Genomic DNA, 55215 nt, shown 5'->3' with positions numbered 1-55215 from the left:
TCAAGAACCTCTATATGGCAATTCAGGTTTTTGGTGCGATAAAAGGCAGGTATCGGCGGGATCAAAAGATTCCTCGCGAGGAATATGCGAAGGTGTACCTGTATGTACGGATCCACGGGGAAGAATCAGCGCTTGATGCTGAGAGCATCGAGGCGAATATGCGCGTCGTAAACACAGCGTTTAAGCTGTTTTTCTCATGGATCGAGAGTCAAGAAGGGAATATTGCCGGAAGAAGAACTTCCGTCAACAGAAAAACTGGCGAAAAGCGTGTGACGTTTAGCCAAGAGAGATATTTCAAGGGTCCGACTTTCGAGAAGGATTTTACTGAGTGGCTGACCGCAAACCGCGCGCTTCTGGATAGTAGCGCCCGAGAAGTGGCTTAGCTCACTTCTTAATGTCTCTGACCCCTTTTACTCAAAGGCGTCCGTCAAACCCGGGCAATCCCACAGCCAATTCCGATGTGCTTTAAGTGGCTCTGACCCACTTAACTGCCTTTTGTTGATCGAATCTATTAACCCAAGCGTTCTAACTTATGAGATGCCGACATGCTAGCTCGATCGCAAATACGGGCCGCCAACTGAGCAACTAACAACTCGTTAAGCATTCGATGCTCGCCCCACCGTGCTTCTGCTGCGATTAATCCATTGTTACCGAAACTCTCCAGGCATCCACGCAAATAAGCAGCAACCGAAAGCGACAGCGCAAGATCCAATTTCAGCGCCAACCTAGCAATTCTCGCTCCTACGACGGGCTCTAGCTCTGCAGGCTTAGTCACAAAATCCAAGACGCGATCATCAAGACTCTTACTAAATGCAGGAGTGACGGTCACACCACCTGTTTTAAGTGACACTGCGACCCCGTCCGTGGAAAAGCAAACAGAGTGCAACAGATTCCTGACACCTATAAAATTCGATGCGTTTGCGCGAAATGCAAAGCTTTTATCGAGCTCCCAAGCATCAACCTCAAATGATCCTACGAACAATCGAAGCCCTCCGAAATTCGTTCGACGAGTGATACTTGAAAAGCGACTAATTTCATCCAAATCAATTGGACCCGAAACAAAAATGTCAAGATCGTGGACTTTGTTTCCAAATCCAAACGCAACATCTCTGGGAGCCCCTCCAAAAAGAAATGCCTCGCCACTATAATTCAACGCGTTAAAGAATCCCCAAAGCTCGTCGCGCTTCTTTAGCGCTCGAACATATCTTCTCAAACGTTCAGTCGTTTGCGTGGTCATTAGGACCCTAAGCAGCCCAGTGACAAAAGGTCTTCATAGCATCGAAGCGCATAGGAATCTGTCATCCCACAGACCTGATCACAAACAAGTTGCACCTGGCGGTACCAGAGCGGGAGCCCGAGATCTTCCGATTGCCGATAAACACGCACATAGTTTGGCGACATGATCGATAGAACATACTCATCGATCTTTGTCTGGGTTCCATGCTGATGCTTGACCACAGAGTCCCACATCGCCGTCATTAAGCGTGGAATCACTCTATGCCCTTGAAGCTCTGCTTTCAGAACGGATGGATGCGAATAGACTCGCAATACCGCAAAGCTCTTTAGGGCCTCCACTAAACCCGTCGACTTGAAGTCTTCCGCAATCCCTTTCTTCAATACCCGAAAGCCATTGTCATTTTCAAGCTCAACAAAACGCTCTATCGCATCTGACACCATCAACCCAATTGCGTAACTTCTAAGGATATCTATCTGGGAGTCGCGAATTTCCTTGCTTGCAAGAGGAAGCTCCCTATTCTTTCCTTTACCATCAGGCATACGAAGCCCGTTGAGCCAATCTCTATCATCTTTATATTGATTCAAAAGATCTTTTGCGCGACGATCTTTATTAAAGGAATCACTATTTTGAAGAAAAGCAGCTAATTCCGCAGCGCTGACTATTTCTTTCTTTACTGCGTCCTCGATATCTAGCACTGAATAAGCAATATCGTCGCACACCTCCATCAAATAGCTCAGAGGGTGACGTTCACCTGCCGAAAGGCCGGTGATTGAGTTGCACCAATCAAAAATATCCACTTCTGACTTGAAAACGCCAAATTTCTTTACTTTACCATCGCCCTTTACAGCATCAGACTGCCATGGGTACTTCATAAACGCTCGCAAGGTTGAAGCTGTAAGGCGCATGCCGGCCTTATGATCCTGATGCTGCAATCTTGTTAGGATTCTAAAACCTTGGGCATTACCTTCAAATAGAAGAAAATCTTTGAGTAGATCTCTATTGAATTCGCGCTTCGCCTCTGCTTTTATCCTTCCTTCATTTTCCTCGACCCACGTCCTGATCGCAACTTCGCCTTGATGCCCAAATGGCGGATTTCCAAGATCATGGACCAAAGCAGTAGTTGCTAGCAATGCGGGGACATTGCGTTGCGCGTCTTTAACGTTTGAAATTCCGCTCACTAGCGCAGCTACCGCCGTGCCCATTGACCGAGCAAGGTTTGATACTTCCAGTGAATGCGTCAGACGCGTACGAACGCCATCGTGCATATCGAGAGGGAATACTTGGGTTTTATCTTTTAGTCGACGCACCGGAGTACAAAAAACTGCGCGGTCAAAGTCCCGCTCGTGGGACGTTCGATGGTCGGTAATGCTGCCGTAAATTGACTTTTTCCTCTGCAGCCCCTTAATCCGCTCAGACGACAAGAGCTTTTCCCAATCCAAGGAAACACTTACCTTTCTCTTGGCAGGTGCAGTGGGTCTTACGGCTTCCTTTTCGCGCGCCGTGGTATTGCTAAGGTTCGAAGCCTTGCGCTCTTCCTTGCTATTCATCGATGCCCCTCGAGTTACATGTTGCGCCGATACTCCCCCCCCACCTCATAAAGCGCATGCGAAATCTGCCCCAACGAGTTGTACTTCACCGCCTCGATCAACTGCTCGAACACATTCCGCCGCTCCCGCGCCGTCCTTTGTAGCACTTTAAGGCTATCCGCAGCCAACGCATTCCGCGCCTCCCCAAACCGCTTAACATTAGCAATCTGCGCCCCCTTCTCCTCAGGGGTAGACCGAATCAACTCAATCTCGGTAGCAATCTCCCCCGCATGATCCTTCGGCAAAAAGGTATTCACCCCAATCAACGGCAACGAGCCATCGTGCTTCTTGTGCTCGTAATACATCGACTCGTCCTGGATCTTGCCGCGCTGGTACATGGTGTCCATCGCGCCAAGCACCCCACCCCTTTCGCTGATCGCCTCGAACTCCTTGTACACCGCTTCCTCGACCAGGTCGGTCAGCGTGTCGACGACGTAGCTGCCCTGCCACGGGTTCTCGTTGAAGTTGAGGCCCAGCTCCTTGTTGATGATCATCTGGATCGCCACCGCGCGGCGCACGCTTTCCTCGGTCGGCGTGGTGATCGCCTCGTCGTAGGCGTTGGTGTGCAGGCTGTTGCAGTTGTCGAACAGCGCGTACATCGCCTGCAGGGTGGTGCGGATGTCGTTGAACTGGATCTCCTGCGCGTGCAACGAGCGGCCGGAGGTCTGGATGTGGTACTTCATCATCTGGCTGCGGGCGCTGGCGCCGTAGCGTTCGCGCATGGCGCGGGCCCAGATGCGGCGGGCGACGCGGCCGATGACGGTGTACTCCGGGTCCATGCCGTTGGAGAAGAAGAAGCTTAAGTTTGGCGCGAAGTCGTCCACGCTCATGCCGCGGGCGAGGTAGTACTCGACGATGGTGAAGCCGTTGCTGAGGGTGAAGGCGAGCTGGCTGATCGGGTTGGCCCCGGCTTCGGCGATGTGATACCCGCTGATGGACACCGAGTAGAAGTTGCGCACCTTGTGGTCGACGAAGTACTGCTGGATGTCGCCCATCATGCGCAGCGCGAATTCGGTGGAGAAGATGCAGGTGTTCTGCGCCTGGTCCTCCTTGAAGATGTCGGCCTGCACGGTGCCGCGCACTTTCGTGAGCGTGTCGGTCTTGATCCGCGCGTAGGTCTCGGCATCGACCAGCTCGTCGCCGGACACGCCGAGCAGGCCCAGGCCCAGGCCGTCGTTGCCGGCCGGGAGTTCACCGAGGTATTGCGGACGCGGGATGTCCTTGTACAGCGCGGCGATCTTCTGCTCGGCGGCAGCCCAGCGGGCGGCGTCCTCGCGCAGGTACTTCTCGACATTCTGGTCGATGGCGGTGTTCATGAACATCGCCAGGATCATCGGCGCGGGGCCGTTGATGGTCATCGACACCGAGGTGCTGGGCGCGGAGAGGTCGAAGCCGGAGTACAGCTTCTTCATGTCGTCCAGGGTGGCGATGTTGACGCCGGAGTTGCCGATCTTGCCGTAGATGTCCGGCCGCGGGGCCGGGTCTTCGCCGTACAGGGTGACCGAGTCGAACGCGGTGGACAGGCGCGTGGCGGCGCCGCCCTGGCTGAGGTAATGGAAGCGGCGGTTGGTGCGCTCGGGCGTGCCTTCGCCGGCGAACATGCGGGTGGGGTCCTCGCCGCTGCGGCGGTACGGATACACGCCGCCGGTGTACGGGTAGTGGCCCGGCAGGTTCTCGCGGCCGAGGAAGCTGACCAGCTCGCCCCAGTCCTTCGACTTCGGCGGCGCCACCTTGGGGATTTTCTGGTGGCTCAGCGAGTCGCGGTAGTTCTCGACCCGGATCACCTTGTCGCGCACCTTGTACTCGTTGACCTCGGCGGTGACCGACTGGTACAGCGCAGGCCACTCGCGCAGCTGGTGGATCGCCTCGTGGCTGAGTTCCTTCAGTGCGGCGTTGTAGCGCTGGCGCAGGAGCAGGAGCGAACGGTCGACATGGTCTCCCTGCGGGTGCGGGGCTTGCGGGGAGCCTTCCGCTCCGACCGTACCCTCACCCTCGGTCCCTCTCACCCGCAAGGGGACTCCCTCACGGTCGCCAGAGGGAGAGGGAAGCAAGGCCTCGTGCAGGTCGGCGTGGCGGTACAGCTCCAGCGGCTTGGGCAGCTTGGTGTCGCCCAGTTCCTTCAGCGACTCGTAGTAATGCTGCGCCTTGCTGGCGAATTCGGCCTGGGTCTCGATGCTGCGGTTGATCGCGCGGCCCTGCTCGGCGATCTCGGCAAGGTAGCGCACGCGGCTGCCGGGGATCAGCACGGTGGCGCGCGGGGATTTCAGCGTGGTGTCGAGCTGCGGCGTCCACTGCTCGGCGGGCAGCGCCAGCTTGTCGCGCATCAGCCGGCACAGGTTGGCGAACATCCAGCTGACGCCGGGGTCGTTGAACTGGCTGGCGATGGTGGGGTACGCCGGCACGTCCTCGTCCTTGACGTTGAACGCCGTGCGGTTGCGCTTCCACTGCTTGCGCACGTCGCGCAGCGCGTCTTCGGCGCCGCGCTTGTCGAACTTGTTGAGGATCACCAGCTCGGCGAAGTCGATCATGTCGATCTTCTCCAGCTGGCTGGCGGCGCCGTAGTCGCTGGTCATCACGTAGACCGGGAAGTCGACCAGGTCGACGATCTCCGAGTCGCTCTGGCCGATGCCGGCGGTCTCGACGATCACCAGGTCATACGGCTGGCCCTTGAGGAAGTCGATGCAGTCGTGCAGCACGATGCTGGTGGCCGCGTGCTGGCGGCGGGTGGCCATCGAGCGCATGTAGACGCGGTGGCTGCGCAGCGAATTCATGCGGATGCGGTCGCCCAGCAGGGCGCCGCCGGAACGCCGCCGGGTCGGATCGACCGCCAGCACGGCGATGCGCATCTTGGGGAACGCGTGCAGGAAGCGCAGCAGCAGTTCGTCCACCACGGACGACTTGCCGGCGCCGCCGGTGCCGGTGAGGCCGAGCACCGGGGTGTGCTTGCCGGCGAGTTTCCATTCCTTGCGCAGGCGCGCCAGCTCGGCGTCGGCGAGGTGGCCTTCCTCGATCGCCGAGAGCATGTGGCCGATCGAGATCTCGTCGTCGATGTCGATCTTCGGCACGGCGGCGGCTTCCGCCTGGGCGCGCTGGGCCGCGCCGGCGCGGGCGCGCTGCATCACGTCCTCGATCATCTCGGTGAGGCCGAGCTTCATGCCGTCGTTGGGGTGGTAGATGCGCTCGACGCCGTAGGCCTCGAGTTCCCTGATCTCCTCCGGCGTGATGGTGCCGCCGCCGCCGCCGAACACGCGGATGTGGCCGGCGCCGCGCTCGCGCAGCATGTCGACCATGTACTTGAAGTACTCGACGTGGCCGCCCTGGTAGGACGACAGCGCGATGGCGTCGGCGTCCTCCTGCAGCGCGGCGCGCACCACGTCCTCGACCGAGCGGTTGTGGCCGAGGTGGATCACCTCCGCGCCCTGCGACTGGATGATCCGCCGCATGATGTTGATCGCCGCGTCGTGGCCGTCGAACAGGCTGGCCGCGGTGACGAAGCGCAGCGGGGTGGTTTCGGCGGGCGCGGTGGCGGCGGGGACGTGCTTGGCGGGGGAACTCATGGCAACTCCGGACATCGTGTGCTTGAACCCCCCGATTCTAGTGGGGTTCGCCCTCGAACGCTTGGAGCGGCCGCGTACCTCGGCGTACGGCGGCTACAGGCAGCGCGCCAGATTGGCGCTGCCGACCACGCGCGTGCCGACCGGCTCGCCGCGCAGGAAGGCCAGCGCGGCCTCGATCGTTTCGGGGGCATCGAGCACCTGGCGATGGCCCAGCCCCTGCGTGGTGTACAGCCGCGCGCCGGGCCAGTACTGCGCATAGCGCTCGCCCTCGCCCCACGGCACGTCGCGGTCGTCGAGGTCGTGCACGATCAGGCCGGGCGCGCCCAGCGCGGGCAGATGCCGCTGCACCTGCAGTTGCTCGATCGGCACGCCGGTGCGGCGCAGCAGCCAGGCGTAGAACGGCTGGCGCAGATGCTCGGCCAGGCGCACGAAGCGGAAGAAGCGGCCCGCCGCGGCGGCCATGTCGACCGCGGGCGCGATCAGGATCAACCGGCGCGCGCGCCAGCTTTCGCCCTGCGCCAGGGTCAGCGCCGCGCCGCCCAGCGAGTGGCCGATCGCCAGCGCGGCCTCGCCGTAGTGTTCGCCGACCGCGCGGATCGTGGCGGTGAATTCCGGCAGGGTGCACAGCTTGCCGCTGCTGTGGCCGTGGCCGGGCTGGTCGAACGTGACCACGGCGTAGCCCAGCGCGCGCAGCTTCGCCACCCACGGCAGGAAGCGCAGGCCGAAGCTGGACCAGCCATGCGCCAGCAGCGCATACGGCTGGCGCGACGGATCGCCCCACACGTAGATGGCGATGGCTTCGCCGTGGACCCGCAGCTCGCCGCGCCGCATGTCGGCATCGCCCTGCACCGCCTGCGCACGGCTGCGGCTGCTGGCGAACGGCGTGGCGAACAGCCGCGCGGCCCGGTTGACGGTGCGCCGGGGCGCCAGCCGGCTGCCCAGCGCGAAGCTGGCGCGCAGCACGCCGAGCCGGAGGCGGGTGGCCAGGTCGGTCTGGGCGGATGCGGTGGAGGACTTGGAGGACATGCGGATTACCTCAGGTTTGCCAGCTGCGCCACAGGCGCTCGAAGGCCGCCAGGGTGCGGCGGCCGGCCTCGTCGAATCCGAACAGCCCGGCGTCGTGGTGCAGGCCTAGCATCAGCGCGTAGATCTCGAACCCGAGCTGGGCGACATCGGTACCGGCGCCCAGATGGCCTTCCTCCACGGCCTGGCCGATCGCCTTCTGCAACTGGTCGCGCCAGCCGGCCTGCTGCGCCACCACGCCGTCGTGCAACGCGCCGTCGCGCCCGTCGTATTCGCTGGCGGCGGACAGCAGCACGCAGCCGCTCTGGTGCTCGCGGTTCCATTCGAACCAGTGCGCCACGATCGCGCGCAGGCGCGGCAGGCCGCGCGGCTGCTTCAGCGCCGGCAGCAGCACACGCTCGATGAAGCGCCGGCTGCCGGTGTCGAGCACGGCCAGTTGCAGGTCCTCGCGCGAGCCGAAATGCGCGAACACGCCGCTCTTGGACATGCCCACGGCGGTCGCCAGGTGGCCGATCGACAGGCCTTCCAGCCCCTCGCTGCGGGCCAGCTCGTAGGCATGGTCGAGGATGGTTTCGCGGGTGGACGCGCGTTTGCCGGGAGGGGTTGCGATGGTCATGCGACGAAAAATAGCACGATCGTTCGTACATTTCATCCACGCCCGCTTGATCGCCGGCGTGATTTCCTGCGGGTATGCTCGACTCATGACCAATCAGGGAATTCACGTATGAAACCGAGGTATCTGCTCATCACGCTGGCCGCCCTGCTGCTGGGCGCATGCGTCACCTCGCCCACCGGCCGTTCGCAATTGATGGTGGTGTCGGACAGCCAGATGAGCCAGATGGGGCTGAGCGCGTTCAACGACATGCGCAAGCAGGGCAAGTTCGTCGACGCGCCGCGCGAGCGCGCCTACGCCACCTGCGTGTCCCACGCGCTGATCGCGGTGCTGCCGCCACCGTGGAATGCGCAGCAGTGGGAGGTGCAGATCGTCGGCGACGACAGCGCCAACGCGTTCGCCCTGCCCGGCGGCCGGATCGGGGTGAACCGGGGCATGTTCAAGCTCGCCAGCAACCAGGACCAGCTGGCGGTGGTGCTCGGCCATGAGCTGTCGCACGTGGTGGCGCGGCACGGCGCCGAGCGCGTGTCCGACACCATGGCGACCCAGGCGGCGGTGGCGGCCGGCACCCTTTACGCCGGCTCGCGCGGCACCGACACCGGTTATGCGGCCGCCGCGCTGGGCCTCGGCGCCGAGGTCGGCATCCTGCTGCCGTTCTCGCGCACCCAGGAAAGCGAGGCCGACATCCTGGGCCAGCGCTACATGGCGCAGGCGGGCTTCGATCCCCGTGCGGCGGTGACGCTGTGGCAGAAGATGGGTGCGCAGGGCCGCAGCAAGCCACCGGCGTTCCTGTCCACCCACCCCTCGTCGGGCAACCGCGCACTGACGCTGGAGCGGCAGGCGCAACAGCTGCTGCCGGTGTACCAGCAGGCGCGCGCCAGCGGCCACGCGCCGAACTGCCGGATGTAGCGGGCACCGATACCGAGCGGCCGCTGAACCGGGGCGGCCCGCGCGGTCAACTGTCCGGCACGTGCGCCGTTCTCCCTCCTGCCTGCCGCATCCCGCGGCGCTGACGGAGAACGCCATGAACCGATCACCCCTCAAGCTGGCCCTGCTGGCCGGACTGGGCCTGACCTTCGCCGCGACGATCTATGCACCCCCCGCCACCGCCCGCACCCACGTGTCGGTCGGCATCGGCATCAACGTGGCGCCACCGCCGCCCCGCCTCGAACGGCGGCCGCCGCCGCGGCGCGGCTATGTGTGGGCGCCGGGCTACTGGCGCTGGGACGGCCGCGGGCATCGGCATGTCTGGGTTGGCGGTTACTGGGTGCGCGCCCGTCCGGGCCTGCGCTATCACCGGGCGTACTGGGTGCAGGACGGGCCGCGCTGGCGTTTCCGCGAAGGCTACTGGGGCCGTTGAACCCGGGACGTGATCACACCGACGGCGCTGGCCCGGGCCGGCGCCGTGCGGGATGATGGCGGCCAACCTTCGGATATCCCGCCCGCATGATTCTTCGTCGACTCGCCGCCGTTGCCCTGCTCTCCACCGCGCTGCTGGCCGCGGCCGGTGTGCACGGCCGCATGCTGCAGGACCGCGGGGCCGGGGACGGCGTCACCGTGATCGCGCCGCGGCCGCCCCCGCCACCGATGCTGGAACGGGTGCCGCCGCGCCCGGGCTATCTGTGGGCCCACGGCTACTGGCGCTGGAACGGCCACGACTATGTCGCGGTGCCCGGCCACTGGGAGCGCGTCCGCGCGGGCTACCGCTACCTGAACCCGCACTGGGAACATCGCCCCGACGGCTGGCACTGGCGCGTCGGGGTGTGGGTGTCCGGCTGAATCCAGCCGGATCGACCGCAAGCCCCGCGCCGCGGGGCTTGCCGGCTTCGCCGGGGCCACATACGCGGGCGACTTGACGCACCGCATCACCGCGCCGGGGGACGACGTACTAAACTGCGCGCCTTGATTCCTCGCCCCGGCCCCGTCCGGGGCGAAGAGTATCCGGCCTGTTCATCCACTCATTCATCCACTCAGGCGGGTTCAGCAAGCCCCGCCGATCCCCTGCAGATGCCCTCCCCGGCACCGCCAATCAACGGAGTCACCGTTCCAATGATTTTTGAAACCATCGCCAAGACCGGTCACGAAGAAGTCGTGTTCTGCCACAACAAGGACGCCGGCCTGAAGGCCATCATCGCGATTCACAACACGGTGCTGGGCCCCGCGCTCGGCGGTCTGCGCATGTGGCCGTACAAGACCGAGCAGGAAGCGGTGAACGACGTGCTGCGGCTGTCGCGCGGCATGACGTTCAAGAACGCGGTGGCCGGGCTGAACCTGGGCGGCGGCAAGGCGGTGATCATCGGCGACCCGAGCAAGGACAAGTCCGAGGCGCTGTTCCGCGCGTTCGGCCGTTTCGTCAACTCGCTCAACGGCCGCTACATCACGGCCGAGGACGTCGGCATCGACGTCAACGACATGGAATACGTGTTCCGTGAAACCGAGTACGTGACCGGCGTGCACCAGGTGCATGGCGGCTCGGGCGACCCGTCGCCGTTCACCGCCTACGGCACCCTGCAGGGCCTGATGGCCGCGCTGCAGTTCAAGCACGGCAACGAGGACGTGGGCAAGTACAGCTACGCGGTGCAGGGCTGCGGCCATGTCGGCGGCGAGTTCATCAAGCTGCTGCGCGAGCAGGGCGCCAAGGTGTTCGTCACCGACATCAACAAGGACGCGGTGCAGCGCTGCGTCGACGAGCTGGGTTGCGAGGCGGTGGGCCTGGACGAGATCTACGACGTCGACGCCGACGTGTATTCGCCGTGCGCGCTGGGCGGCACCGTCAACGAGCAGACGATCGACCGCATCAAGGCGAAGATCATCTGCGGCGCGGCGAACAACCAGCTGGCCACCGACGAGATCGGCGACGAGCTGCAGAAGCGCGGCGTGCTGTACGCGCCGGACTATGCGGTGAACGCCGGCGGCGTGATGAACGTGTCGCTGGAAATCGACGGCTACAACCGCGAGCGCGCGATGCGCATGATGCGCACGATCTATTACAACCTGGGCCGGATCTTCGAGATCAGCAAGACCGAAGGCATCCCGACCTACCTGGCCGCCGACCGTCTGGCCGAGGAGCGCATCAGCGCGATCGGCAAGATCAAGCTGCCGCACATGGGCAACGGCGGCACCCGCTTCCAGGGCCGCATGCGCGGTCAGTAAGCGACACGCGCCACGACGACACGGAACGCCGGCCACCAGGCCGGCGTTTTCGTATGGACGTCCATCGCCTCGCGGCGACCGCCCTCACGTATGCTGATGACCGTGAAACCCCTCTCCGCCCCCGCCTGTTTCTGGCGCCGCCTGCGCGGCTCCGACCGCTTTGCCGAATGCGTGCGGGTGCTGCTCGCACTGGGCGGCATCGTCGCCTGGAGCCTGTTCACCGGCCGCTTCGCCGAGGCGATCCCCGCTTTGCTCGGCGCGATCGCCTGCGCCCTGGCGGAAACCGAGGACCACTGGCGCAACCGCCTGGGCACCTTGCTGGTCACCCTGGCCTGTTTCGCGCTCGCCGCGTTCGCGGTCGAGTGGCTGATGCCGTGGCCGCCGCTGTTTGCGCTGGCCCTGCCGCTGGCCACGTTCGCACTGGTGATGCTGGGCGCGGCGAGCGGACGCTACGCCACGATCGCCGGCGCCACGCTGATCCTGTCGGTGTACACCATGATCGGCTCGGACCTGCCCGGCCGGGCGGCGCCGGAGCTGCTGCGGCAACCGCTGCACCTGCTGCTGGGCGCGGCCTGGTATGGCGTGCTGTCGCTGGCCTGGAGCGCGCTGGCGCCGCAGCTGGCGATCCGCCTGGCGCTCGCGCGGCTGTTCGATGCGCTGGCCGACTACCTGGAGGCGAAGGCTGCGCTGTTCGCGCCGCTGCCCGGGCTCGACCGCGATGCGCTGCAGCTCGCACTGGCCCGCCAGAACGAACGGGTGGTGCAGGCGCTGAACGATACCCGGCTGGTGCTGATCGACCGGATCGGCCCGCGCCGTCCCCGCGGCGCCACCGCGGAGAAGCTGCAGCTGTATTTCGTGGCGCAGGACATCCACGAGCGGGTGAGCTCGTCGCACTACCCGTACGACGCGCTGGCCGAGGCGTTTTTCCACAGCGACGTGCTGTTCCGCTGCGAGCACCTGCTGCGGCTGCAGGCACGCGACTGCCGCCGCCGCGCCGAGGCCCTGCGCCTGCACGTGGCGGCACCCGCCGGCGTCGCGGCGGACGCGGCGCTGGACGACGTGCGCAGCGCGATCGCGGCGCTGCACGGCCGGTGCGCGCCGCCCGCGCAGGCGCTGCTGCATTCGCTGGATGCGCTGTTGCGCAACATGGCGGCGATCCAGGCCCAGCTGGCCGGCGGCGCGGCGGCATCGACGCCCGCCGCGGGGGCCGACAGCGCACTGCAGGATCCCGGCCCGCGCTCGCTCGGCGAGGCATGGGCGCGCATCCGCATCCAGTTCACCCCGCAATCGCTGCGCTTCCGGCATGCGCTGCGGCTGGCTCTCGCGCTGCTGCTGGGCTATGCCGTATTGCGCGCGGTGCATCCGCAGAACGGCTACTGGATCCTGCTGACCACCCTGCTGATCTGCCAGCCCAGTTACGGCGCCACGCGTCGACGGCTGCTGCAACGCGTGGCCGGCACCGTGGCCGGCCTGGTCGCGGGCTGGGCGGCGCTGCACCTGCTGCCGTTCGGTCCGGCCCAGCTGCTGCTGGTGCTTTCCGGGGTGGTCTTCTTCGCCGCCCGCCAGCGCCGCTATATCACCGCCACCGCCGCGATCACGCTGTTCGTGGTGCTGTGCTTCAACCAGCTCGGCAGCGGCTACGAGGTGATGTGGCCGCGCCTGCTGGACACCCTGATCGGCGCCGCCATCGCGGCGCTGGCGACCTGGTTCATCCTGCCCGACTGGCACCGGCGCCAGCTGAGCCTGGTGCTGGCCGATACCGTGCGCAGCGACGCGCGCTACCTGGCCCGGATCATCGCCCAGTACGCCAGCGGCCGGCTCGACGACCTCGCCTACCGGATCGCCCGCCGCGATGCGCACAACGCCCATGCGGCGCTCGGCGGCGTGCTGGCGAACCTGCTGCGCGAACCCGATCGCCACCGCCAGGGCGGCGAGCAGTTGCTGCGTTTCCTGACTTCGGCGCATACCCTGCTCGGCCACCTCTCCACCTTGGGCGCGCACCGCCAGCGACTGGCCGAACCCGACGTGCTGGAAGCGGTGGAACAGGCCGGTGCGCGGGCGGTCGCCGCGCTCGATGAACTGGCCGACGCGCTGGCCACCGGCGCTGCCGTCGCGGCAGTCGGCGATGAGGTCGGGCCGGCCGCCGCGCCCGGGCTCGCGGCGGCCGGCCCGGAGATCGCCCGGCTGGTGCTGACCCAGCTCGGCCTGGTGGTGGCGCAGCGCGATCGGCTCGCCGCGCTGGGCACGGAGATCGCCGCCGGCACCTGACCGCCGTACGCCTGCGACAACCCGCCCGCGTGGCCGCCGACGGCGGGCTCATGGGTGACGCGCTATCATTCACCGGCTTGACCCACCCGGAGTTCCATCGCATGCGCCCGTTTCCGCTCGGAGAAGACATCGACCTGCTGCGCGAGAGCGTGCACGGCTTCGCGGAGAAGGAGATCGCCCCGCGCGCCGACCTGATCGACCGCGAGAACCTGTTCCCGGCCGACCTGTGGCGCAAGTTCGGCGAGATGGGCCTGCTCGGGGTGACCATCCCGACCGAGTACGGCGGCAGCGGCATGGGCTTCCTGGCGCACATGGTGGCGATGGAGGAGATCTCGCGCGCATCCGGTTCGGTCGGGCTGTCCTACGGCGCGCATTCGAACCTCGCCGTGCAGAACATCTTCCACAACGGCAACGAGGCGCAGCGGCGCAAGTACATCCCGAAGATGTGCAGTGGCGAATACGTCGGCGCGCTGGCGATGAGCGAGCCCGGTGCCGGCTCCGACGTGGTCGGCTCGATGACCTGCAAGGCCGAGAAGAAGGGCGACGTGTGGGTCGCCAACGGCTCGAAGATGTGGATCACCAACGGTCCGGATGCGGACGTGCTGCTGGTCTACATGCGCACCGCGCCGCGCCCGGCCGGCAGCCGCTGCATGACGGCGTTCATCGTCGAGAAGGGCATGAAGGGTTTCTCCACCGCGCAGAAGCTGGACAAGCTCGGCATGCGCGGCTCGAACACCTGCGAGCTGGTGTTCGAGGATTGCGAGATCCCGGCCGAGAACATCGTGGGCGAGGTCAACGAAGGCGTGCGGGTGCTGATGAGCGGCCTGGACACCGAACGGCTGGTGCTGACCGGCGGCCCGCTGGGCCTGATGCAGGCCGCGCTGGACCTGACCCTGCCGTACGTGCGCGAGCGCAAGCAGTTCAACGCGCCGATCGGCACCTTCGGCGTGATGCAGGCGAAGATCGCCGACATGTACACCGCGTTGCAGTCCTCACGCGGCTTCGCGTACATGGTGGCGCAGCAGTTCGACCACGGCGTGAAGTCGCGCATCGACCCGGCCGCCTGCCTGCTGAATGCCTCACAGAACGCGGTGCAGGTATCGCTGGAGGCGATCCAGGCGCTGGGCGGCAACGGCTACATCAACGAGTTCCCCGCCGGCCGGCTGCTGCGTGACGCCAAGCTGTACGAGATCGGCGCGGGCACCAACGAAATCAGGCGCATGCTGATCGGGCGCGAGCTTTTCCACGGCAAGGCATGACAAGGCACGCCGATCAAACGCGATCGGCACCGGCACTCCATATCGACTTCAGCCGCATGCGGATCGGCCGCGAGCTGTTCCACGGCAAGGCGTGACCCTCGTCGCCGCAACAAGAAGGCCCGCGTGACGCGGGCCTTCTTGTTGGCGTGGAGTGACTCCGCTCAGAAGCTCCAGCGGAAATTCAGCGTACCCATCTGCGCCTGCTGGCGATCGCCGAAGTAGCGGTCGTAACCCAGCTGCAGGCTGGCGCGCGGTGTCATCTGCCAGTCCAGCGTGGTGCCGGCCACGCCGCCATAACGCGACAGGCCGACGCCGCCAAGCGGCGCGTACTGGTTGATCCCGCTGAAGCTGGCGTCGAATACCTCGCCGCGCACGCCGAACGATTGCTGCCACACCATCCGCGTCTGCAGGCTCAGCGTGCCGGCACCGGCCAGCGTCCATTCGTGCGTGGCGCGCAGGCCCAGCCCCGCCTGCCAGCGCGCGGCCATCTGCGCACCCGACTTCAGGCCGAAGCCATAGGCGCCCAGTTCGTCGAAGCCGCTGCGCTGCACCTGGGCGTATTGCAGGTTCAGATAAGGGGTGATCTGCGTGCGACCCAGGCCGAGGCGGTAACCGCTTTCACCGTAAGCCACCTCGTAACGACCCGTGGCATCGCTGGACACGCCGGCAAACCGATTGCCGAGTTCCAGCTGGCGCCGCATGTTTTCCCGATAACTGCCGACACCGAGGCGACCCATGGTGTACCAGGAACCCCGGATCACGCCGCCGTACAGCATGCCTTCCAGCGCGTGGGCACGCCCCTGGTCCGCGCCGTTGGTCAGCCGGTCCAGTCCCTCGCTCTGGCTCAGCGCATAACCGGCGATGCCGTTGCCGGCGATCCGGTAGTCCTGCCCGACCAGCCAGCCGCTGAGGTCGACGCCGACGTTGCCGTAGCCGCTGCGCGACATGTCGCCGTGATAGCCGAGGCTCTGCGTCCAGCCCCCGGCCAGCGGTTTGTCGAGCAGGCTGTCGAAACGATCGGACAACGCCCGCGTGCCCGCGTCGATCGCCTCGAACGTCATCGCCGCACTGGCCGCATGCAACTGGCCGGACAGGCTTTCCAGCGACTGCTGCAGGGCCGTGGTCGATGGCGTCTGCTGCAGGCTCGCCGCGCCGCCGATGAAACCGTTGCCGACGGACGCGGCGGCAGCGGACCCGCTGCCCGCCAACTGGGTATTGATCTGCGCGAATGCACCATCGACCCGCTGCGCGGCACCATAGGAGGCGGCCGTGTAGGAAGCCCCCTGCACCGCGGTAGCCTGTACCTGGGTGACATTCAGCCACGCATCGTTGGCGTCATAGGCGAGCGAGGCGGTGAGCAGGGTGACGTTGGATGCCTTGTTCAAGGCGCTGAAGGTGCCGCTCAGACCACCGGCGGCACTGAGCACATCGGTGTGCGAGTTGGCGACATAACCAGTGTTGATGCCGGTGACGTAGAGATCGCCGCCATTGAGGCTGGCGGTGCCGGTCACGCGCAAGGCCGATCCCAGCGACAAGGCCAGGCGGCCGTTGCCTTGCTGAATGTAGTTGCCGGTCACGTGGACATCGTTGCCGCCGACGGCAAGTACCCCGGCGTTGCTGACGTTGCCACCGATCGTCGGCGTGCCGCTCAACGTACCCTGCGCGCCGATGCTGACACCGGATGCGAGCGACTTGGCTGTGAGCGTGCCTCCCTGCACCTGGGTGAGACCGGCATAGCTGGCATCCTGCGTCAGGGTGAGCGTGCCACTGCCCTGCTTGATCAGTCCCCCGGCGCCGGAGATCGGGTTGTTCCAGCTGGAATTGCCGGCAAAGCTGACGGTCACATCGCCCCAGTCGAATTTCGCCGGCCCGTTCACCGCCTTGCCGACATCCAGCTCGCCGTAGCCGAACACCGCATCGGGGCCGGGCGCGCCCAGATCGTCGGCGGTGCCCAGCAGGGTCTGCCGCACCAGGTCGTTGCTGAAATACGGAAAGGCCTGCCACACCAGCGCGGCCGCACCGGAGACCTCCGGCGCGGCGAACGAGGTGCCCTTGACGATGTAGTAGCTGGCGCTGCTGGCGGTGTCGTCCTTGCCGCTGACGATCACGTCGCCCGGTGCGGCCAGGCAGTAGTTCATCGCGATGCCGCAGGCATTGGAGTAACTCGCCAGCTGGGTCGGATGATTGCTGTCGACCGCCACCGCGACCAGCCAGCCCGGCTCCAGCTGAGGCGCCACGCTGGGCAACGCGGCGATGTCGCTGGGATTGCTTTTCGAGTCGTTGCCGGCGGCGAATACCACCAGCCCGCCATGCTGCACGACGAACGGCTGGTAGGCGTTGCCGAACGCCTGATTGATCGAGGCATTGGTGGTATCCCAGTAGATGCCACCCCAGGAATTGTTCATCACCTGCACGCCGGCCTTGATCAGTGCCGGGTTGAGGGTCTGACCGAAGAAATCGGCGTCCGCGGCAGTCACCGGGTTGCCGCTGCCGGAACCATCGTCCTTCGGCTCGACATCGCTGATGATCCGCGCCGAGACCAGGTCCGCGCCTGGCGCGATGCCTCCGGGAAACTGCTTGAACGCGGTACCCGCCGCGATTTCCGAGACCCAGGTGCCATGCCCGACCACATCGTCGATCGCAGTGTTGTTGGTACCCGAATCGACGAAGATCAACTCCTGCGTGACCCGTCCGCTGAGGGCCGGGTGGTTGCGCATGATGCCGCTGTCGACCACCCCGATGGTCACCCCGGCCCCGGTAAAGCCCTGGTCATGTGCCGCGTAGGCGTGGGTGAGCGCCAGCTGCGCATCCACCGGTGGCTGATCGGTTGGCGTGGTGGGTGGTGGCGGGGGCGGCGCTGCCGGCGCGACCGGCGTGGGTTTGACATTGCCTCCCCCGCCGCCGCAAGCGGTCAGCCCCAGCGCCATGGCCGTCAAAAGAACCGCCTTGCGGCGGCGCAACCCCGATTCGAACATCTGCATGCCACACCCCTGCAACTGCTGCCGTCACCCGGTGTCGCTGGCCATGAAGCCCACGTTCACCCGCCCCTGTTTTCCGATATTGGCACAACGGAAACTCAATGAAACGTGTCGCAACGCGCTTGCTGAACCCGATCGGCCCGGATTTGCCGCGGTTTGCGGCGGGCTGCGATAATCGGCGAATTGTCCCTCCGGCGTTCGCGCCTTTCAGTCTTCAGTGGAGTTCCCCATGTCGGATGTCAGCGTCGTCATCGTCGGTTCCAAGCGCACGGCCATCGGCTCGTTCCTCGGCCAGTTCACCGGCGTACCCACCCCCAAGCTCGGTGCCACCGCCATTCGCGCCGCCCTGGAGCAATCCGCGGTGGCGCCGGCCGACGTCAGTGAAGTGATCATGGGCTGCGTGCTGCCGGCCAACCTCGGCCAGGCGCCGGCGCGCCAGGCCGCGCTGGGTGCCGACCTGCCGACCAGCGTCGGCTGCACCACGATCAACAAGGTGTGCGGTTCGGGCATGAAGGCGATCATGCTGGGCCATGACCTGATCAAGGCCGGCTCGGCGACCGTGGTGGTGGCCGGCGGCATGGAGTCGATGACCAATGCGCCGCACATGGTCAACGCACGCACAGGCATCCGCTACGGCGATGGCCAGCTGGTCGACCACATGGCCTGGGACGGCCTGACCAACCCGTACGACGGCAAGTCGATGGGCGTGTTCGGCGAGATGTGCGCCGACAAGTACCACTTCAGCCGCGAAGAGCAGGACGCCTTCGCGATCGAGTCGGTCAACCGCTCCAAGGCGGCACAGCAGAACGGCGCCTTCGCCGACGAGATCGTTGCGGTCACCGTGAGCGGCCGCAAGGGCGACGTGCAGGTCGACACCGACGAACAGCCCGGTCGCTCCGATGTCGCCAAGGTTCCGACCCTGCGCCCGGCCTTCCGCAAGGAAAACGGCACGATCACCGCCGCCACCTCATCCAGCATTTCCGACGGTGCCGCCGCCGTGGTGCTGCTGTCGGCCGACGATGCGAACAAGCGCGGACTGAAACCGCTGGCCCGGATCGTGGCGCATGCCACCCATTCGCAGGAACCGGAGTGGTTCACCACGGCGCCGGTCGGCGCAATCCAGAAGGTGCTGGACAAGGCCGGCTGGAAGGTCGGCGAGGTCGACCTGTTCGAGATCAACGAGGCGTTCGCGGTCGTCGCGATGACCCCGATGAAGGAGCTGGGCATTCCGCACGAAAAGCTCAACGTCAATGGCGGCGCCTGCGCACTGGGGCATCCGATCGGCGCCAGCGGTGCCCGCCTGGTGGTGACCCTGCTCAACGCATTGAAAACACGGGGGCTCAAGCGCGGCGTGGCGGCGTTGTGCATCGGTGGCGGCGAGGCCACGGCGATCGCGGTGGAACGCCTCGACTGATTTCCGGCAGGCCTTTGATGTCCATCCCGTGACCTTCACATGACGGCTGCTTAAATCCGTTTTCAATACGCACTGAAGAACCGCTATAAAGAAGTGGCGCAATTTCCGCGAACGCGTTATTAATACACGGCCAAACGGCATTCCACGGCACAGGAGATCCACCATGAAGTTTACGCGTACCCTACTCGCCGCCGCGCTCGTCGCGCTGTTGGCGGCATGCAGCAATGGCGCGCAGGATTCCGCGCAGGACGCCCAGAAGTCGGCCGACCAGGCTCAGCAGTCCGCTGACCAGGCCCAGCAGGCTGCTGCGCAGGCTCCGACGACGGCAACGGAACAGGCTGCTGATCAGGCCAAGATGGCTGCCGATTCGGCTGGCCAGGCTTCCGACCAGGCGCAGCAGGCTGCGGCTTCGGCATCCGCGATGGCTCCGGCCAGCTCGGCCTCGGCCAAGGACGCGATGTCCATGGCCAAGGACGCTGCGTCCAATGCAGCTGGTGCAGCTGACAATGCTGCCGATGCCGCCAAGGAAGCTGCCAAGAACGCCAAGGAAGCTGCCGAGAAAGCAAAGGGTCACTGATCCTTTACTGGTTTTCAGAAAAACGGCCGCCTTGTGCGGCCGTTTTTTTTCGTGCCCGTCCGTCATTATGTCCGGGGGATTTTGGCCGCCGCCCGGCGCCGGCTATCATCCATGGTTTCGCCGTGACGGCAGCCCCGCATCCGTGAGTCCGCAACCATGAGCGTCATTGCTTCGCAGATCGATCCGCGTTCACCCGATTTCCAGTCCGGCAGTGCGCAATTGCGCGCGGTGGTCGACGACCTGCGACGCGAACTGGCGCGCAGCGCCGAAGGCGGCGGTACCAAGGCGCGCGAGAAGCACGTGGCCCGCGGCAAATTGCTGCCGCGCGAGCGCATCCGCGCCCTGCTCGATCCGGGCTCGCCGTTCCTGGAGCTGTCGCCGCTGGCCGCGCATGGCATGTACGACGACGCCGCGCCTGCTGCCGGCCTGATCACCGGTATCGGCCGGGTCAACGGCATCGAGGTGGTGGTGGTCGCCAACGACGCCACGGTCAAGGGCGGCACCTATTTCCCGATCACCGTGAAGAAGCACCTGCGCGCGCAGGAAGTGGCGCTGGAGAACAATCTCCCCTGCGTCTACCTGGTCGATTCCGGCGGCGCGTTCCTGCCGCTGCAGGACGAGGTGTTCCCCGACCGCGAGCACTTCGGCCGGATCTTCTACAACCAGGCCCGGATGTCCTCGCTCAACATCCCGCAGATCGCGGTAGTGATGGGTAGCTGCACCGCCGGCGGCGCCTACGTGCCGGCGATGAGCGACGAGACCATCATCGTGCGCGAGCAGGGCACGATCTTCCTCGGCGGCCCGCCGCTGGTGAAGGCCGCCACCGGCGAGGTGGTGGACGCCGAAACGTTGGGCGGCGCCGACGTGCACACCTCGATTTCCGGCGTGGCCGACCACTACGCGGAGAACGACACGCACGCGCTGTCGATCGCGCGCGACATCGTCGGCCACCTCAACCGCAAGAAGGACATGCCGCTGGCGCTGCGCGCGCCGGTCGAGCCGAAGTACCCGGCCGAGGAGCTTTACGGCGTGATCCCGCAGGACACCCGCCGCCCGTTCGACATCCGCGAGGTGATCGCGCGCATCGTCGACGGCTCGGAATTCCACGAGTTCAAGGCGCGCTACGGCAAGACGCTGGTGTGCGGCTTCGCGCACATCCACGGCTACCCGGTGGGCATCGTCGCCAACAACGGCATCCTGTTCGCCGAGAGCGCGCTCAAGGGCGCGCACTTCATCGAGCTGTGCAACCAGCGCAACGTGCCGCTGGTGTTCCTGCAGAACATCACCGGCTTCATGGTCGGCAAGAAGTACGAGCAGGCCGGCATTGCCAAGGACGGGGCGAAGATGGTTACCGCGGTGGCCTGCTCGCACGTGCCCAAGTTCACCGTGGTGATCGGCGGCAGCTTCGGCGCGGGCAACTACGCCATGTGCGGCCGCGCCTACGGCGCCCGCTTCCTGTGGATGTGGCCGAACGCACGCATCAGCGTGATGGGTGGCGAGCAGGCCGCCAGCGTGCTCGCGACGGTCAAGCGCGATGGCCTGGAGGCTGCCGGCAAGAGCTGGAGCGCGGACGAGGAGGAAGCCTTCAAGGCGCCGATCCGCGACCAGTACGAGCGCCAGGGTCACCCCTATTACGCCAGCGCGCGGCTGTGGGACGACGGCATCATCGACCCGGTCGACACCCGCCGGGTGCTCGGCCTGGCGATCTCCGCCTCGATGAATGCACCGATCGAACCGCAGCGCTACGGTGTGTTCCGCATGTAACTCGGTGGTGACTCAGAAGAACTCGTATTCCAGCTGGGCCAGCCAGGTGCGACGCGGGGCCGCCGCGTTGATGCCCAGCAGCACGCCGAAGCGATATTCCAGGTTGCCGCTGCTGTGCGGCACGTGCCATTCGCCGGCGACGATCGGGCCGGCCTGGTAGGAGTCGTCGTCGGGGCGACCGTAGGCCTCGATGCCCGGGCGGAACGCACCCGACATCGCGTAGGTGCCCTGGTAGCTGTAGCGGAACTCGGTCTTGGACGGCGCGCCCGCACCGATGTGCTTCTCCCAGATCAGGTTGACCCGATGGTCGAAGCGACCCACGGTCTTCTCGATCAACGGGCCGAACTCGAGTTCGCCGGGGCCGCCGCCCTTCGGGTGGCCGTAGGACGCGAGCAGACCGAAGTCCGCCCAGTACTGGCCCGGCTCGGTCAGCTGGAAGGTGTTCTCGAACTCGTAGCCGACCAGCTTGCCGCCCGCACCCGGCTCCCTTTCGTACTCGGCCAGATACAGCTCCGGCTTCCACCAGCTGGTGAAGGCATGCGCCACGGAAAACTCGGCGGCGCGGTCGCCGTTGTAGTCGCTGCGGCCATCGCTGACGCTGAAGCCACGCAGCTCGACCTCGGTCTGGGTGGCGATGACGTGCGGCGAATACACGATGAAGTCATCGGCCTGGACACGCCCGGCACCAGCCAGCGTGACAGCAGCGAACAGCATCAGGCTTGTACCGCGGGAGAATCGGGAATCGGAGGTCATGCAGCAGCTTCCTTGGAACCGGGTTCGGGTAAATCGGGCGCGCACCGCACCCGCTCGAGGCGGCATGCCGCGACGGCCGGGACGGCAGGTGGAATCAATCAGGACTGGGGTTGCGCTGCGATTGCGGCGGCCGCGGGGCCGGCACGCGGGTCGGCTGCGCGAGAGACCCAGCGCATGCCGCCCAGCAGGATCAGCAGGGTGACCGTGTAGAACACCAGCATGATCCCGGATGGACGGGCGTCGTAGCCGATCAGGATATGCAGCGTCTGCCCGGCCAGCGAGCCATTCGACAACAGCCAGGAGCTGTCCCACAGCGGGTCGGTCAGCGCCGGCAGCAGATTGGCCTGCACCAGATAGCGCGCCGCCGATGCCGCCAGGCCCGCGGCCAGCAACATCAGCATCGCGTTGGTCGCGCTGAAGAAATGCCGCAACGGAATCCGCAACAGGCCGTAGTACAGCGCGAAACCCACGGCGCTACCCGCGATCACGCCCAGCGCCAGCCCGCCGAGTACGCCTACCGCGCCGCCGGCCACCATGCCATACAGGAACAGCACCACTTCCGAGCCCTCGCGCAACACCGCCAGCGCCACGACCAGCAACAGCATCATCAAAGAGCTGGAGCCGCTCTGAACGGCACCGCCCAGCGCCTGCATCTCCGCCGCCATCGCCCGCCCATGGCTGGACATCCAGAGCACATGCCAGCTGATCATGAATACGGCGGCCAGCAGCACGCCGGCATTGAAGACTTCCTGGCCGACACCGCTGAAGGCATTCGCCAATGCACCGGCAAACAGCGCGACCAGCATCGCGCCCAGCACACCCAGGATCAGGCCACCGCCGACAAACAGCCCGCGCCGCGGTACCCCGCGGGTGGCCGCACAGACGATGGTGATGATCAGGGCGGCTTCCAGGACTTCCCGGAAAACCAGCAGTGCGATGCCAGGCATGGGACTACTCCACCACCAGCGCGCCTTGCGCCGTGTCCTGGTGGAAGTCGCCGAAGAATTTGTAGCGTCCGGCGGCAAGCGGCCCCACATAGACCAGGGCCGAGCTGTTCGGCATCACGATCTTCTCGCGATTGAACTCGGTGCTCTCGAATTCTTCCGGGGAAGCGTCGCGGTTCTCCACCACCAGCCTGAACTTGATGCCGGCGGGAACCTTCAGCTCGGCCGGCTGGTAGCGATGATTGCTGATTACCAGCCGGTATTCCGGCATCTCGCCTGCATGCACGGAGAAACCGGCAAGCATCAGGCTGGCAGCAACGAAAAACCCGCGCATCAACGTGCTCCACTCAAACCAAGATGGAGTGATGATAATCATTCTCGTTATCAACCGCAAGTGGAACACGCCCTGGCGTTCCTCGTCGGACACCCTGGGCGCTCACGGAACGGCATCGTTCCGAAGCCGCAGCGCTCTGCGCCGGACCGCTCGACGGCCCGCATCTGCTCGCCCACCGGGCGCGGGATGGCCGGGCCGATCAGCCTTGCGGCGGCTCCTCGCCGCGCAGGCGCACGTCGCCGCGCAGCATTTCGGTGCGCGCGGCGCTGATCTCGCGTTGCGACTCGAAGAATTGCTGCACCTGCTGGCACACGGCCATGGTGTTCTCGCGGGCGATCGCCGAGACCAGGAACCACGGCTGGGTCCAGCCCAGCTCGGCAATGATCTTCGCGGCCACTTCCGCACGCTCGTCCTCGGCCAGCATGTCGGCCTTGTTCAGCACCAGCCAGCGCGGACGTTCGAGCAACTCGGGGTTGAACTTCTCCAGTTCCAGCTCGATCGCACGCACCTGATCGGCCACGTTCGCGCCGTCGAGCGGCGCGATGTCGACCAGGTGCAGCAGCAGGCTGGTCCGGGCCACGTGGCGCAGGAACTGGATGCCCAGGCCGGCACCTTCGGAAGCCCCCTCGATCAGGCCCGGAATGTCGGCGATCACGAAGCTCTGGTCGACACCGAGGCTGACCACGCCCAGATTCGGCACCAGCGTGGTGAACGGATAGTCGGCCACCCGCGGGGTGGCGGCGGACACCGCACGGATGAAGGTGGACTTGCCCGCATTCGGAAAGCCGAGCAGGCCCACGTCGGCCAGCAGGCGCAACTCCAGCTTCAGTTCACGCGCCTCGCCCGGCGTGCCCGGCGTGGCCTTGCGCGGCGCCCGGTTCACCGACGTCTTGAAATGGATGTTGCCCAGGCCGCCCTTGCCGCCCTGCGCCACCAGCATGCGCTGACCGTCGGCGGTGAGGTCGCCGATCACCTCGTCGGTATCGACATTGGTGATCATCGTGCCCACCGGCACGCGGATGATGGTGTCTTCGCCACCCTTGCCGTACATCTGGCTGCCCATGCCGTTCTGCCCGCGCTGCGCCTTGAAGCTGCGCTGATGGCGAAAATCGACCAGGGTATTCAGGCCTTCGTCGGCGACCAGCCAGACCGAACCGCCAAAGCCGCCATCGCCGCCATCGGGACCACCGAACGGGATGAACTTCTCGCGGCGGAAGCTGATGCAGCCATTGCCGCCATCGCCAGCCTGGATTTTGATGTTGGCTTCGTCGACGAATTTCATGGGAGTACAACCGGGAATCGAAATGGGGGATGGAAATCGGAAGATCGGACAACGCCGGACATGGTACGGGACTTGCGCCGTCCCGGCTTGTCGCGGCCATTCCGCTCCCGGAAAACAAAAGCCCCGCCGAAGCGGGGCCTTCGCTATCGCATCGCGCGGGGCTTACGCCTGCACGACGTCGACGAAACGGCGATTCTTGTCGCCGCGAACTGCAAACTTGACGGTACCGTCGACCAACGCGAACAGCGTGTGGTCACGACCCAGACCGACACCGGTGCCCGGATGGAACTGGGTGCCGCGCTGACGCACGATGATGTTGCCGGCCTCGATGGCCTGGCCACCGTAGATCTTCACACCCAGATATTTCGGGTTCGAATCGCGACCGTTGCGGCTGGAACCTACGCCTTTTTTATGTGCCATGACTCAATGCTCCAGTTGCTCAGGCGTTGATGCCCGTGATCTCGATTTCGGTGAAGTGCTGACGGTGACCCTGCTGGCGCTTGTAATGCTTGCGTCGGCGAAACTTGATGATGCGGATCTTGTCGGCACGGCCGTGCTTGCGAATGGTGGCGCTGACGGTGGCGCCTTCCACGATCGGCGCACCGACGGTGACCGACTCGCCTGAACCGACCAGCAACACCTGGTCGAAGCTCACGGTGGCGCCTTCCTCGGCGGTCAACAGCTCCACCCGCAGGACGTCGCCCTGCATGACGCGGTACTGCTTGCCGCCAGTCTTGATGACTGCGTAACTCATGGTAATGCCCTTCTGTCGTTATTCTCTTGGGTATCGCTCATGACCCAAACTCGGGCCTGGCGAACCGCGGATTATAACGACCTGCCCGCTCACTGGTCAAATACTGACCACAGCAGACGGTTACCCCGCCCGAAACGGCCCCGCACCGGGGCCCGCGGTCCCTAGTGACCCGTCTTGGGCACCGGCGTGGGCGTGGTGGCCCCGGGACTGGCCGGACAGCGCCCGCTGGCATCCAGCGTACCCTTCTGCTGCAGCTCCTTGAGCATCGCCTCGGCGCGCTCGTGACCCCACTGCTGGCCGATCTTCATGCCTTCGGCCATGGTCAGCGGCATCTCGGCAATCACCTTCTGGCCCAGCGGCGATTTGTAGAACTTCAGCAGGCCCACCACATCCCTGGCCGTGAAATGGCGCTGGTAGATCGGCACCATCCGGCCCATCAGCTGCTCGGTGCCGCTGGCGTCGATGAAACCCTGCCAGTACGAAGCCGGGACGCAGGGCACGGCCTGCCCCATCACCCCGGCCATCTGCGAATTCATCTGGTTGAACATCTGGCCCATGTGCATCACCTCGAACAGCTGGCGCACCTGCTTCTCGCTGGGTTGTGCCGCCACGGCCTGGCCGGCGACGCCTGTGGCCAGTACCAACGCTGCCACGATCCCGATCCACTTGCGCATCGCTGCCTCCTGTTGCGGGTCTGAAAGCCGCCCCGAGGGCAGGCAAACCCCATTTAGCCATGACGGCCGCGAGGGAAGCCAGCCCACCGATCGGCCGATCAGTTCGCTGAACTGACAAAACTCCTTGGTATAGTAAAGGTTCCCCCCCATATCCCGGCGCAATGGACACCATACGCATCCGCGGCGCACGCACGCACAATCTCAAGAACATCGACCTCGACCTGCCCCGCGACAAATTGATCGTGATCACCGGCCTGTCCGGTTCCGGCAAATCCTCGCTGGCGTTCGACACGATCTACGCCGAAGGCCAGCGACGCTATGTCGAATCGCTGTCGGCGTACGCGCGGCAATTCCTGTCGATCATGGAAAAGCCGGACGTCGACCATATCGAAGGCCTGTCGCCGGCGATCTCGATCGAGCAGAAATCCACCTCGCACAATCCGCGCTCCACCGTGGGCACGATCACCGAGGTGTACGACTACCTGCGCCTGCTCTACGCCCGCGTCGGCACGCCACGTTGCCCGGATCACGGCATTCCGCTCGAGGCGCAGACCGTCAGCCAGATGGTCGATGCCACGCTGGCGCAGGACCCCGAGAAGCGCTACATGCTGCTGGCGCCGGTGATCCGCGAGCGCAAGGGCGAGCACGTGCAGGTGTTCGAGCAACTGCGCGCCCAGGGTTTCGTGCGCGCCCGTGTCGATGGCGCCGTGGTCGATCTCGACGCGGTACCGCCGCTGACCCTGCGCCAGAAGCACACGATCGAGGCGGTGATCGACCGCTTCCGCCCGCGCGAGGACATCAAGCAGCGCCTGGCCGAGTCGTTCGAGACCGCATTGCGGCTGGGCGACGGGCTGGTGATCGTGGTCGACATGGACGATGACAAGGCGGCCGAGCAACTGCTGTCGTCGCGCTACTCCTGCCCGGTCTGCGACTACTCGCTGCCGGAACTGGAACCGCGCCTGTTCTCGTTCAACTCGCCGGTCGGCGCCTGCCCGAGCTGCGACGGCCTGGGCGTCACCCAGGTGTTCGACGCGGCGCGCGTGGTCGGCCATCCCGAACTGCCGTTGTCCGGCGGCGCGGTGCGTGGCTGGGACCGCCGCAACGCGCACTATTTCCAGCTGATCCTGTCGCTGGCGGCGCATTACGGCTTCGACGTCGACACGCCGTGGCGGCAACTTCCGGCGGACGTCCAGAAGGCCATCCTGTACGGCAGCGGCAAGGAAAAGATCGCCTTCCGCTATATCACCGAGCGCGGCGGCAAGGTCACCCGCGAGCACCCGTTCGAAGGCATCCTGCCGAACCTGGAACGACGCTACAAGGAAACCGAATCCGCCGCGGTGCGTGAGGAACTGGCCAAGTACATCAGCGACCAGCCCTGCCCGGCCTGCGAGGGCCAGCGGCTGAACCGCTCGGCGCGCAACGTGTTCGTGGCCGACCACGCGCTGCCTTCGCTCACCCATCGCTCGATCGACGATGCGCTTGCGTTCTTCGCCGAACTCAAGCTCAGCGGCTGGCGCGGCGAGATCGCGGTGAAGATCGTCAAGGAGATCCACGAACGGCTGACCTTCCTCAACGACGTGGGCCTGAACTACCTGACCCTGGACCGCCAGGCCGACTCGCTGTCCGGCGGCGAGGCCCAGCGCATCCGGCTCGCCTCGCAGATCGGCGCCGGCCTGGTCGGCGTGATGTACGTGCTGGACGAGCCCTCGATCGGACTGCACCAGCGCGACAACGAACGCCTGCTGGGCACGCTCACGCGCCTGCGCGACCTCGGCAACACGGTGATCGTGGTCGAGCATGACGAGGACGCCATCCGCATGGCCGACCACGTGCTCGATATCGGTCCCGGCGCCGGCGTGCACGGCGGCGAGATCGTGGCGCAAGGCAGCGTGCAGGACATGCTCGACTCGCCGCGCTCGGTCACCGGCCAGTTCCTCTCCGGGGTGCGCGCGATCGAGGTGCCGAAGGAGCGCCGCCAGCCGGTCGACGACACCGCATGGCTGCACCTGAAGGGCGCCAGCGGCAACAACCTCAAGCATGTCGACCTGGCGATTCCCGCCGGCCTGTTCACCTGCGTCACCGGCGTGTCCGGCTCGGGCAAGTCCACCCTGGTCAACGACACCCTGTTCCGCCTCGCCGCGGCCGAATTGAATGGCGCGGGCACGCAGCCGTCGCCGTACAAGTCCATCGACGGCATGGAGCTGTTCGACAAGGTGGTCGATATCGACCAGTCGCCGATCGGCCGCACGCCGCGCTCCAACCCAGCCACCTACACCGGCCTGTTCACGCCGCTGCGCGAGATGTTCGCGCAGGTGCCGGAGGCCCGCTCGCGCGGCTACACGCCCGGACGCTTCAGCTTCAACGTGCGCGGCGGTCGCTGCGAGGCGTGCGAGGGCGACGGCCTGATCAAGGTGGAAATGCACTTCCTGCCCGACGTCTACGTGCCCTGCGACGTCTGCCACGGCAAGCGCTACAACCGCGAGACGCTGGAAATCCTGTACAAGGGCCACACCATCGCCGACGTGTTGAACATGACGGTGGAGGACGCGCTGAAGCTGTTCGAGCACGTGCCCAACATCGCGCGCCGGCTCGACACCCTGCGCGCGGTCGGCCTGGACTACATCAAGCTGGGCCAGAGCGCGACCACGCTCTCGGGCGGCGAGGCGCAGCGGGTCAAGCTGTCCAAGGAGCTGTCCAAGCGCGACACCGGCCGCACCCTGTACATCCTCGACGAACCCACCACCGGCCTGCACTTCCACGACATCGAGCAGTTGCTCGACGTGCTGCACCAGCTGGTCGACCAGGGCAACACGGTGGTGGTGATCGAGCACAATCTCGACGTGATCAAGACCGCCGACTGGGTGGTCGACCTCGGCCCGGAGGGCGGCGCCGGCGGCGGCCGTATCCTGGTGGCCGGCACGCCGGAAACGGTGGCGGCCACCACCGAGTCGCACACCGGTCATTTCCTGGCGCCGCACCTGAAACCGGCCAAACCGGCCAGGTCGGGCGCCGCGAAGCGGATCAAGGCCGCCACCCGGCACATCGCCTCGGCCGACAAATACAAGCCGATGCCACGGAAGAAACGTTCATGAGTACGCGTACCCGCACCTCCACGCCGTCGGCGGCCGCCGAGGGAACCACCGCTGCCGGCGGAGTCGCCACGGAGGGTTCCGCGCCATTGTTCGTGGCTTCCCTGGGCGTGCGCTGGCGCGATCTGGACGCGTTCAATCACGTCAACAACGCCAACTACCTCACCTACCTGGAAGAAGCGCGACTGCAGTGGCTGCAACAGGTGCGCGACTGGTTCAGCGAGGAGTCGATGCCGGTGCTGGCCGCCAGCGAATTGCAATACCGCCAGCCGATCGCCTGGCCCGCCTCGCTGCATGTCGAACTGCGCTGCGCCCGGCTGGGCACCAGCTCGATGACGCTGGCCCATCGCATCGTGGATGCCGACGACCCCAGCCGGCTTTATTGCGATGGTCACGTGGTGATGGTGTGGATGAATCCGGCCACCGGCAAACCGGTGCCCCTGCCTGCCGCCATCCGCGAAGCCGGCGCGGTTGTCGCCGCAACCACTTGATGCCAACCATCGACGCACCGACGAGCCAGCCGCGAGCGACCGGCTCGTCGCCGGCGCGCGTTCGGATCAACTGGCGTCTTTTCGCTGCAGGTCCGGCCGGCTGTTCATGCCGCAAAGGCTGGCCAGCTGTTCCGGCTGCAGGATGCGCACGGCCTTGCGGTTGACCTCGAGGACACCGATCTCTTCCATGCGGGTGAACACACGGCTGACCGTCTCGACCACCAGGCCCAGGTAGTTGGCGATATCGCTGCGCGACATGGTCAGCGTCAGCCGGGTGCCATCGCGCTGCAGCCGGTTGTAACGGTCGGCCAGGCTGGCCAGGAAGATCGCCAGACGCTCCTGTGCCGGCTGCTTGCCCATGACCACCATGTGTCGATGCTCCTCGACCACCTCGCGACTGATGATCCGCATCAGCTGGCGGTTGAGGGCGGGCACCTCGGCAACCACCTTCTGCAGCCGGGTGTAGGGAAGCTCGCAAATGCTGGATCGTTCGAGCGCCTCGGCCTGACTCATGTGCCGATCGGAGGCCAGCGCGTCCACGCCCACGATTTCACCCGGCAGGTGGAAGCCGAGTATCTGCATCTGGCCGTCCTCGTCCTGCACGAACGTCTTGAGCGAACCCGAACGCACGACGTACAGCGCACCGAAAGAATCACCCTCGCGGTACAGCGTGTCGCCCCGATCCAGCGTGCGCTTGTCCCTGACCGTCGCATCGAGCTGGATCAGCTCCTCCGCGGTGATGCCTCCGGGCAGGCACAGCTCGTGCAATGCGCACGAACCGCAGCTGCGACGAAGCTGATGGAGATCCAGAATGGTCGCAGTGGGGTCCATTGAGCCTCCCTCCGTGGGGGGAACTTGTCGTGATGAGACCCCGGAGATCCGGGTTGGCGCCGATCCTAACACGGTACATGTGATCGATAGCTGTTCGACCCCCGGCCTTGCCCTTGTCCGGCACCGGCGATACCCACCGCCGCCACGATCCGTGCCGGCCATCCACGCGCGTTCGGCGCATCGTCGTTATGATGGCGGTCCGGTTCCATGATGGAGTTCGCCCATGACGATACCCGCCCGCACGGATGTGTTTCTCGCCACGGCCCTTGTCGCGGCACTGGCCGGCCTCTCGCCCGCGCATGCCGCCGAGGCCACCGCACTGACCCTGTATCGCAGCGACAGCGCCGCGCTGTATGCCAGCAACGGCGACGGCAGCGTCGATGACGGCTATGCGGTGGTGCACGAGCAGCGCGCGCTGAATCTCGCCGCCGGCACGCAAGACGTGGTGATCGGCGATCTGCCGATCTTCCTGGACCCCGAAGCGCTCGCACTGGATTTCCCTGGCCATGAGGCCCGGGTCATCTCGCAGCGCCTGCTGCTGGCGCATGGAGCCAATGCGGCCTTGACCGGATTGACCGGCCATCGCGTGGACGTGCTCGGCAGCAACGGCGAGTCGCTGGTCGACGGCACCCTGCTGCGGACCGGTGACGGCCTGCTGGTGCGCGATCAACTCGGCCACACCACCCTGGTCACCCGGTACGCGGCAGTGCGCACCCAGGGCGCGGATTTCCCGACCGGTTCCAGCCTGGACCTGCGGCTGGATGCAGCGCATGCCGGCCAGGCCCGCGCCCTGCTCAGCTACCCCACCTCCGGACTCGGCTGGCGTGCCGCGTACGTGGCGACGCTGCAGTCCGGCACCCGCTGCCGCATGCAATTCGAATCCCGCGCCAGCATCGCCAACCGCAGCGGCCGCGACTGGCGCGGCACCCGGCTCACCCTGATCGCCGGTGAGCCGAACATGGCCAAGGCCTCGGCACCACGGCCGATGATGGCGATGGCGCGCGGCTTCAATGCCAAGGCCGGCGCTGCCGAGCTGCCGCAACAGGAGGGCCTTGGCGATTACCGCAGCTACACCCTGCCCGCCATCGTCGACCTGCCCGACAGCAGCGTGAGTCAGGTTTCGCTGTACGCCCCACGTGCGGTGGACTGCGTGCATACCGCGCTGTACGAGAACGGCAACCGTTTCCAGCCGCAGCAGCCGATGCTGAGCGAGGATTTCAACCCGGACGGTGGCAACACGATCGTCAGCACGTTGAAACTGCGCGCGTTCGACAGCCTGCCCGCCGGCTATCTGCGCGTACTCACGGCCGACCGCCATGGCACGACCCAGTTCATCGGCGAAGGCCGCATCGACGACACCCCGAAGGGCAGCGATGCGACGATCACGCTGGGTACCGCGTTCGACCTGCGCGCAAAACGCACGCGTACCCGCTTCAGCGTGGACAAGGCTGGCCGCACGCTGGACGAGGCGTTCCGGATCGAGCTCAGCAATGCCGGCGACAGCGCCCGCACGGTGACCGTGCGCGAACACCCCCAACGCTGGCGGCAGTGGACGCTGGTGTCCTCCAGCAGCAAACCCAGCCAGCAGACGACGGATACGCTGGAGTTCCGCATCGAGGTCCCGGCCGGCGGCAAGGCCGCGCTGGACTACGCTGTCCGTTACCGCTGGACCCCCGATGAAAACCCCCAACCGTAAGTTCCCGAGCCGGAGTTTCCCATGCTCAACCTGACCACTCATGACGATATCCGCGAGATCCAGCTGGCTCGCCCGCCGGTCAACGCGCTGAACCTGGAGTTGCTGCGCGCGCTGCACTCCGCCATCGACGACAGCGTTCGCGAAGGGGCACGCGGCATCGTGCTGTCCGGCGCACAGGGACTGTTTTCTGCCGGCGTCGACGTCCCCACCCTGCTGGCCTGCGACCGCGCCGGCGTGCGCGAGTACTGGCGCGAGTTTTTCGCGTTGTGCGCCACCCTGGCGCGCGCACCGATTCCGCTGGTGGCGGCGATCAGTGGCCACAGCCCCGCCGGTGGCGCTGTGCTGGCGCTGTTCTGCGATTACCGGGTGATGGCCGAGGGCCCGTTCCGGATCGGCCTGAACGAGGTCCAGGTCGGGCTGATCGTGCCCGAAGCCATCCAGTTGGCGCTTCGCCGCGTGGTGGGCACCTACCGGGCGGAGCGGCTGCTGGTCTCCGGCACGATGATCGACTCCGCCGAGGCACTGGCCTGCGGTTTCGTCGACGAGCTCACCGGTGTCGACCAGGTCAGCAAGCGCGCGCTGCACTGGCTGGGCGAGTTGCTGGCGCTGCCCTCACACGCGATGCTTGCGACCCGCTCGCTGGCCCGCGCCGACCTGGCCGCCGCCTATGCCGATCCGGACAAGCTGCCGCTGGACGATTTCGTCGACGCGTTCTTCCACCCGCAGACGCAGGCCGTGCTGCAGCAACTGGTGGCGAAGCTCAAGGAGAAGAAGTGAAAGAACAGGAGTGAGAGAGCAGGAGTGAGTGTCGAGGAGTGAGAAACGAGAGAAGGGTTTCACTCGTTTCTCACTCCTGTTCTCTCACTCCTCTGCCCGCTCCTCGCCCGTGGCGACGGGGCGCGAGGGGTCGCTGATCCAGCCGCTCCACGACGGCGCATATAGCCGCGAACCATGCAGGCCGGCATGCTCCATGGCCAGCAGGTTGTGGCAGGCGGTCACGCCGCTGCCGCACATGTGCACGACCTGGGCAGGTGCGGTCGCGCCCAGCACCGCCGCGAACTCCTCATGCAACCGTGCGGCGGGCTTGAAGCGGCCGTCGCCCTGCAGGTTCTCGGCAAACGGCCGGTTCAGTGCGCCGGGCACGTGACCGCCCACCCGATCCAGCGGCTCGATCTCGCCGCGGTAGCGCGGCGCCGCGCGGGCATCCAGCAGCTTCCCGGCGGTGCTGCCGCGCAATGCGGCGTGATCGACCAGCAACTGGCCCGGGTCGTAACGCAGCGACACCTTGCTGGCCGGACGAGCGGCCGGCTCTCCCGATTCGATCGGCAGGCCCGCGGCGAGCCACGCGGCATAGCCGCCATCCAGCACCGCCGCCGAGGTCACCCCGACCAGCCGCAACAGCCACCACAGTCGGGCCGCCGCCAGCGCACCACCCGCTGCGTCGTAGCTGACCACCTGCATCCCCGCCTGCCAGCCCCAACGCGACAACAACGTACTGAACGTCGACTCCAGCGGCAGCGGATGCCGGCCCAGCCCTTCGGCCTGGCGCGAGAGGTCGGACAGGTCGCGGTCGAGGCTCGCATACACGGCGCCGGGAATATGGCCTTGCAGATATTCGCCAGCGGCCTTGCCGGGCTCGCCCAGGTCGAAGCGGCAATCGACGATCAGCACCTCGTCCGGTGATAGCTGCGCCAGCTCGGCGGCGCTGATCAGCGTGGTATGCAGGCTCATGCGTGACCCATCCTCTGCAGCAGATTGAGCAACATCGCGGCGGTAGCGCCCCAGATGCGGTGGCCGCCGTGGACGAACTCCACCATCGGTCGCCGATGGCCGCGAAACTCCATCGTATAGCGGCGCAGGTTCGCCGGCTCCAGCAGGAACGCCAGCGGCACTTCGAACACTTCAGCCACTTCGTCCGGCGCGGGATACAGCTGCGCGTGGGCGGCGATCCGCGCCACCACCGGGGTGATGCGAAAGCCGCTGATCGTTTCGAAGTTGTCCAGGTACCCCAGCGGGGTGACCAGCGCCCGATCGAGGCCGATCTCCTCCTCGCTCTCGCGCAAGGCGGTGGCCAGCGCATCGTCATCGGCCGGCTCGCTGCGCCCGCCGGGAAACGCCACCTGGCCGGCATGGGCATGCAGATGATCGGTCCGCACCGTGAGCACCAGCCGTGGCTGCACGCCCTCGCGAAAACCGACCAGCACGGCCGCCGGCTGGCGCTGGCTGCTGCCCAGGAACTCGGTCATGTCGGCATGATTCCAGGCCGGCCCGGTGGGCGGGGCCGACAACGGCAGCACCGCCTTGACCAGCGCCTCCATCACGGCAGCTTGCGGCGCGGCAGGATCACCCGCATGACGTGCAGGCGTTCGGGATCGCTCATCGTGCGCCAACGCCCGATTTCCTCGCCGGTACGCAGACAGCCCACGCAATAGCCACGACGATCCAGCCGGCAGGTGCCGATGCATGGGGTCAACGCGGGAGTCGGGGCGGGGTTCGGGACGTTCGACATACCCCGTCATATTAGCACCGGCGAGGCTCAGGGCTGAGCAGCATCGGGCTTGATGGCGAGCAGCTGGATCTCGAACATCAACGCCTCGTTCGGGCCTATCCGCGGCAACGCGCCGGTCTCGCCGTAAGCCAGTTGCGGCGGAATCACCACCTTCCAGCGATCGCCCACATGCATGCGCGGGATCACGTCCTGCCAGCCGCGAATCACCTTGTCCACAGTGAAGCTGACTGGTGCCCCGTGTGCCCAGGTGCTGTCGAATTCGGTACCGTCGATCAGCATGCCGCGATAGTTGACCACCACGGTGCTGGTCACCCTGGGACTGACCGTACCGCTGCCCTTTTTCAGTACCGAGTACTGGATGCCGGAGGGCAACTGCACCACACCCGGCTGCGTTCGGTTGTGCGCCATGAAGGCCGCACTCTTGCGCGCGTTGAGCGCCGCGATGCGCTTGAACTCGGCCAGCGCATCGGCATGCATCTGCTCGGTGAGGCGCTGCAGTTGTTGATGCATGTCCTGCATCGACACGGTCGGCTGGCGCTTGGCGTAGGCATCCTGGATCGCCCGCAGCAGCACGGGAATTTCCACGTCCGGCTTGCCGTCGGCGAACTGGCTGCCGATCTGGTAGCCGATCGCATACGACAGCTTGACCTTGTCCGGCTTTGGGCTCGCCACCGCGGCCGCGGCATGATTTTGCGCTTGCGCCGCGCCACCCAGCAGCAGGCCGCCGAACAACAAGCCTTGCAGATATGTCATGCCATTTGCCATCGAGTCCTGCCTGTCACCATGGTGATTCCCTGCGGGTCATCCTAAGCGGTTGGCGCCCGTCGTGCAGCGCAGGCGCACGGCCTTGAGAAACCCGCCGACGACAAAGGTTCCCGCTGCTACCATCGCACCCCTGCATTCACCGGAGCCGCTCATGGCCTATCGCAATCTGGAAATCAGCAATCGCGGCGCCGTGCGCACGATCGTCGTCAATCGCCCCGACAAGCTCAACGCACTGAACCGCGACACCCTCAACGAGCTGACCCTGGCCTTTGCCCAAGCCGCGCAGGATGACGCCGTGCGCGCCGTGGTGCTGACCGGCGCGGGCGAAAAGGCGTTTGTCGCGGGCGCCGACATCGCCGAGATGAACGGCTATACGCCGGTGCAGGCACAGGGTTTCTCGCGTACCGGCCAGCGCCTGATGAGCTCGATCGAGCGGCTCGGCAAGCCGGTGGTCGCACGCATCCAGGGTTTTGCGCTCGGCGGCGGCATGGAGCTGGCGATGGCCTGCCATCTGCGCGTGGCCAGCGAGAAGGCGAAGTTCGGCCAGCCGGAAATCAACCTCGGCCTGATCCCCGGCTTCGGCGGGACCCAGCGCCTGCTGCGCCTGGCCGGACGCGCCGCCGCACTGGAGCTGTGCCTGACCGGTGCCACGATCCCTGCGCAGCGGGCGTACGAACTGGGCATCGTCAATCGGGTGGTCGCCTCCGACGCCCTCGACGATGCGGTGAACACGCTGGCCGACCAGCTCGCCGCGGCCGCGCCGCTGGCCGCGGCGGGGATTCTCGACGCCGTGCTGCAGGGTGGCGAAACCGCGCTCGATCAGGGCCTGGAGTTCGAGACGCAGGGCTTTGCGCTGGCGTTCTCCACCGAGGACATGCGCGAGGGCACGACTGCGTTTCTGGAAAAGCGCAAGGCGGAGTTCAACGGCCGCTGAGCAGCGTGGTGGGAGCGGCCCCAGCCGCTCCCACAAAAAGCCGTGAAGCTCAGTGATGCCCGCCCCGATAATTCTTTTCGCCCGCGGTCACCCGCATGTCCAGCCGATTTTCCGGCGGCGCCAGCGGACAGGTCGCGAACGGAGTGAACGCGCAGGGCGGGTTGTAGGCCTTGTTGAAATCCAGCACCACCTTGCCGTCCTTCGGCGGGTCGACGTAGAGGAACCGCGCGGCGCCGTAGGTCTCCTTGCCGCTGGTGCGATCGGCGAACACGACGAAATACTGCTTGTCGCCCGGCACCTCGATCACCGGCAGCAGCTCGAAATGCCTGCCGTCGTGGCTGAACTCGAGTTTGCCGGGCACCGGATACTTGTCGATCGTGCCGATCACCGAGCCCATCTCCAGCGTCTCGCCCGGCGCGGCCGGCACCCAGGTCGCCTCGAAGCGCCATGCCGGATCGATCGGGAAGGAATCGATGCCCAGGAAATGCTTGCGCGCGGGGGCCTCGCTGTCCTTCACCCGCAGCCCCTTGCGGCCGTCGCGGTCGATCGCGTAGAAGCTCGCCGTGCCGAAGCTCACCGTGGTCGGCGTGGCCTCGCCGGCATGCGCATCGTCGACCAGCACGGACGTCCGCAGCGGCTTGCCGTCGATCAGCGCACCACTGTCCGCGCTCAGGGTCAGCTGCATGCTGCCGTCGCTGGCGAGATGCACGACACCCAGATGTTTCGGCCCGGTCGTCAGCACGATGTCGTTGTCGCCGGCACTGCCGACACGGTTGTCACCGTGCCTGAGCCACTCCAGTCCGATCAGGCTCAACCAGCCGTCCGGCGCGGTCAGGCGTTCGACCCGGCCGGCATGCCACTGTTCGATGCTTTGCTGATAACTGTCGGTGGTGGCGGCGTGCACGGTGGCAACTCCCAGAATGGCGGCGGCAACAAGCAGGTGTGGGCGAATCATCGACATCTCCAGCGGAACGGTTTCCGAAAGCGCATCAACGGCCGCGCATGAACAGCTTGTCGAGCTCGGCCAGACTCAGCTGGATCCAGGTCGGACGCCCATGGTTGCATTGTCCGGAGCGTTCGGTGGCTTCCATCTCGCGCAGCAGCGCATTCATTTCGGGGAGGCCCAGCCGCCGTCCGGCACGCACCGATCCATGGCAGGCCATGGTCGAGAGCAGTTCGTTCTCCAGCTCCTGCAGTCGCCGCGAACTGCCGTGCTGGGCCAGCTCGGACAACACGTCGCGACTGAGCTGGGCCACGTCGGCGCCTTCCAGCAGGGCCGGGATACGCCGCACCACGATGGTGGTCGGGCCGCTGCGCGACAACTCCAGCCCCCAGTCGGCCAGCGCCTCGGCATGCTCCTCGGCCGCCGCGGCCTCCTTCGCGCTGACCGCGATGCCCTGCGGCACCAGCAGCATCTGCGAGCGCAGGTTGCTGCCTGCCCGGCCGGATTTCAGCTTTTCGTAGGTGATCCGCTCGTGTGCCGCGTGCATGTCGACCAGGATCAGGCCATGCGCGTTCTCGGCCAGCACGAAGATGCTCTTCAGCTGGGCGATCGCGAAACCCAGCGGCGGTATCTCGCCGTCTTCGGCCGGCGGCATCGGTACGGCAGAGCGATCCGCCAACGGCGCCGATTCACCCAGCAGGGTGGCATAGCCGGCCAGCGGCGCATCGCGCACGCCCAGGTTCAGCCGGTTCTGGCTGAACTGGCCCGACCATCCCGTCGCCATCGCCGGGGCGGCGGACGCGTAAGCCGCAGGCGCGAGCGGCATGGCCGACGGACCCGGCAGCGGGTTCAGCCCGGCCCGCGTCTGTGCCAGCGCCTCGTGCAGGGTCCGGAACAGGAAATCGTGCACCAGCCGCTGCTCGCGGAAACGCACTTCCTGCTTGGCCGGATGCACGTTCACGTCCACGCCGGCCGGATCGAGTTCCAGGTACAGCACGAACGCGGCGTGACGGCCATGGAACAGCACATCCGCGTACGCCTGGCGCACCGCGTGCGCAACGATGCGGTCGCGCACCAGCCGGCCATTGACGTAGAAGTACTGCGAGTCGGCCTGCGCCCGCGAGGCGGTCGGCAGGCCCACCCAGCCGGACAGATGCAGCCCGGCCATGGCGTGATCGATACGCAGGCTCTGCGCCGGAAATTCCTCGCCGAGCACTTCGGCCACCCGCTGCAGCGCCGCCTGCTCGTCGCGCGCGCTCTTCCAGATGCGCACCGGCCTGCCGTTGTGGCTGAGCCGGAACTCGACCGAACGGCGCGCCAGCGCCAGCGACTTCAGCAAGTCGTCGATATGGGCGAACTCGGTACGCTCGGCGCGCATGAATTTCCGCCGCGCCGGCACGTTGTAGAACAGGTCGCGCACCTCCACGCTGGTGCCCGGCGGGTGCTGTGCCGGACGCGCCGCCTGCAGCTTGCCGCCATCGACTTCGATGCGAAACGCGGCATCCTGATCGGGTACCCGCGAGGTCAGCGCGAAGCGCGATACCGACGACACCGACGCCAGCGCCTCGCCACGAAAGCCCATGCTGGCCACGTGTTCCAGATCATCGAAGCTGCCGATCTTGCTGGTCGCGTGGGAGGCCACTGCCAGCGGCAATTCGTCGACATGGATGCCGCCGCCGTCGTCGCGCACGCGGATCAGTCGCGCGCCGCCGGCCTCGATGTCTACTTCGATGCGGGTGGCACCGGCATCGAGGCTGTTCTCGACCAGTTCCTTGACCACCGAGGACGGCCGCTCGATTACCTCGCCGGCGGCGATCTGGTTGATGAGTTCGGGAGGGAGCAAACGGATGACGGTCATCCGCCAACTTTAGCAGCGAACGAGGCGGCGCCTTCGACCCGGCACCGCGATCCAGCGGCGGTCAGCCGGCGGGAATGGTCAGCACCGCGCCGGCGTGGACCGTGTTGCTGTTCATCTGGTTGGCATTCTTGAGCGCGCCGACGCTGACGCCATACTGCCGCGCGATGCTGCTCAGGCTTTCGCCGCGCCCGACCTTGTGGATGTCCGCATGCGAGGAGGCCTGGCCGGCGGCCGCGACGGTCGCCCTGCCCGCGCCGGCATCCCCGCGGGACGCCAGCTCGACGTCGTTGCGGCGCACGGCCTGGGCCGCGAACCAGGTTCCCGGTGGCGGCGTGGACTCGAAGTAATTCTTCACGCCCCCCATCACCGCTTCGGCGAGCTGCTTCTGGTGGGCCGGATCACGCAACTTGCGTTCTTCGGCCGGATTGCTGATGAATGCCGTCTCGACCAGGATCGACGGGACATCCGGCGAGCGCAGCACCACGAAATTGGCGCGCTCGACATAGCCTCGATGGGTCGGTCCCAACCTGGCCAGCGCCTTCAGCACGTTGCCGGCGACCTCGTCACTGGCCTGCATCGCCCAGCCTTGCTGCAGATCGAGCAGGACCTTGGCCAGACCGTCGTCCTTGTCATCCAGCGTGGTACCGCCGATCAGGTCGGCCCGGTTCTGGCCATCGGCGAGCCAGCGCGCGGCCATGCTGGTCTTGCCACGCGGCGACAGCACCCACACCGACGAGCCCTTGGCGTCGTCACTGGTGAATGAGTCGGCGTGAATCGACACGAACAGGTCGGCGTTGTTTTCGCGGGCGATCTGATAGCGCTGCTTGAGCGGAATATAGATATCGCTGTTGCGGGTCAGCACGGCCTTCATGCCCGGCTGACGATTGATCTCCGCCGCCAGATCACGGGCGACCGCCAGCGTGACATTCTTTTCCAGCGTACCGCCCGGGCCATGCGCGCCCTGATCCTTGCCGCCATGCCCGGCGTCGATCGCCACCACCACCTGGCGCTGGCCATTGAGCATCGCGGCAGCCTGTTCGGCGGCCACCCGACCGCTATGCGTGGGATTGCTGTACTGCGGGATCACGGTCGCCGCCGGCGCGAGCCTGGCGACATGGCCACCGGCCTTTTTTCCGCCGGGATACAGGTCCAGCACCAGACGATAGTCCCTGCCGCTGTTCGGCTTGAGCACAAAGCTTTTCAGGCGACTGGCGGGATCCACCCTGGCGGTCAGCAGCAAGCGGTCGCCGAAGCGGGCATGGCTCATGCCCCGATACAGGCCCTGCGCGGCCGGATCGGAAAAATCGCGGGTCGCCCGGCTATCGGGCAGGTCGATCACGATCTCGCCGCCCTTCTGGCTGATCGTGTAGTGCAACGGGCCGGTGGCATCGAGCACCAGGCGCGTATATTCCGAACCCGCCCAGACCCGGGCATCCTTCAGCTCGGCCGCCCGAGTCGCACCCATAGGGGCGATGGCCGCGATGAACGCGACAGCGGCGAGTCCGCAAAGATTGTTCAGGTAGCCGGTCATGAGCCGCATTGAAACGCAGCCATTGATCGAATGCAAGAGGTTTTCCCTTGAATATCCATAACCTGCAGGCCATTCATCAGGCCGCGTCAAGTTATCGACCGCAAGTCACGCTTTACGAACAGATCATTGCCCGGATCGCCCCATCGGCAATTTATCAAGCGGAATTCGGCACTTAGCCGCGCTCAACCCAGCCGCGCCAGCATCCGCTCGCCGCGTGGAGTGAAGGCGCGCAGCAGCGCCCGGCGCCCGTGTTCGGCATAGTCCAGGCGCAACTCGAGATCCATCGCGGGCAGTGCACCGGCGCCACGTTCGGGCCATTCCACCAGAATCAGCGCGGACGGATCGGCCAGTGCATCCAGGCCCAGCCACTCCAGTTCGGCGGGATCGGCGATCCGGTAGAGATCCAGGTGCCAGGCCGGTCGATCGCGGGTGGTATAGCCCTCGACCAAGCTGTAGGTCGGGCTCTTGATCCGCTCGCCCGCCCCCAGGGCGGTCAGCAGGGCCCGCGCAAAACTGGTCTTGCCGGCGCCCAGCGGACCCTGCAGGTAGATCACCAGTCCCTCATCCAGCGCGTTCGCCAGCCGGGTGCCCAGTGCCGCCGTGGCCGCCTCGTCCGCCAGCGAGCATTCCCGGCCGAACTCGATGTGACCCGGTGTCCCGCGACCCGTCCCGCTCCGCTCAACCATGCTCGCCCCCGCCACCGGGCATGCCGTTGCCCAGCGCACGCAACGGCGCCAGCAGATCACTGGCCAGCAGGCCGCGTTCGCCCTGCTGCGCGGCGAGGTCACCGGCGCGCGCATGCAGCCCCACGCCGAGGCCGGCCGCCTGCCACGGCGTGCAGCCTTGCGCCAGCAGCGCCGCGACGATGCCGGTGAGCAGGTCGCCCATGCCGGCCGAAGCCATGCCCGGATTGCCCCAGGGACAGACGTCCAGACGTCCGTCCGGATCGGCGATCAGGCTGCCGGCACCTTTCAATACCACCACCGCGGCATAGCGACGGGACAGCTCGCGCACGGCCGCGAAGCGATCGCGTTCGATTTCGGCGGTGGATATCCCGAGCAGCCGCGCCGCCTCGCCGGGATGCGGCGTCAGGACGGTCGGCGTGCCGAACTGGCGCGGTTCGCGCGCCAGCAGGTTCAGGCCGTCGGCATCGAGCACCAGCGGCTTGTTCGCGTCGAGCGCGGTCAGCCACAACGCATGCCCCCAGGCAGCCTGGCCCAGGCCCGGCCCGAGCGCCAGCACGCTGGCGCGTTCCAGCAGGGGCGCCAGCGTCTGCGGACCATCGACACCACGCACCATCAATTCCGGTCGCGTCGCATTCAGCGCGAACCCATGCTCGGCACGGGTCGCCACGCTGACCAGGCCGGCACCGGCGCGCAGCGCCGATTCGCCGGCCAGCCGCGCCGCACCGGCCATGCCGTAGTCACCGCCAATCACCAGCACGTGGCCATGGTTGCCCTTGTTGGCGTAACGCGCCCGCGCCGGCAAGGCCGCCGCCGCCAGCAATTGCGCATCCGGCCGGACGTGTTCGTAAACGCTGTCGGGCACACCGAGGCCGGCCAGCTCGAGCACGCCGACCTGATCGGCGGCACGACCGGTATGCAGCCCGCGTTTGCCGGCGATGAAGCTGACCGTGACATCGGCACGGATGGCCGTGCCGGGACAGTCGCCCGTGTCGCTGTTCAATCCGCTGGGCACGTCCAGTGCCAGCACCGGCAAACCGCTGCGATTGATCTGCTCGATCAACCGCGCCGCACCCGCTTCGGGTGCACGATTGAGTCCGATGCCATACAGCGCATCGACGTGCAATTCGGCCTCCGGCAGCAGGGCCTGCGCATCCCACAACTGCACTCGCCCCGCCCCAGCCTGCCATGCCTCGCGCGCCTTTGCCGCATCGCCGTGCGAGGTCGACCCAAGCGCCACCAGCTCGACCTGCAGGCCGGCCTCGTGGGCCAGCACGCCGAGCAGGAAGCCGTCGCCACCGTTGTTGCCGGGGCCGCAATGAATGCAGATCCGCCGCGCCTGCGGCCAGTGCCGTCGCAGGCTGTTCAGCGCGGCGCTCGCCGCGCGGTACATCAGCTCCTGTCCGGAGATGCCGAGAGCCGCCAGCGCCGCGCGATCGAGCAGGCGCAGTTGTTCGACGGTATACAGATCGCGATGGCAAGGATGAGCGGACATGCGCGAATTATAGGCATGGGCCACGCTTACAATAGGCGGATGCCCACGGCCAGCCCATCCAGCCCACCCGACTATGCCGTCCTGGCGCGCGACATCAAGCGCTGGGCGATCGAGTTGGGCTTTGCCGAGGCGGGCATCAGCGGCACCGATCTGGGCGAGGATGAAGGACACCTGGAACGCTGGCTCGAGCACGGTCACCACGGCGAGATGGACTACATGGCCCGCCACGGCACGCGGCGCAGCCGGCCGGCCGAACTGGAGCCGGGGACGCAACGGATCATCTCGGTGCGCATGGATTACATCCCGCCCGGCACCGCCAACGCGTGGGGCGTGCTCGAGGATGCCGAGGCCGGCTATGTGTCGCGCTACGCGCTGGGTCGCGATTACCACAAGCTGATGCGCAACCGGCTGCAGAAGCTGGCCGGGCGCATCCATGCGGTGGTCGGCGACTTCGGCTACCGGGCGTACGTGGACTCCGCGCCCGTGCTGGAGAAAGCACTCGCGCGCAATGCCGGGCTGGGCTGGATCGGCAAGCATACGGTGCTGATCAACCGCCGCGCCGGCTCGTATTTCTTTCTCGGCGAGCTGTATACCGACCTGCCGCTGCCGGTCGACGCACCGGCCAGCGCGCACTGCGGCAGCTGCAGCCGCTGCATCGAGATCTGTCCCACCCAGGCGATCCTCGGGCCGTATCGGCTGGATGCGAAGCGCTGCATTTCCTATCTCACGATCGAACTCAAGGGCAGCATTCCGGAGGACCTGCGCGTTCCGATCGGCAACCGCATCTTCGGCTGCGACGACTGCCAGCTGATTTGCCCGTGGAACAAGTTCGCGCAGCACACCACCGAACCCGACTTCGCGCCCCGGCACAGTCTGGACGGTGCCAGGCTGGTCGAGCTGTTCGGCTGGAGCGAGGACGAATTCCTCAAGCGCACCGAGGGCATGGCGATCCGCCGCACCGGCTACGAGGGCTGGCTGCGCAACATCGCGGTGGCGTTGGGCAATGCGCCGCCCTCAGTGCAGGCTCGCGCGGCGCTCGACGCGCGCGCCGATCACCCTTCGCCGATCGTGCGCGAGCATGTGGCGTGGGCGCTGGCCAGGCAGCAACGCTGAGCGCCGCGGATGGACCGGCTCAGACCGCCGCCATCTGCTTGGGAATCGAGCGATTGGTGTGCGAGATGCCGTTGTTCGCGTCGGCGTAGACCAGGGTCGGCTGGAACTTCTCCAGCTCGGCCTCGTTGAGCTGGGCGAAGGCCGCGATGATGATCAGGTCCCCGGTCTGCGCACTGCGCGCGGCGCTGCCGTTGACCGAGATGATCCCGGAACCTTCCTCGGCACGCAGCGCATAGGTGACGAAGCGCTGGCCGCTGTTGACGTTCCAGGCGTGGATCTGCTCGTACTCACGAATGCCCGACGCATCCAGCAGCAAGCCGTCGATCGCGATCGAGCCTTCGTAGTGCAGCTCGGCATGGGTCACCGTCGCGCGGTGGATCTTGGCCTTGAGCATGTTCAGGAGCATGACGTTCTTTCCCGCAGGATTCTGCAAAGTCGGCAATTATCGAGCCGATGACGCTGCACCGCAACATCAACGGCATCCATCAGGATATGTGGACAGCTCAATCGAACAGCAAGTTGTCGATCAGGCGGGTGTTGCCCAGGCGCGCCGCAATCAGGGCGACGAGGCCTTCACGCTGACCCTCGGCCGGTCCGGCGAGGTCATCGGCGCAACGAATCGCCACGTAGTCGGGCACGAAGCCGGCACGCAGCAGGCGCGCGGCGGCGGTCTGCTCGATGACCTGCCAGGGATGGCCCTTGTCCAGCAGTTCGCGCATCTTCAGCAGGGTATCGTGAATCAGCGGCGCCCGTTCGCGCTCGGCAGCGGACAGATACTGGTTGCGCGAGCTCAGCGCCAGCCCGTCGTCGGCGCGCAACGTGGCTGCCGCCATCACCTTCACCGGCAGCGACAGATCGCGCACCATCCGCTCGATCACCTTCAGTTGCTGATAGTCCTTCTGGCCGAACACCGCGACATCCGGCTGCACCAGATTGAACAGCTTGCACACCACCGTGGCGACGCCGTCGAAGTGTCCCGGCCGGTGCGCACCCTCCAGCATGCTGGTGATCTGCGGCACGCGCAGGCTGACGCTGTGTTCGGCACCGAACGGATAGATCGTCGCCACATCCGGTGCAAACAGCAGGTCGCAGTCCTGCTCGGCCAGCGCGGCCTGATCCTGCGCCAGCGTGCGCGGATAGCGTTCGAAGTCCTCGTTCGGACCGAACTGGGTGGGGTTCACGAACACGCTGGCCACGACCCGATCGGTGCGCGCGCGCGCCAACTTGATCAGCGACTGATGACCTGCGTGCAGATTGCCCATGGTCGGCACGAAACCGACCGTCTGGCCGTTGGCGCGCCAGCCGCGAATCGCGGCACGCAAGGCGGGGGCGTCCTGTACGGTCTGCATGGTGCGCTGACTCGCTGCTCAGTTGAAACAGTGCTCGGGGGCCGGGAAGGCGCCACTGCGCACATCCTCGGCGTACGCGGCGATGGCCGCCGCGACAGAGTCGTGCCCGGCCAGGAAATCCTTGCTGAACTTCGGACGCTTGCCCGGGGTGATGCCGAGCATGTCGTGGATCACCAGCACCTGGCCGTCGCAATGCGGGCCGGCACCGATGCCTATGACCGGTATCGTCAGTGCCCCGGTCACCCGCCGGCCCAGTTCGACCGGCACACCTTCCACCACCAGCAGATCCGCTCCGGCCGCCTGCACCGCCAGCGCCTCGGCCAGTACGCGGTCCGCCGCGGCCTGCTCGCGCCCCTGGATGCGGAAGCCGCCGAACTTGTGCACCGACTGCGGCGTCAGCCCCAGGTGCGCGCAGACCGGGATCGCGCGCGCCGTCAGGGCGGCGATCGCCTCGAGAATGTGCGGCGCGGCGCCTTCGATCTTCACCATCGCCGCACCCGCCTCACCGACCAGCCGCGCACCGGCTTCGAGCACATGGCCGATGTCGCGATCGGCCATGAACGGCAGATCCGCCACCAGCAGCGTCGCCGACAGTCCGCGGGCGACCGCCGCGGTGTGATAGACCATGTGCTCGAGCGTCACCGGCAGCGTGCTGCGATGCCCCTGCACCACCATGCCGAGCGAATCGCCGACCAGCGCGATATCGACCCCGGCAGCCTCCAACTGCCACGCAAAGCTGGCGTCATAGGCGGTCAGCATCACGATGCGACGCCCCTGCGCCTTCATCGCCAGCAGGCCCGGCACGGTAACCGGCTTGCGCTCGGGGACACTGGCGTTCTGCACGTACACGGCAATTCCTGAAGTGGTGGAAGCGGCAATTATCCGGCGCAGCGGGAGGATCGCTCAAGGCAATCTTTCGCAACCGGCCAGATCGAGCCGGGCCAGCAGCTGCGCCACCGTGCCGCCAGGCAACGGCAGCGTCGGCGCGAGATCATGCAGCGGCAGCAATACGAACGCGCGTTCGGCCATGCGCGGGTGTGGCAGGGTCAGTCGGGGGTCGTCCAGTTGTACGCCCTCCATGTGCAGCAGATCCAGATCCAGGATGCGCGGTCCGTTGCGCGCGGCACGGATCCGACCGGCATTCTTTTCGATCTCGAGCAGCGCTTCGAGCAGGGCATGCGGCGAAAGCGCCGTTTCCAGCTGTGCCGCGGCATTGATGAAAGGTGGCTGCTCCAGCACGCCCCACGGCGGCGTGAGGTAGAACGCCGAGCGCTGCAACAGATGGGTGTCGGGCAGCTTCGCCAGGGCCTCCATGGCATCGAGCAACTGCTGCTGCGGGTCGCCGAGGTTGCTGCCCAGCGCGACGTACGCCAGGGTCACACGGGGCCTGGCTTGTCGCCCGGACCGCGTCGCCGCCGGCGCGGTCGCGGTGGCTTGCGTGCCGCGGGCACCGGCAGATGGTCGCTGGCGGCGCTGCCGCCGCCCGCCGGCAGCGCCGCGGCGAGCACGTCCTGCGGCAACTGCTGGGCATGCGCCCACCACTGGCCCAGCTCTCGCAGCGCCGGTGATTCATCGGCACGCAGCAGCAGGAAGTCGAACGCGGCACGGAACCGCGGGTGGGTCATCAGGCGGAACACCCGCTTGCGCTGGATCTGCTCGAAGCGCGGTTGCAGCGACCAGATTTCCTCCATGGTGAAGGTAAACCGGCGCGGGATCGCCACCCGCTGGCACTGCTCGCCGACCACGTGGGCCGCGGCCCGCGCCCATGCCTCGTTGCTGTCCTGGCCGCGTGCGATCGAGTGATGCGCCCGGTCGCGCACCTCGCCCCACAGCAGCACCGCAAACAGGAACGCCGGCGTGACCGACTTGCCCTCGGCAATCCGCGCATCGGTGTTTTCCAGACCGCGCTCGACCAGCGAGCGCAACGCCTCGTCACCGCGCTCGAGCGCCCGTGCCGTGGCCGGAAACAGGAATTTCAGCAGGCCGCTGTGTTCCAGCATGCGGAAGCTCTTCAGGCCGTTGCCGCTGAGGAACATCTTCAGCGACTCGTCGAACAGCCGTGCAGGAGCGGCATCCGCCAGCAGTGGCCCGAGGGACTCGAACGGTGCCATCGCGGCCGTGTCGATGCGCATCTCCAGCTTGGCCGCCAGCCGCGCCGCGCGCAGCATCCGCACTGGATCCTCCTGGTAACGCACATCCGGATCGCCGATCAGGCGCAGCACACGATCCTGCAGATCCTGCATGCCGCCCACGTAGTCACGGACCGAGAAATCGCTGATGTCGTAGTACATCGCATTGACGCGGAAGTCGCGCCGTATCGCGTCCTCCTCGATCGTGCCCCAGATGTTGTCGCGCACGATCCGGCCATCGACGATATGCCGGTCGCCCTCGCCGCCCTCCTCGCCGAGTCCGCGGAAGGTGGCCACCTCGATGATCTCCGGACCGAACACCACATGGGCCAGGCGGAAGCGCCGACCGATCAGGCGACAGTTGCGGAACAGCTTCTTCACCTCGTCCGGCGTCGCGTCGGTGGCGACGTCGAAATCCTTCGGTTGCACGCCAAGCAGCAGGTCCCGAACGGCGCCGCCGACCAGGTAGGCGGTGTAACCAGCCTCGTTCAGTCGGTACAGCACGCGCAGCGCCGCCTTGCTGATGTTCTTGCGCGAGATGATGTGCTGGTCGCGCGGAATGATCCGCAGCGTCGGCGTGATGTCGGTCCTTGATTGGAGATTCAAGCGGTCGGAATCCTTGCGGGGCGAAGCCGCCCTGGTGGTTGCGATAGGTTGCGATGCCCAGCATCGCCGATCGCCCCGCAGCATGGCAATGACGCGTACCGGCGGGGCATGCTTCGAACGGTGCAGGCCGATGCAGGTCGAGCATTGCCGTACGAAACAATTCCGTTATACTAGCGCGCCTCGCAGCATAACGCTCCCTTCGTCTAGTGGCCTAGGACACTGCCCTCTCAAGGCGGGAACACGAGTTCGAGTCTCGTAGGGAGCACCACTGCTTGTGCAATCTTCCATGATTGCCGCTATCTGGAAGGGTCTCGGCGATTTTCGGCTCCTGGCCACTGGCCGGACCAGAAGCGGCCATCCATGGCCGCACTTCTCATGGCATGTGCGATCGTCCATGATCGCGGCAATCGACACAGCGGCCGGCGGCTTGCAGCTGTCCTCCGGCAGGTGGAGATCAGAAGCGGCCATCGATGGCCGCACTCTTCACAAAGGCAGGCAATCCCATGACTTTTGTCGTCATCGACAACTGCATCAAGTGCAAATACACCGATTGCGTCGAGGTCTGCCCGGTCGACGCCTTCCATGAAGGCCCCAACTTCCTGGTGATCGACCCGGACGAGTGCATCGACTGCACCCTGTGCGAACCCGAGTGCCCGATCAACGCGATCTATCCGGAGGACGATGTCCCGGCCGGTCAGGAAGCGTTCGTGGCGCTCAATGCCGACCTGGCCAAGGGCTGGCCCGTGATTACCGAACGCAAGGATGCCCCGGCCGACGCCAAGGACTGGGAAGGCAAGCCGGACAAGCTGAAGCTGCTGCAGCGCTGAGTTTCAACCACTGCACACAAACGACAACGCCGCCTCGAGGGCGGCGTTGTCGTTTGTGCCGAGCGGGTTGGGAAACTCAGCTGCCCAGACGCGACTTCAACGTATCGATGACCTTGGCCACCGCGGCGGCATTGCCCTGCGCGCGCACTTCGCTGCCATCCGTGCCGCTGGCGCTGATGCTGACCTGCACCTGATCGGAAGCACCACCCGGGGCGCTGGCCGAGTCGCTCTTGCCATGACCGAACAGCCGACCGAAGAACCCCTTCTTCTTTTGCTGTGCGAGGGCGGCGGGAACGTTCAGGGTATAGCTGTGCGCAGCGTCATCGTGGCTGGCCAACTGCCCGAGAGCGCCGCCCTCGAGCACTTGGCCCACGCGGCGATAGGTGTCGTCGACGCTGCCGGTCAGCACGAAGCCATCGGCAATCTGACCATCGGCCGCGCTGACCCGGGCAACCGCGCCATTGGCGGTCGGCAGGTTCGCGCCGGGCGGCGGAATCACCAGCGCCTCGCTGGTGGAAGGACGGTCCAGGCTCGGCGGAATTTCCAGCGGAGCTTCCTGCTGGGCGGTCTCCCACGCCTTGTGCGAACGGAACATGCCGCAGCCGGAAAGCAGCAAGCCACTGAGGGCCACAGCCGGCAAGGCCACGAGGAGAGAGGTTTTCTTCATGTAATCAGTTTCCGTGAGATAAGTCAGGCAACCGTCAACCGGCCACAGTCGCCAAGGATGCCAGACTGGACAGCGCTTGGTGCAATCGGGCGCGATCCGGACCGTCGTTCAGTTCCACCAGCGGCAGTCTCGGCAACCCCAGACCCAGCCCCAAAACGGGCATTCCCGCCTTGACCGCGATCGGATTCGGTGCGCAATCCAGTGCCTCAAGCAACGGTCCGAGTGCAGCATGACAGCGTGCCGTGGCTGCGTCATCGCCAGCGGTGGCCGCATCGCACAACGCCCGGAATGCCTGCGGCACCAGATTGGCCACCACCGAGATGGTTCCGGCCGCACCGGCCAGCATCGCTTCGCCGGCACTGCCGTCGTCACCGGACAGATAGACGAAATCCGGGCGCACAAGTTCCGCCAGCGCCAGTATCCGTTCGCGATCGCTGCGCGCCTCCTTGATCCCGATGATCGCCGGATGATCGCGCAGCGCCGCCACGGTCTCCGGCAGCAGATCACACCCGGTGCGGCTGGGCACGTTGTAGAGCACCACCGGCAAGCCACCGTGCTCGGCAACCTCGAGGTAATGCCGGCGCAGGCCTTCCTGGGTCGGACGCACGTAATACGGCACCACCACCAGCGCCGCATCGGCGCCCAGATCCCGGGCCCGCCGGGTCAGCGCCACCGTCTTGGCCGTGCCCGCCTCGCCGGTGCCGGCAAGCACCGGCACCCGGCCGGCCACATGTTCGAGCGCAAAGGCCAGCAGACGATCGAACTCGTCGTGTTCGAGCATGTGCGCCTCGCCGGTGGAACCGGCCACCACCAGCGCCTGGGTGCCGCCGGCAAGCTGGTAATCGAGCAGGCGGGCGAATGCCTCGAGGTCAAGTGCACCGTCGGCGGCAAACGGAGTAACCAGCGCGCAGATGCTTCCGCGAATGTTCAAGACTCGATTCCGCTACAGGGCAAGCCATGCATGTTACTTGCCGCCTCGCGAGGCGGGCAAGTAAGCTCGATCGGAGTAATCTCAGGCGTCCGCGTCACGCGGGCTCACGCACACAGGCAGCCCTTCTTGAAACCCTCTTCCGGAACCTCCCCCGCTTCCGCGCGTTCGGGCAACGACAACCAGTTGCTGATCCAGGCGCTGACGCCGGCGAACAAATCGCCGCTGCTGGCACTGGCCAGGCGGATCGCCGACGCCGGCTGCAACCTGTCCGAATCGCGCGTGTCGACCATCGGCACCGAAATCTCGCTGATGCTGCTGGCCAGCGGTGCGTGGGACGCGCTGGCCAAACTGGAGACCGCGCTGACCAAGCTGGCCCGCGACGAGAGCCTGCGACTGGTGCATTACCGCACCGGCCCGCGCGAGAACAGCTCGCATCTGCTGCCGTACCTGGTGGAAGTGGTGGCGGGCGACCGGCCCGGCATCGTGGTCCGGATCGTGGAGTTCTTCACCCAGCACGGCATCAGCGTCGAGCAACTCAATTCCACCCGTTACCACGCGATGCAGACCGGCGCGGAAATGTTCCAGGCCCAGTTCACCATCGGTATCCCGGCGGAGATCCACATTGCCGCGTTGCGCGACGACTTTCTCGAACTGTGCGACGGCCTGAATCTCGATGCGATCATGGACCCGGTCAAATTCTGAGCATCGCGCGATCGCGATCCCCTGACAAGGGCTGTCATCCGCCTCCCCGCACGCGCTAGTCTGTACCCGTGACCTTGCCGGAGGATGTGGTGTTGCAGCCAGCATGTCGATTCACGCCGATCGCATCGGGCGCAGCAGGGCGCCCTGCCACTTCCGCCGCAGCACTGCTCCATCACGGTCCGTTTGCCCTCTCCCTTTCCAACCACGACCACGGCACCTCATCGCCGTGCAGGATCAGTCATGCCCGATATCGGCAAAAAGGTACCTCCGCTCAAGGGTTTTCTCGGTGATGGCAGCGAACTGAAGCTCGCCAGCCTCAAGGGCCAATGGGTCGTGGTCTATTTCTATCCCAGGGACAGCACGCCCGGCTGCACCACCGAAGCCGGGGACTTCCGCGATCTCCACCCGCAATTCCGCCAGCGCCACGCCCAGGTCATCGGCGTGTCTCGCGACTCGCAGAAATCGCATGCCAACTTCGCCGCGAAACAGCAGCTGCCGTTCCCGCTGGTGTCCGATCCCGACGAGACGTGGTGCCAGGCATTCGACGTGATCCACGAGAAAGTGCTCTACGGCAAGCGCCACATGGGCGTCGTCCGCAGCACCTTCCTGATCGATCCCGATGGGAAGCTGGCCCGTGAATGGCGCGGCGTGAAAGTGCCCGGCCACGCCCAGGCCGTACTCGACGCCATCCCCGCCCCGTGAGCACCCTGTCGACCATGGCCTTCACCCGCGCCAGGGACCGGTCCGCCACCGGCAATCAACGCTACTGTGCGGGGACACGGGGTTTGAGGAATCGGGACATGACGGGTCATAGCGGGATGGAGTGGGACGAAACCCAGCAACGGCGCGGCTTTGAGAGCTCATCCATCATACCTTCCGAGAGAGAGTGAAGGTTTGCAAAATCAGGCCGAACTTGGGCCGACAGACAGTAGGTTTGCAAAATGAAGCCGGCCAGTGCGCCGGCTTCATGCGTCTTTGAAAGCCGTTTAACCGACACTCAACGAGCGGGCGGCGCACCAGGTGGATCGCAAGCCGCGTCGAGCGCGGCGCCCAGGTGTTCGAGGCGGCCGACCAGCTGCTCCAGCTGGTCCAGGTCGAGGCTTGTGATCGCCTCGCCGCCGGCGTTATAGACGAAGGCATCCAGGTGAGCTTGGAGGCTGTATCGCGCGGCGGTCAGCCGTGCATGCTGCATCAGCGCCTTGCGCCTGGCCGTGCCAAGCGGCCCCTGGCGACGGTGGATGCGTGGAGTGTCGGGCATCCTGGCGTCGGCCAGGAGCCTCCTGATGTGCGCAATGCGATCCGACATGTCTACCCCCTGTAGTTGATCAGGCCGCGAATGCGCGCGCGAAGCGCAACACCTTGGCCTCCGGCAGCCCTTCCACCAATAGCTCATAGATCAGGGTGACCAGCTCGGCGTGCTTGCCGGGGGGCAGTTCCTTCTCGCCGAGTGCCTCGGTGGCGAGCTGCAGGGCGATCTTCAAATCGTCGCGTCTCAAGGGCTGCGAAGGCTCATCCGACGCCCACTTGCCGGGTGGCTCCTCCACACGGTTCGGCCTGGCTACGTACATGTCGCCCTCGCCCGTGGCCAGCCAGTCCAGCCGCACGCCCTTGACCACCGCCAGCTTCGCCAACGGCGGAAATGATGGCGTGCCGCCCTTTTCGTACCGGGCCAGCTGGTCCGTGGACATGCCGGCCACTGTTGCCGCTTCTGTGCGGCTTTTGAACAAGCCGATCAGCGCGGAAATGCGGCATTCAAGTTCCGGGGCGGGAACTTGGCTGGCGCGTTCAAGTTCGCTTCCAGCATTCAACATAGAAAAATCTTCCGGAGAATCATCAATTTATGGCATGTGCCGCGCATGAGCGGCCCTGGTCGAACTTGAATGCCGCTTATGTGCTTGACAGTGCCGCGGATATGCGTACTATCTACGTCGCAGATATCGCCAAGGGGAAACGCGCCACATGTCCACCGCCACGGCCCAAAAAAAGCCAGTCATCACCGACTGGCACGCTGCCGACATCGTTGCAGCACTGCGGAAGAAAGGCTGGTCGCTGCAACAGCTCGCGCTGTTCCACGGCTACGCCAGCCGCACATCGCTCGCCAAAGCCCTCGCCCAGCCGTACCCGAAGGCAGAGCAGATCATCGCCGAAGCCCTGGGCATCGAGGCCCGCGAGATCTGGCCGACCCGCTACAACGCCGACGGCACCACCAACCGCACGCGCGGCATGAAGCCCATGCGCCCGGAACACATCCGCATTGTGTCCAAGGCTACCACTGTGGCGCGCGGCGGCAATCCGCAAAACCGGCAGGGCCATTAGACATGGCCGCCATCTACGACAGCCTGGCCCGGGCGAACGGGCGGGGATTAGCCGGTGAGTGCCCCGCGACGGTAGACGCGAAAACCCCGTTTCCATTTCCTGCAGTGCGTGAGTCGGTTTGCCGCGTGGCGGCGGGCGTGCAGGCGCGTGCTACCGCGCCGGCGCTGACTCATCTGGCCGATGCGAGCGCACAACTCTTTCCTCTCGATGCCGTGCTGTACAACCGGCACGACATTGCAGGCACGCCGCGCGGCTCCACATGGCGCGTGTTCTGGGGCTTCGGCGACGAGCGTTACCTGGGCTGTGATGATACCGGCGAGGTCACCATCCGCACGGTCGCCGAGCTGGTCGATCGCAGCCAGTGGCAACAGCTGGGGGTGCTGTTGTGACCCGCCGGGCCGTAGGGGCGGCCTTTTCCGGTGATCTGTTCGAGATCCCGCAACCCGTGTCGCCGCAGCCTGGCTCGCTGGACTTCCGCGTCCTGGTCAGCGAGCTGATCGCCACCATGCTGGCCGATGCGCACAAGGCCGGGCTGGACCGCCACGAAGTGGCCGCGCGCGCCAGCCGGCTCACCGGCAAGGACGTGACCAAGAACATGCTCGACGGCTACACGGCGCCGGCGCGGGAGGAGTTCAACTGCCCGCTGTGGCTGGCGCCGGTGCTGGAAATCGTCTGCTGCAGCACGGTGCTGGCCAGCTGGCACGCCAGCGTACATGGCGGCCGCGTGAGCGTCGGCGCCGAGACCCTGGATTCCGAGATCGGCCGTGTCATGCGCGAGCGCGAGCTGGCGGATGCGCGGCTGCGCGAGCTGAAAGATCTGCGCCGGAGGGTCAAATGATGGGCGACCTTCTCAACGATGTGGATGCGGCTCGCCGTTGGATTGACGCGCGCGCGGCATTCTTCAAGGCCAAAGAGAAGTATCACGCCGCGAGCGCCGCGCTTCATGTTGCTCGTATCGAGCTCGCGGCGGCGAACAAACTGGCGTGCGAAAGCAACCCGGGACGCGAAGACCTGTTCGCCTGGTTCGATCCCATTTACGGAGATCGGGACCTGATCCTTGCCGCTGTCAGCGACCAGGGGAATGCCAATGGCTGACGGCACCGCACACGATCGCTGGTACTCCGCCGCCGAACTCGCCGGCCTGGCTGGCTTGCCCAGCACGCCGCAGAACGTCACCTCGCGCGCCCGGCGCGAGAGCTGGCAGTCGCGTGCCCGCAGCGGCCGCGGCGGTGGTAACGAGTACGCTTTTTCCAGCCTGCCGCCGGTCACACAGGCCGCGCTGCTTCTGCGCGATCGCCCGACGCCGCTGGCCATGCGCCGCCGCAACACCCTGGCGCCCAGCGATGCGCACTTGCGCAGCGTATGGCAGCGCTATGAAGCCGCGAAACAGCCGATGAAAGACGTGGCCGCGATGCGCCTGCAGGCGCTGGACGCGGTCGCCAGCCTGGTGCGCGGCGGCACGCCGCTGATGGACGCACGGCAGATCGTCGCCGAACAGCTGCAGCGCGATGGCGTGCGCGGCGGCAGCGCCGCCAGCATTGCGCGCTGGCAGCAGGATGTGGCGCAGGCGGACCGAAAGG

General features: G+C 66.1%; 54 protein-coding genes, 1 tRNA gene and 1 pseudogene (2 of these 56 only partly in view). 25 read left to right on the top strand and 31 right to left on the bottom strand.

Annotation, left to right across the window (positions count from 1 at the left end; genetic code table 11):
- Positions 1-383: the end of an AIPR family protein gene (locus ACFPPA_RS06090; RefSeq protein ID WP_377318270.1), read on the top strand. Its footprint begins 1414 nt before the window's first position; the window shows 383 of its 1797 coding nt (coding positions 1415-1797); its start codon lies beyond the left edge, outside the window; it ends in the stop codon at positions 381-383.
- A 128-nt stretch (positions 384-511) separates the two neighbouring features.
- On the opposite strand, the gene ACFPPA_RS06085 is transcribed toward ACFPPA_RS06090, so the two are convergent.
- From ACFPPA_RS06085 to ACFPPA_RS06065, 5 genes are all read right to left on the bottom strand, one after another.
- Positions 512-1237, bottom strand: a complete 726-nt coding sequence (locus ACFPPA_RS06085) for a hypothetical protein (protein ID WP_377318268.1) — start codon at positions 1235-1237, stop codon at positions 512-514.
- Complete coding sequence (dgt, locus tag ACFPPA_RS06080; protein WP_377318266.1) at positions 1237-2784, bottom strand: dGTP triphosphohydrolase; 1548 nt, start codon at positions 2782-2784, stop codon at positions 1237-1239. The genes ACFPPA_RS06085 and dgt overlap by 1 nt, the downstream gene beginning before the upstream one ends.
- A gap of 14 nt (positions 2785-2798) precedes the next feature.
- Positions 2799-6380: a methylmalonyl-CoA mutase family protein gene (locus ACFPPA_RS06075; RefSeq protein ID WP_377318264.1), complete on the bottom strand. Its 3582-nt coding sequence runs from the start codon at positions 6378-6380 to the stop codon at positions 2799-2801.
- Positions 6381-6473: 93 nt separating this feature from the next.
- The gene (locus ACFPPA_RS06070; protein WP_377318262.1) at positions 6474-7406 is read right to left on the bottom strand and encodes an alpha/beta fold hydrolase; all 933 of its coding nucleotides are present in this window, start codon (positions 7404-7406) and stop codon (positions 6474-6476) included.
- 10 nt (positions 7407-7416) lie between these two features.
- Positions 7417-8019 (bottom strand): TetR/AcrR family transcriptional regulator, encoded by a 603-nt coding sequence (locus ACFPPA_RS06065; RefSeq protein ID WP_377318260.1) that lies wholly within the window; start codon positions 8017-8019, stop codon positions 7417-7419.
- A 108-nt stretch (positions 8020-8127) separates the two neighbouring features.
- Between ACFPPA_RS06065 and ACFPPA_RS06060 the strand changes: the two genes are divergently transcribed.
- From ACFPPA_RS06060 to ACFPPA_RS06035, 6 genes are all read left to right on the top strand, one after another.
- Positions 8128-8925 carry a M48 family metallopeptidase gene (locus ACFPPA_RS06060; RefSeq protein ID WP_377318258.1) on the top strand — a complete coding sequence of 266 codons (798 nt, stop codon included), beginning with the start codon at positions 8128-8130 and terminating at the stop codon, positions 8923-8925.
- A 115-nt stretch (positions 8926-9040) separates the two neighbouring features.
- On the top strand, positions 9041-9376 hold the full coding sequence (locus ACFPPA_RS06055) for a hypothetical protein (protein ID WP_377318256.1): 336 nt from the start codon (positions 9041-9043) through the stop codon (positions 9374-9376).
- Between the two features lie 86 nt (positions 9377-9462).
- Positions 9463-9795, top strand: coding sequence for a hypothetical protein (locus ACFPPA_RS06050; protein WP_377318254.1), 333 nt, complete (start codon positions 9463-9465; stop codon positions 9793-9795).
- A gap of 270 nt (positions 9796-10065) precedes the next feature.
- Positions 10066-11169: a Glu/Leu/Phe/Val dehydrogenase dimerization domain-containing protein gene (locus tag ACFPPA_RS06045; protein WP_377318252.1), complete on the top strand. Its 1104-nt coding sequence runs from the start codon at positions 10066-10068 to the stop codon at positions 11167-11169.
- Positions 11170-11265: 96 nt separating this feature from the next.
- Positions 11266-13437, top strand: a complete 2172-nt coding sequence (yccS, locus tag ACFPPA_RS06040; protein ID WP_377318250.1) for a YccS family putative transporter — start codon at positions 11266-11268, stop codon at positions 13435-13437.
- 101 nt (positions 13438-13538) lie between these two features.
- A complete protein-coding gene (locus ACFPPA_RS06035; RefSeq protein ID WP_377318248.1) occupies positions 13539-14696 on the top strand; it encodes an isovaleryl-CoA dehydrogenase in 1158 nt (385 codons plus the stop codon).
- Between the two features lie 161 nt (positions 14697-14857).
- Here the strand turns inward: ACFPPA_RS06035 and ACFPPA_RS06030 are convergent, their stop codons facing one another.
- On the bottom strand, positions 14858-17677 hold the full coding sequence (locus tag ACFPPA_RS06030; protein ID WP_377318246.1) for a S8 family serine peptidase: 2820 nt from the start codon (positions 17675-17677) through the stop codon (positions 14858-14860).
- A gap of 226 nt (positions 17678-17903) precedes the next feature.
- Here ACFPPA_RS06030 and ACFPPA_RS06025 point away from each other — a divergent pair, with 226 nt between their 5' ends.
- The 3 genes from ACFPPA_RS06025 (at position 17904) to ACFPPA_RS06015 (ending at position 21429) form a co-directional block, all read left to right on the top strand.
- Complete coding sequence (locus ACFPPA_RS06025; protein ID WP_377318244.1) at positions 17904-19088, top strand: thiolase family protein; 1185 nt, start codon at positions 17904-17906, stop codon at positions 19086-19088.
- Between the two features lie 163 nt (positions 19089-19251).
- Positions 19252-19665, top strand: coding sequence for a hypothetical protein (locus tag ACFPPA_RS06020; RefSeq protein WP_377318242.1), 414 nt, complete (start codon positions 19252-19254; stop codon positions 19663-19665).
- A gap of 156 nt (positions 19666-19821) precedes the next feature.
- Positions 19822-21429 (top strand): carboxyl transferase domain-containing protein, encoded by a 1608-nt coding sequence (locus tag ACFPPA_RS06015; protein WP_377318240.1) that lies wholly within the window; start codon positions 19822-19824, stop codon positions 21427-21429.
- A gap of 12 nt (positions 21430-21441) precedes the next feature.
- Here the strand turns inward: ACFPPA_RS06015 and ACFPPA_RS06010 are convergent, their stop codons facing one another.
- The 7 genes from ACFPPA_RS06010 to ACFPPA_RS05980 all read right to left on the bottom strand — a co-directional run bounded on the left by ACFPPA_RS06010 (position 21442) and on the right by ACFPPA_RS05980 (position 26170).
- Positions 21442-22182 carry a hypothetical protein gene (locus ACFPPA_RS06010; protein WP_377318238.1) on the bottom strand — a complete coding sequence of 247 codons (741 nt, stop codon included), beginning with the start codon at positions 22180-22182 and terminating at the stop codon, positions 21442-21444.
- Between the two features lie 98 nt (positions 22183-22280).
- Positions 22281-23129, bottom strand: a complete 849-nt coding sequence (locus ACFPPA_RS06005; RefSeq protein WP_377318236.1) for an FTR1 family iron permease — start codon at positions 23127-23129, stop codon at positions 22281-22283.
- A gap of 4 nt (positions 23130-23133) precedes the next feature.
- Positions 23134-23460 carry a cupredoxin domain-containing protein gene (locus ACFPPA_RS06000; RefSeq protein ID WP_377318234.1) on the bottom strand — a complete coding sequence of 109 codons (327 nt, stop codon included), beginning with the start codon at positions 23458-23460 and terminating at the stop codon, positions 23134-23136.
- 199 nt (positions 23461-23659) lie between these two features.
- Entirely contained in the window at positions 23660-24742 is a 1083-nt protein-coding gene (gene cgtA, locus ACFPPA_RS05995) for an Obg family GTPase CgtA (protein ID WP_377318232.1), read from the bottom strand.
- A 162-nt stretch (positions 24743-24904) separates the two neighbouring features.
- On the bottom strand, positions 24905-25162 hold the full coding sequence (gene rpmA, locus ACFPPA_RS05990; RefSeq protein ID WP_149363639.1) for a 50S ribosomal protein L27: 258 nt from the start codon (positions 25160-25162) through the stop codon (positions 24905-24907).
- A 19-nt stretch (positions 25163-25181) separates the two neighbouring features.
- On the bottom strand, positions 25182-25496 hold the full coding sequence (gene rplU / locus ACFPPA_RS05985; protein ID WP_377318230.1) for a 50S ribosomal protein L21: 315 nt from the start codon (positions 25494-25496) through the stop codon (positions 25182-25184).
- Positions 25497-25657: 161 nt separating this feature from the next.
- Positions 25658-26170, bottom strand: a complete 513-nt coding sequence (locus ACFPPA_RS05980; protein WP_377318228.1) for a DUF2059 domain-containing protein — start codon at positions 26168-26170, stop codon at positions 25658-25660.
- Positions 26171-26331: 161 nt separating this feature from the next.
- Here ACFPPA_RS05980 and uvrA point away from each other — a divergent pair, with 161 nt between their 5' ends.
- Together uvrA and ACFPPA_RS05970 are read left to right on the top strand one after the other, a co-directional pair.
- A complete protein-coding gene (uvrA, locus tag ACFPPA_RS05975; RefSeq protein WP_377318226.1) occupies positions 26332-29262 on the top strand; it encodes an excinuclease ABC subunit UvrA in 2931 nt (976 codons plus the stop codon).
- A complete protein-coding gene (locus ACFPPA_RS05970; RefSeq protein ID WP_377318224.1) occupies positions 29259-29750 on the top strand; it encodes an acyl-CoA thioesterase in 492 nt (163 codons plus the stop codon). The genes uvrA and ACFPPA_RS05970 overlap by 4 nt, the downstream gene beginning before the upstream one ends.
- Positions 29751-29816: 66 nt before the next feature.
- Here ACFPPA_RS05970 and ACFPPA_RS05965 read toward each other — a convergent pair whose 3' ends face one another.
- The gene (locus tag ACFPPA_RS05965; RefSeq protein WP_377318222.1) at positions 29817-30581 is read right to left on the bottom strand and encodes a cyclic nucleotide-binding domain-containing protein; all 765 of its coding nucleotides are present in this window, start codon (positions 30579-30581) and stop codon (positions 29817-29819) included.
- A gap of 223 nt (positions 30582-30804) precedes the next feature.
- Here ACFPPA_RS05965 and ACFPPA_RS05960 point away from each other — a divergent pair, with 223 nt between their 5' ends.
- Both ACFPPA_RS05960 and ACFPPA_RS05955 read left to right on the top strand, forming a co-directional pair.
- Positions 30805-32277, top strand: a complete 1473-nt coding sequence (locus ACFPPA_RS05960; protein ID WP_377318220.1) for a DUF4139 domain-containing protein — start codon at positions 30805-30807, stop codon at positions 32275-32277.
- Between the two features lie 21 nt (positions 32278-32298).
- Positions 32299-33054, top strand: a complete 756-nt coding sequence (locus tag ACFPPA_RS05955) for an enoyl-CoA hydratase/isomerase family protein (RefSeq protein WP_377318218.1) — start codon at positions 32299-32301, stop codon at positions 33052-33054.
- An 84-nt stretch (positions 33055-33138) separates the two neighbouring features.
- Here ACFPPA_RS05955 and ACFPPA_RS05950 read toward each other — a convergent pair whose 3' ends face one another.
- From ACFPPA_RS05950 to ACFPPA_RS05940, 3 genes and pseudogenes are all read right to left on the bottom strand, one after another.
- Positions 33139-34008, bottom strand: a complete 870-nt coding sequence (locus ACFPPA_RS05950) for a sulfurtransferase (RefSeq protein WP_377318216.1) — start codon at positions 34006-34008, stop codon at positions 33139-33141.
- Positions 34005-34786 (bottom strand): annotated as a pseudogene (locus ACFPPA_RS05945) (NUDIX hydrolase). Before ACFPPA_RS05945 ends, ACFPPA_RS05950 begins: the two are co-directional and overlap by 4 nt.
- A gap of 27 nt (positions 34787-34813) precedes the next feature.
- A complete protein-coding gene (locus tag ACFPPA_RS05940) occupies positions 34814-35539 on the bottom strand; it encodes an FKBP-type peptidyl-prolyl cis-trans isomerase (protein ID WP_377318214.1) in 726 nt (241 codons plus the stop codon).
- Between the two features lie 163 nt (positions 35540-35702).
- Here ACFPPA_RS05940 and ACFPPA_RS05935 point away from each other — a divergent pair, with 163 nt between their 5' ends.
- On the top strand, positions 35703-36485 hold the full coding sequence (locus ACFPPA_RS05935; protein ID WP_377318212.1) for an enoyl-CoA hydratase/isomerase family protein: 783 nt from the start codon (positions 35703-35705) through the stop codon (positions 36483-36485).
- A 49-nt stretch (positions 36486-36534) separates the two neighbouring features.
- Here ACFPPA_RS05935 and ACFPPA_RS05930 read toward each other — a convergent pair whose 3' ends face one another.
- The 5 genes from ACFPPA_RS05930 to ACFPPA_RS05910 form a co-directional block, all read right to left on the bottom strand.
- Positions 36535-37440, bottom strand: coding sequence for a DUF1684 domain-containing protein (locus ACFPPA_RS05930; protein WP_377318210.1), 906 nt, complete (start codon positions 37438-37440; stop codon positions 36535-36537).
- A 34-nt stretch (positions 37441-37474) separates the two neighbouring features.
- Positions 37475-39286 carry a DNA mismatch repair endonuclease MutL gene (gene mutL, locus ACFPPA_RS05925; RefSeq protein ID WP_377318208.1) on the bottom strand — a complete coding sequence of 604 codons (1812 nt, stop codon included), beginning with the start codon at positions 39284-39286 and terminating at the stop codon, positions 37475-37477.
- Between the two features lie 61 nt (positions 39287-39347).
- Positions 39348-40817: an N-acetylmuramoyl-L-alanine amidase gene (locus tag ACFPPA_RS05920; RefSeq protein WP_377318206.1), complete on the bottom strand. Its 1470-nt coding sequence runs from the start codon at positions 40815-40817 to the stop codon at positions 39348-39350.
- Between the two features lie 182 nt (positions 40818-40999).
- Positions 41000-41503, bottom strand: a complete 504-nt coding sequence (gene tsaE, locus ACFPPA_RS05915) for a tRNA (adenosine(37)-N6)-threonylcarbamoyltransferase complex ATPase subunit type 1 TsaE (protein ID WP_377318204.1) — start codon at positions 41501-41503, stop codon at positions 41000-41002.
- The gene (locus tag ACFPPA_RS05910; RefSeq protein WP_377318202.1) at positions 41496-42995 is read right to left on the bottom strand and encodes an NAD(P)H-hydrate dehydratase; all 1500 of its coding nucleotides are present in this window, start codon (positions 42993-42995) and stop codon (positions 41496-41498) included. The genes tsaE and ACFPPA_RS05910 overlap by 8 nt, the downstream gene beginning before the upstream one ends.
- A 15-nt stretch (positions 42996-43010) precedes the next feature.
- On the opposite strand from ACFPPA_RS05910, the gene queG reads away from it, so the two are divergent.
- Positions 43011-44108, top strand: a complete 1098-nt coding sequence (queG, locus tag ACFPPA_RS05905) for a tRNA epoxyqueuosine(34) reductase QueG (RefSeq protein ID WP_377318200.1) — start codon at positions 43011-43013, stop codon at positions 44106-44108.
- Positions 44109-44127: 19 nt separating this feature from the next.
- On the opposite strand, the gene panD is transcribed toward queG, so the two are convergent.
- From panD to pcnB, 5 genes are all read right to left on the bottom strand, one after another.
- Positions 44128-44514 (bottom strand): aspartate 1-decarboxylase, encoded by a 387-nt coding sequence (panD, locus tag ACFPPA_RS05900; RefSeq protein WP_377318198.1) that lies wholly within the window; start codon positions 44512-44514, stop codon positions 44128-44130.
- Between the two features lie 97 nt (positions 44515-44611).
- Entirely contained in the window at positions 44612-45457 is an 846-nt protein-coding gene (gene panC, locus ACFPPA_RS05895; RefSeq protein ID WP_377318196.1) for a pantoate--beta-alanine ligase, read from the bottom strand.
- A gap of 18 nt (positions 45458-45475) precedes the next feature.
- Positions 45476-46306 (bottom strand): 3-methyl-2-oxobutanoate hydroxymethyltransferase, encoded by an 831-nt coding sequence (panB, locus tag ACFPPA_RS05890; RefSeq protein WP_377318194.1) that lies wholly within the window; start codon positions 46304-46306, stop codon positions 45476-45478.
- A gap of 54 nt (positions 46307-46360) precedes the next feature.
- Complete coding sequence (gene folK / locus ACFPPA_RS05885) at positions 46361-46837, bottom strand: 2-amino-4-hydroxy-6-hydroxymethyldihydropteridine diphosphokinase (protein WP_377318192.1); 477 nt, start codon at positions 46835-46837, stop codon at positions 46361-46363.
- On the bottom strand, positions 46834-48192 hold the full coding sequence (gene pcnB / locus ACFPPA_RS05880) for a polynucleotide adenylyltransferase PcnB (RefSeq protein WP_377318190.1): 1359 nt from the start codon (positions 48190-48192) through the stop codon (positions 46834-46836). The genes folK and pcnB overlap by 4 nt, the downstream gene beginning before the upstream one ends.
- Positions 48193-48384: 192 nt before the next feature.
- Between pcnB and ACFPPA_RS05875 the strand changes: the two genes are divergently transcribed.
- Together ACFPPA_RS05875 and fdxA are read left to right on the top strand one after the other, a co-directional pair.
- Positions 48385-48460: transfer RNA gene (locus ACFPPA_RS05875), tRNA-Glu, on the top strand.
- A 235-nt stretch (positions 48461-48695) separates the two neighbouring features.
- Positions 48696-49019 (top strand): ferredoxin FdxA, encoded by a 324-nt coding sequence (fdxA, locus tag ACFPPA_RS05870; RefSeq protein WP_377318188.1) that lies wholly within the window; start codon positions 48696-48698, stop codon positions 49017-49019.
- A 76-nt stretch (positions 49020-49095) separates the two neighbouring features.
- On the opposite strand, the gene ACFPPA_RS05865 is transcribed toward fdxA, so the two are convergent.
- Both ACFPPA_RS05865 and dapA read right to left on the bottom strand, forming a co-directional pair.
- Positions 49096-49686 (bottom strand): hypothetical protein, encoded by a 591-nt coding sequence (locus tag ACFPPA_RS05865; RefSeq protein WP_377318186.1) that lies wholly within the window; start codon positions 49684-49686, stop codon positions 49096-49098.
- Positions 49687-49720: 34 nt separating this feature from the next.
- Positions 49721-50617, bottom strand: a complete 897-nt coding sequence (dapA, locus tag ACFPPA_RS05860) for a 4-hydroxy-tetrahydrodipicolinate synthase (protein ID WP_377318184.1) — start codon at positions 50615-50617, stop codon at positions 49721-49723.
- Between the two features lie 126 nt (positions 50618-50743).
- Here dapA and ACFPPA_RS05855 point away from each other — a divergent pair, with 126 nt between their 5' ends.
- Both ACFPPA_RS05855 and ACFPPA_RS05850 read left to right on the top strand, forming a co-directional pair.
- The gene (locus tag ACFPPA_RS05855) at positions 50744-51319 is read left to right on the top strand and encodes a glycine cleavage system transcriptional repressor (RefSeq protein WP_377318182.1); all 576 of its coding nucleotides are present in this window, start codon (positions 50744-50746) and stop codon (positions 51317-51319) included.
- Positions 51320-51559: 240 nt separating this feature from the next.
- The gene (locus tag ACFPPA_RS05850; RefSeq protein ID WP_377318180.1) at positions 51560-52021 is read left to right on the top strand and encodes a peroxiredoxin; all 462 of its coding nucleotides are present in this window, start codon (positions 51560-51562) and stop codon (positions 52019-52021) included.
- Between the two features lie 295 nt (positions 52022-52316).
- Here the strand turns inward: ACFPPA_RS05850 and ACFPPA_RS05845 are convergent, their stop codons facing one another.
- Together ACFPPA_RS05845 and ACFPPA_RS05840 are read right to left on the bottom strand one after the other, a co-directional pair.
- Positions 52317-52625: a hypothetical protein gene (locus ACFPPA_RS05845; protein ID WP_377318178.1), complete on the bottom strand. Its 309-nt coding sequence runs from the start codon at positions 52623-52625 to the stop codon at positions 52317-52319.
- Positions 52626-52644: 19 nt separating this feature from the next.
- Entirely contained in the window at positions 52645-53130 is a 486-nt protein-coding gene (locus ACFPPA_RS05840; protein ID WP_377318176.1) for a helix-turn-helix domain-containing protein, read from the bottom strand.
- A 148-nt stretch (positions 53131-53278) separates the two neighbouring features.
- Here ACFPPA_RS05840 and ACFPPA_RS05835 point away from each other — a divergent pair, with 148 nt between their 5' ends.
- The 5 genes in view from ACFPPA_RS05835 to ACFPPA_RS05815 are tightly spaced (at most 56 nt apart) and all read left to right on the top strand, a layout consistent with a single transcriptional unit that may run on beyond the window.
- Entirely contained in the window at positions 53279-53635 is a 357-nt protein-coding gene (locus ACFPPA_RS05835; protein ID WP_377318174.1) for a helix-turn-helix domain-containing protein, read from the top strand.
- 2 nt (positions 53636-53637) lie between these two features.
- Positions 53638-54024, top strand: coding sequence for a hypothetical protein (locus ACFPPA_RS05830; protein WP_377318172.1), 387 nt, complete (start codon positions 53638-53640; stop codon positions 54022-54024).
- A gap of 56 nt (positions 54025-54080) precedes the next feature.
- Entirely contained in the window at positions 54081-54473 is a 393-nt protein-coding gene (locus tag ACFPPA_RS05825; protein ID WP_377318170.1) for a hypothetical protein, read from the top strand.
- Complete coding sequence (locus ACFPPA_RS05820) at positions 54470-54730, top strand: hypothetical protein (RefSeq protein WP_377318168.1); 261 nt, start codon at positions 54470-54472, stop codon at positions 54728-54730. Before ACFPPA_RS05825 ends, ACFPPA_RS05820 begins: the two co-directional genes overlap by 4 nt.
- Positions 54723-55215 carry the beginning of a transposase domain-containing protein gene (locus tag ACFPPA_RS05815; RefSeq protein WP_377318166.1) on the top strand. Its footprint extends 1463 nt past the window's final position, so the window shows 493 of its 1956 coding nt (coding positions 1-493); the start codon lies at positions 54723-54725; its stop codon lies beyond the right edge, outside the window. Before ACFPPA_RS05820 ends, ACFPPA_RS05815 begins: the two co-directional genes overlap by 8 nt.

This window comes from Rhodanobacter ginsengisoli (genome assembly GCF_042657065.1).
In the GTDB taxonomy this organism is placed as follows: Bacteria; Pseudomonadota; Gammaproteobacteria; order Xanthomonadales; family Rhodanobacteraceae; genus Rhodanobacter; species Rhodanobacter ginsengisoli.
The sequence above is the reverse complement of the archived record's forward strand: the minus strand, read 5'-3'. Positions and strand labels throughout refer to the sequence as shown.

What these genes read in the sequence shown, in the direction of transcription:
- ACFPPA_RS06085 (WP_377318268.1), bottom strand. Translation starts at nt 1,237, where the DNA reads ATGACCACGCAAACGACTGAACGTTTGAGAAGATATGTTCGAGCGCTA.
- dgt (WP_377318266.1), bottom strand. Translation starts at nt 2,784, where the DNA reads ATGAATAGCAAGGAAGAGCGCAAGGCTTCGAACCTTAGCAATACCACG.
- ACFPPA_RS06075 (WP_377318264.1), bottom strand. Translation starts at nt 6,380, where the DNA reads ATGAGTTCCCCCGCCAAGCACGTCCCCGCCGCCACCGCGCCCGCCGAA.
- ACFPPA_RS06070 (WP_377318262.1), bottom strand. Translation starts at nt 7,406, where the DNA reads ATGTCCTCCAAGTCCTCCACCGCATCCGCCCAGACCGACCTGGCCACC.
- ACFPPA_RS06065 (WP_377318260.1), bottom strand. Translation starts at nt 8,019, where the DNA reads ATGACCATCGCAACCCCTCCCGGCAAACGCGCGTCCACCCGCGAAACC.
- ACFPPA_RS06060 (WP_377318258.1), top strand. Translation starts at nt 8,128, where the DNA reads ATGAAACCGAGGTATCTGCTCATCACGCTGGCCGCCCTGCTGCTGGGC.
- ACFPPA_RS06055 (WP_377318256.1), top strand. Translation starts at nt 9,041, where the DNA reads ATGAACCGATCACCCCTCAAGCTGGCCCTGCTGGCCGGACTGGGCCTG.
- ACFPPA_RS06050 (WP_377318254.1), top strand. Translation starts at nt 9,463, where the DNA reads ATGATTCTTCGTCGACTCGCCGCCGTTGCCCTGCTCTCCACCGCGCTG.
- ACFPPA_RS06045 (WP_377318252.1), top strand. Translation starts at nt 10,066, where the DNA reads ATGATTTTTGAAACCATCGCCAAGACCGGTCACGAAGAAGTCGTGTTC.
- yccS (WP_377318250.1), top strand. Translation starts at nt 11,266, where the DNA reads ATGACCGTGAAACCCCTCTCCGCCCCCGCCTGTTTCTGGCGCCGCCTG.
- ACFPPA_RS06035 (WP_377318248.1), top strand. Translation starts at nt 13,539, where the DNA reads ATGCGCCCGTTTCCGCTCGGAGAAGACATCGACCTGCTGCGCGAGAGC.
- ACFPPA_RS06030 (WP_377318246.1), bottom strand. Translation starts at nt 17,677, where the DNA reads ATGCAGATGTTCGAATCGGGGTTGCGCCGCCGCAAGGCGGTTCTTTTG.
- ACFPPA_RS06025 (WP_377318244.1), top strand. Translation starts at nt 17,904, where the DNA reads ATGTCGGATGTCAGCGTCGTCATCGTCGGTTCCAAGCGCACGGCCATC.
- ACFPPA_RS06020 (WP_377318242.1), top strand. Translation starts at nt 19,252, where the DNA reads ATGAAGTTTACGCGTACCCTACTCGCCGCCGCGCTCGTCGCGCTGTTG.
- ACFPPA_RS06015 (WP_377318240.1), top strand. Translation starts at nt 19,822, where the DNA reads ATGAGCGTCATTGCTTCGCAGATCGATCCGCGTTCACCCGATTTCCAG.
- ACFPPA_RS06010 (WP_377318238.1), bottom strand. Translation starts at nt 22,182, where the DNA reads ATGACCTCCGATTCCCGATTCTCCCGCGGTACAAGCCTGATGCTGTTC.
- ACFPPA_RS06005 (WP_377318236.1), bottom strand. Translation starts at nt 23,129, where the DNA reads ATGCCTGGCATCGCACTGCTGGTTTTCCGGGAAGTCCTGGAAGCCGCC.
- ACFPPA_RS06000 (WP_377318234.1), bottom strand. Translation starts at nt 23,460, where the DNA reads ATGCGCGGGTTTTTCGTTGCTGCCAGCCTGATGCTTGCCGGTTTCTCC.
- cgtA (WP_377318232.1), bottom strand. Translation starts at nt 24,742, where the DNA reads ATGAAATTCGTCGACGAAGCCAACATCAAAATCCAGGCTGGCGATGGC.
- rpmA (WP_149363639.1), bottom strand. Translation starts at nt 25,162, where the DNA reads ATGGCACATAAAAAAGGCGTAGGTTCCAGCCGCAACGGTCGCGATTCG.
- rplU (WP_377318230.1), bottom strand. Translation starts at nt 25,496, where the DNA reads ATGAGTTACGCAGTCATCAAGACTGGCGGCAAGCAGTACCGCGTCATG.
- ACFPPA_RS05980 (WP_377318228.1), bottom strand. Translation starts at nt 26,170, where the DNA reads ATGCGCAAGTGGATCGGGATCGTGGCAGCGTTGGTACTGGCCACAGGC.
- uvrA (WP_377318226.1), top strand. Translation starts at nt 26,332, where the DNA reads ATGGACACCATACGCATCCGCGGCGCACGCACGCACAATCTCAAGAAC.
- ACFPPA_RS05970 (WP_377318224.1), top strand. Translation starts at nt 29,259, where the DNA reads ATGAGTACGCGTACCCGCACCTCCACGCCGTCGGCGGCCGCCGAGGGA.
- ACFPPA_RS05965 (WP_377318222.1), bottom strand. Translation starts at nt 30,581, where the DNA reads ATGGACCCCACTGCGACCATTCTGGATCTCCATCAGCTTCGTCGCAGC.
- ACFPPA_RS05960 (WP_377318220.1), top strand. Translation starts at nt 30,805, where the DNA reads ATGACGATACCCGCCCGCACGGATGTGTTTCTCGCCACGGCCCTTGTC.
- ACFPPA_RS05955 (WP_377318218.1), top strand. Translation starts at nt 32,299, where the DNA reads ATGCTCAACCTGACCACTCATGACGATATCCGCGAGATCCAGCTGGCT.
- ACFPPA_RS05950 (WP_377318216.1), bottom strand. Translation starts at nt 34,008, where the DNA reads ATGAGCCTGCATACCACGCTGATCAGCGCCGCCGAGCTGGCGCAGCTA.
- ACFPPA_RS05940 (WP_377318214.1), bottom strand. Translation starts at nt 35,539, where the DNA reads ATGACATATCTGCAAGGCTTGTTGTTCGGCGGCCTGCTGCTGGGTGGC.
- ACFPPA_RS05935 (WP_377318212.1), top strand. Translation starts at nt 35,703, where the DNA reads ATGGCCTATCGCAATCTGGAAATCAGCAATCGCGGCGCCGTGCGCACG.
- ACFPPA_RS05930 (WP_377318210.1), bottom strand. Translation starts at nt 37,440, where the DNA reads ATGATTCGCCCACACCTGCTTGTTGCCGCCGCCATTCTGGGAGTTGCC.
- mutL (WP_377318208.1), bottom strand. Translation starts at nt 39,286, where the DNA reads ATGACCGTCATCCGTTTGCTCCCTCCCGAACTCATCAACCAGATCGCC.
- ACFPPA_RS05920 (WP_377318206.1), bottom strand. Translation starts at nt 40,817, where the DNA reads ATGACCGGCTACCTGAACAATCTTTGCGGACTCGCCGCTGTCGCGTTC.
- tsaE (WP_377318204.1), bottom strand. Translation starts at nt 41,503, where the DNA reads ATGGTTGAGCGGAGCGGGACGGGTCGCGGGACACCGGGTCACATCGAG.
- ACFPPA_RS05910 (WP_377318202.1), bottom strand. Translation starts at nt 42,995, where the DNA reads ATGTCCGCTCATCCTTGCCATCGCGATCTGTATACCGTCGAACAACTG.
- queG (WP_377318200.1), top strand. Translation starts at nt 43,011, where the DNA reads ATGGGCCACGCTTACAATAGGCGGATGCCCACGGCCAGCCCATCCAGC.
- panD (WP_377318198.1), bottom strand. Translation starts at nt 44,514, where the DNA reads ATGCTCCTGAACATGCTCAAGGCCAAGATCCACCGCGCGACGGTGACC.
- panC (WP_377318196.1), bottom strand. Translation starts at nt 45,457, where the DNA reads ATGCAGACCGTACAGGACGCCCCCGCCTTGCGTGCCGCGATTCGCGGC.
- fdxA (WP_377318188.1), top strand. Translation starts at nt 48,696, where the DNA reads ATGACTTTTGTCGTCATCGACAACTGCATCAAGTGCAAATACACCGAT.
- ACFPPA_RS05865 (WP_377318186.1), bottom strand. Translation starts at nt 49,686, where the DNA reads ATGAAGAAAACCTCTCTCCTCGTGGCCTTGCCGGCTGTGGCCCTCAGT.
- ACFPPA_RS05850 (WP_377318180.1), top strand. Translation starts at nt 51,560, where the DNA reads ATGCCCGATATCGGCAAAAAGGTACCTCCGCTCAAGGGTTTTCTCGGT.
- ACFPPA_RS05845 (WP_377318178.1), bottom strand. Translation starts at nt 52,625, where the DNA reads ATGTCGGATCGCATTGCGCACATCAGGAGGCTCCTGGCCGACGCCAGG.
- ACFPPA_RS05840 (WP_377318176.1), bottom strand. Translation starts at nt 53,130, where the DNA reads ATGTTGAATGCTGGAAGCGAACTTGAACGCGCCAGCCAAGTTCCCGCC.
- ACFPPA_RS05835 (WP_377318174.1), top strand. Translation starts at nt 53,279, where the DNA reads ATGTCCACCGCCACGGCCCAAAAAAAGCCAGTCATCACCGACTGGCAC.
- ACFPPA_RS05830 (WP_377318172.1), top strand. Translation starts at nt 53,638, where the DNA reads ATGGCCGCCATCTACGACAGCCTGGCCCGGGCGAACGGGCGGGGATTA.
- ACFPPA_RS05820 (WP_377318168.1), top strand. Translation starts at nt 54,470, where the DNA reads ATGATGGGCGACCTTCTCAACGATGTGGATGCGGCTCGCCGTTGGATT.